Annotated in this window: 29 protein-coding genes (1 of these 29 running past the window's edge); 23 read left to right on the top strand and 6 right to left on the bottom strand. The window is 68.2% G+C overall.

The genetic code is table 11. The features are described 5' to 3' along the window. Window positions 1-2166: T9SS type A sorting domain-containing protein (locus WC326_00005; protein MFA7329431.1), on the top strand; the 2166-nt coding region annotated here is incomplete at its 5' end. 1 nt (window position 2167) lies between these two features. Here the strand turns inward: WC326_00005 and WC326_00010 are convergent. Further along, complete coding sequence (locus tag WC326_00010; GenBank protein MFA7329432.1) at window positions 2168-3361, bottom strand: site-specific integrase; 1194 nt, start codon at window positions 3359-3361, stop codon at window positions 2168-2170. A 706-nt stretch (window positions 3362-4067) separates the two neighbouring features. On the opposite strand from WC326_00010, the gene WC326_00015 reads away from it, so the two are divergent. From WC326_00015 to WC326_00025, 3 genes are all read left to right on the top strand, one after another. After that, window positions 4068-5267, top strand: a complete 1200-nt coding sequence (locus tag WC326_00015; protein MFA7329433.1) for an SUMF1/EgtB/PvdO family nonheme iron enzyme — start codon at window positions 4068-4070, stop codon at window positions 5265-5267. A gap of 457 nt (window positions 5268-5724) precedes the next feature. After that, on the top strand, window positions 5725-8043 hold the full coding sequence (locus WC326_00020; protein ID MFA7329434.1) for a glycosyltransferase: 2319 nt from the start codon (window positions 5725-5727) through the stop codon (window positions 8041-8043). Beyond that, complete coding sequence (locus WC326_00025) at window positions 8040-9707, top strand: methyltransferase (GenBank protein ID MFA7329435.1); 1668 nt, start codon at window positions 8040-8042, stop codon at window positions 9705-9707. The genes WC326_00020 and WC326_00025 overlap by 4 nt, the downstream gene beginning before the upstream one ends. Window positions 9708-9944: 237 nt before the next feature. On the opposite strand, the gene WC326_00030 is transcribed toward WC326_00025, so the two are convergent. Continuing rightward, window positions 9945-10952: an aldo/keto reductase gene (locus WC326_00030; protein ID MFA7329436.1), complete on the bottom strand. Its 1008-nt coding sequence runs from the start codon at window positions 10950-10952 to the stop codon at window positions 9945-9947. Between the two features lie 259 nt (window positions 10953-11211). On the opposite strand from WC326_00030, the gene WC326_00035 reads away from it, so the two are divergent. Further along, a complete protein-coding gene (locus WC326_00035; protein ID MFA7329437.1) occupies window positions 11212-12552 on the top strand; it encodes a FlgD immunoglobulin-like domain containing protein in 1341 nt (446 codons plus the stop codon). Window positions 12553-12711: 159 nt separating this feature from the next. Beyond that, window positions 12712-14853, top strand: a complete 2142-nt coding sequence (locus WC326_00040; protein MFA7329438.1) for a hypothetical protein — start codon at window positions 12712-12714, stop codon at window positions 14851-14853. A gap of 34 nt (window positions 14854-14887) precedes the next feature. On the opposite strand, the gene WC326_00045 is transcribed toward WC326_00040, so the two are convergent. After that, window positions 14888-15544 (bottom strand): DUF4395 domain-containing protein, encoded by a 657-nt coding sequence (locus WC326_00045; protein MFA7329439.1) that lies wholly within the window; start codon window positions 15542-15544, stop codon window positions 14888-14890. A 284-nt stretch (window positions 15545-15828) separates the two neighbouring features. Here WC326_00045 and WC326_00050 point away from each other — a divergent pair, with 284 nt between their 5' ends. After that, window positions 15829-21012 (top strand): right-handed parallel beta-helix repeat-containing protein, encoded by a 5184-nt coding sequence (locus WC326_00050; protein ID MFA7329440.1) that lies wholly within the window; start codon window positions 15829-15831, stop codon window positions 21010-21012. Between the two features lie 9 nt (window positions 21013-21021). Continuing rightward, the gene (locus WC326_00055) at window positions 21022-23643 is read left to right on the top strand and encodes an Ig-like domain-containing protein (GenBank protein MFA7329441.1); all 2622 of its coding nucleotides are present in this window, start codon (window positions 21022-21024) and stop codon (window positions 23641-23643) included. A gap of 209 nt (window positions 23644-23852) precedes the next feature. On the opposite strand, the gene WC326_00060 is transcribed toward WC326_00055, so the two are convergent. Then, complete coding sequence (locus WC326_00060) at window positions 23853-24410, bottom strand: TetR/AcrR family transcriptional regulator (GenBank protein ID MFA7329442.1); 558 nt, start codon at window positions 24408-24410, stop codon at window positions 23853-23855. A 359-nt stretch (window positions 24411-24769) separates the two neighbouring features. Here WC326_00060 and WC326_00065 point away from each other — a divergent pair, with 359 nt between their 5' ends. The 4 genes from WC326_00065 (at window position 24770) to WC326_00080 (ending at window position 30913) form a co-directional block, all read left to right on the top strand. Then, complete coding sequence (locus WC326_00065; GenBank protein MFA7329443.1) at window positions 24770-25870, top strand: NAD/NADP octopine/nopaline dehydrogenase family protein; 1101 nt, start codon at window positions 24770-24772, stop codon at window positions 25868-25870. Next, on the top strand, window positions 25867-27510 hold the full coding sequence (locus WC326_00070; protein MFA7329444.1) for a cobalamin B12-binding domain-containing protein: 1644 nt from the start codon (window positions 25867-25869) through the stop codon (window positions 27508-27510). The genes WC326_00065 and WC326_00070 overlap by 4 nt, the downstream gene beginning before the upstream one ends. Before the next feature lies 1 nt (window position 27511). Beyond that, window positions 27512-29044: an asparagine synthase-related protein gene (locus tag WC326_00075; protein MFA7329445.1), complete on the top strand. Its 1533-nt coding sequence runs from the start codon at window positions 27512-27514 to the stop codon at window positions 29042-29044. 324 nt (window positions 29045-29368) lie between these two features. Next, window positions 29369-30913: an ATP-binding protein gene (locus tag WC326_00080; protein MFA7329446.1), complete on the top strand. Its 1545-nt coding sequence runs from the start codon at window positions 29369-29371 to the stop codon at window positions 30911-30913. A 13-nt stretch (window positions 30914-30926) separates the two neighbouring features. Here the strand turns inward: WC326_00080 and WC326_00085 are convergent, their stop codons facing one another. Further along, a complete protein-coding gene (locus WC326_00085) occupies window positions 30927-32261 on the bottom strand; it encodes an MFS transporter (protein ID MFA7329447.1) in 1335 nt (444 codons plus the stop codon). Window positions 32262-32545: 284 nt separating this feature from the next. Between WC326_00085 and WC326_00090 the strand changes: the two genes are divergently transcribed. From WC326_00090 to WC326_00100, 3 genes are read left to right on the top strand one after another with little or no spacing between them, the layout of a single operon-like run. Further along, on the top strand, window positions 32546-33946 hold the full coding sequence (locus WC326_00090) for an alpha-L-fucosidase (GenBank protein ID MFA7329448.1): 1401 nt from the start codon (window positions 32546-32548) through the stop codon (window positions 33944-33946). 3 nt (window positions 33947-33949) lie between these two features. Next, entirely contained in the window at window positions 33950-36187 is a 2238-nt protein-coding gene (locus WC326_00095; GenBank protein ID MFA7329449.1) for a DUF4838 domain-containing protein, read from the top strand. A gap of 25 nt (window positions 36188-36212) precedes the next feature. Beyond that, a complete protein-coding gene (locus WC326_00100) occupies window positions 36213-38828 on the top strand; it encodes a glycoside hydrolase family 3 N-terminal domain-containing protein (GenBank protein MFA7329450.1) in 2616 nt (871 codons plus the stop codon). A gap of 70 nt (window positions 38829-38898) precedes the next feature. Here the strand turns inward: WC326_00100 and WC326_00105 are convergent, their stop codons facing one another. Further along, window positions 38899-41298 carry an Ig-like domain-containing protein gene (locus WC326_00105; protein ID MFA7329451.1) on the bottom strand — a complete coding sequence of 800 codons (2400 nt, stop codon included), beginning with the start codon at window positions 41296-41298 and terminating at the stop codon, window positions 38899-38901. A gap of 391 nt (window positions 41299-41689) precedes the next feature. Between WC326_00105 and WC326_00110 the strand changes: the two genes are divergently transcribed. The 8 genes from WC326_00110 to WC326_00145 form a co-directional block, all read left to right on the top strand. Beyond that, window positions 41690-43294: a FlgD immunoglobulin-like domain containing protein gene (locus tag WC326_00110; GenBank protein MFA7329452.1), complete on the top strand. Its 1605-nt coding sequence runs from the start codon at window positions 41690-41692 to the stop codon at window positions 43292-43294. 90 nt (window positions 43295-43384) lie between these two features. After that, entirely contained in the window at window positions 43385-44587 is a 1203-nt protein-coding gene (locus tag WC326_00115) for a glycosyl hydrolase family 17 (GenBank protein MFA7329453.1), read from the top strand. A 64-nt stretch (window positions 44588-44651) separates the two neighbouring features. Beyond that, window positions 44652-46064 carry a FlgD immunoglobulin-like domain containing protein gene (locus WC326_00120; protein MFA7329454.1) on the top strand — a complete coding sequence of 471 codons (1413 nt, stop codon included), beginning with the start codon at window positions 44652-44654 and terminating at the stop codon, window positions 46062-46064. A 96-nt stretch (window positions 46065-46160) separates the two neighbouring features. Next, the gene (locus WC326_00125; protein ID MFA7329455.1) at window positions 46161-49475 is read left to right on the top strand and encodes a hypothetical protein; all 3315 of its coding nucleotides are present in this window, start codon (window positions 46161-46163) and stop codon (window positions 49473-49475) included. 253 nt (window positions 49476-49728) lie between these two features. Beyond that, window positions 49729-51597: a hypothetical protein gene (locus WC326_00130; protein ID MFA7329456.1), complete on the top strand. Its 1869-nt coding sequence runs from the start codon at window positions 49729-49731 to the stop codon at window positions 51595-51597. Between the two features lie 120 nt (window positions 51598-51717). After that, a complete protein-coding gene (locus WC326_00135) occupies window positions 51718-53529 on the top strand; it encodes a T9SS type A sorting domain-containing protein (GenBank protein MFA7329457.1) in 1812 nt (603 codons plus the stop codon). After that, window positions 53511-55649 (top strand): glycoside hydrolase family 16 protein, encoded by a 2139-nt coding sequence (locus WC326_00140; protein ID MFA7329458.1) that lies wholly within the window; start codon window positions 53511-53513, stop codon window positions 55647-55649. The genes WC326_00135 and WC326_00140 overlap by 19 nt, the downstream gene beginning before the upstream one ends. A gap of 171 nt (window positions 55650-55820) precedes the next feature. Then, on the top strand, window positions 55821-57671 hold the 5' portion of the coding sequence (locus WC326_00145) for a hypothetical protein (GenBank protein ID MFA7329459.1). 51 nt of this gene lie beyond the right edge of the window; only the first 1851 of its 1902 coding nucleotides appear in the window; the start codon lies at window positions 55821-55823; the stop codon falls past the right edge of the window.

Below are 57671 nucleotides of genomic sequence, written 5' to 3' on the forward strand. Positions count from 1 at the left end.
TATGGCGGTGGTATGTACTCCACCGGTCCAGCCATTCTTGTGGTGCGTCACGTTACCTTTGAAGAGAACACCAATATCTACGGTGGGTCGGGCCTTATGGCTTTTGATATTCATGCTGTACACTTGGATCATATTCGTCTCCGAAACAACTCGGCTTCCTCAGGTAAGGTGATTGCGGCAGTGACGCAAAGTGTAGCCACGTTGCGCAATCTTCATGTTCGTGAGCCTCAATCAAGTCCAATTCTGACCTTGACGGCACGAGACACGACCATCGCAAGTGATATTGTGATCGAGAATCAGAATGTAGAGACCCGTATATCCATTGGCACCAATAACCCTTGGGGTATCGGCTATGTAAGGGTTCGTGATATCTACTTCCGCAACAATACATGGCGCACGAGCCCCATGTCGACCATTTCCAGTTCATCGTACCTGCATGCACGCAACATAGTGTGTACAGATAACCATCAATGGGGAACAGACTTCACTGACGATGATTATTCGAGAGGAGTGGAGTTAAGCGCCAGTAGTATTGCTGATGTTGATAGTTTGTTTTTTTTACGAAACAGGGCCACTGTTGCCCGGTGTGCGGGTGGTGGAGCAACAGCACCAAATTGTTTGGTTCAACATGTGACGGTGGAAGATTGCGCAATTGGTGATAGCAACTATGTCGGAGTACAAGTCTTCAACGATTACAATGCCCTTTTCTTGGTCACACCCGGAGAACTGCGCCACTCGACATTTCGCCGCAACCGTTTCACTTATGCACCGCACCCATCTGATCCCGATCCCTCCAGCACATTTCATCACGTATTGCTCCGGCAAAAGGTTGGGGAGGGGTCTCCCGGCAACGCGTTGGTGGACTGCGTGTTCGAAAACAACGAAGTCATTGACCTGCGGGACTACAGCACCATTACCCGCCCCATCGAGGGCGTGCAGGGTTGGGGCATCCAGGTGGATTCCTACAATCGTCGTAGCTACCAGATGCGAAATTGCATCTTTCGCAACAATCGGTATCGGAACCTGAACCCTGAGTATCCTTGGCGGGACAATAGCACGGATGAGTACTGGGTCGATACAAACATCGGCAGTTTCTTGTACTTCGATCTGGAACTCTATGACAGTTCCACATTTTCTATCCAAAACTGCCTGTTTGAAGGAAACGACGAGGGAGGGGTCGCTGTGGGTCACCACCCCGTTGACGGAGGTAGCGATAACTTCGTCGTCGAGAATACCGTGTTCCGCAATCTATCCCGCAGAGCCCTGTACTTCCGGGGCATTCGCAGTCGGATCACCAATTGCCTGTTTGACGGGATCCATTCGTACTTGCCCACATCAACCGAATCCGAGCAAGTGGCCTTTGCCGCGAATACCGGCGACACCACCTATGTTCGCAACAGCGTGTTCATGAACTGCAATCTGCCCGGCTTGGTGCTTCCTGGTGCCTCATGGTTCGATTGGGGAGAATACGGTGAGTCCGGGCGCATCGTGTTCGATGGCTGTCTGTTCTGGAACAACACCGTGGACCAGTTTGAAGCGGAACCATCGGGCTGGTACTTGTTGCCCGACGCGCCCATTGATCTGCTTCCCCTGCCTGGCGTGTACCGCCACAGTTTGCTTCCCGAACCCATGGCCCTGCAAAGCAATTGTCTGGTGGATGTGGATCCCCAGTTCGACTCACTGCTTGGCGCACCCTTCCTGTCGGCGGCATCGCCCTGCGTGGACGCGGGCAACCCCGGCCCCGAGTTCGAGGACCCGGAGGATCCGGCCGTGCCGGGCATGGCGCTCTTTCCCGCCCTGGGCACTCGGCGCAACGACATGGGCTTGTTCGGGGGGCCCTTGGCCGTCCAGACCGACACGGCGTGGGTGGCGCTCCCGGCCTGGACCGCGCAGGCCCGTCCCACAGGCTTCCATCTGGGTGCGCCCTGGCCCAACCCTTTCAATCCCGTGACACAGATTCCCCTCACCCTGGAACGTCCCTTTCCGGTTCGCATAAGCGTGCACAACCTGCTGGGTCAAGAGGTGGCTGTGCTGACGAATGGGATACTGCCCGCTGGCACCCATGTGTTGCCATTTCACGCCGGGCGATTGGCCAGTGGCATCTACGTCGTGCAGCTGGAGGCGGGTGGCAGGACCGAGAGCCGAACCATTACCCTGCTGCGCTGATTCAGGCCCGCGACTCAGCCCTCTTAGTCGATTCGGTTTCCACGCAGGCCAGAATAGCCGCGGTCGCCCGTTCCAGGCTCTCCCTTACCGGACCCGTAGCCAGGCGGGCATAGATCTCTGTCGTGGCTTTCGATTCATGCCCCAGGGTCTTTTGGATCACCTCCAGCGGTGTGCCTGTATCGATCTGGAAGGAGGCCAGGCTGCGGCGCAGGTCGTGCATGCGCAGGCTGGTGAGGCCAGCCCGGGCCAGGACGCGCCCCCAGCCAACGTTGGGGTTGCTCATGTGCCCGCTCTTGGGCGCCCGGGCCCCGGGTCGACCCGGGAACACGAAGGGCCCCGTCACAAACTGCTGACGCTCTTGCAGGAGCTCCAGCGCGCGGCGGGCCAGCACGACTGTCAGCTCGCGGCCGTTCTTGGATTCCGCCGCGGGCACGGTCCACAGGGCGCGGCTGAAGGAGATCTGTTCCCAGCGCAGTGTGAGCAGGTTCTGCTTGCGTGCTCCCGTCAGGAGGGCGAGCAGGATGAAGTCCCGCACATCGCGGTTGGGTTCTTCACGCAGGGCTTGGAAGAAGGCCGGCAGCTCCTCGGTGAAGAGCCGGCGCGTGCGGGCCTCCTCCCGGTAGAGCGTGATCCCCCGGGCCGGATTGGGCAGGTCCAGTTCATGCTCGCGAATGGCCCGGTTGATGGCCGCCCGCAGAAAGGCCAGGATGCGATTGGCCGACGGCCGGCCGTGACGCTGGCCCAGCAGTTTGTGCAGGGCCGTCACTTCCTTGCGCCGCACGCCGCTCAGGAGACGGGCCCCTGCCCAAGCCCCCAGGTGCATGGACACATGCCGCTCGTAGTCCGTGACGGTGCTGGGGGAGAGGTGGTCGCGGGCGTAGTCGAGATACTCGTGCAGGGCATCGCGCAGGAGCAGGGGCTTCTCGCGCACGGGTTCCGGCTCCTCGCCCAGGGTGAGGCGTGTGACAAATTCCGCGGCCAGGGCACGAGCCTTGGGAATGGACAGCTCGTGCAGGCTGCCCAGCCGCTGCACGACCTTGCCGCGGCCATGGCGCTTGACCACGTAGAAGGACTTGCCGCCCGAGGGCGTGACTTGCACGGCCAGGGCCGGCACCTGGTCGTCGTGGATGAACTCGCGGGTCTTGTGGGTGGTCAATTCTTCCAAGCCCTGGACCGTGAATCGAAAGCGTCGCACACCGCCTCCTGCTGGTTTTGGAGACCCGCGCTGGCCTACGGGCCGGCTGGATCTCGGTGCTGGGTGGGCCGGCGTTGACGCCCAAGTCCGTTGCACCGCCGTTGCACACTCTTTTGTGACACGGCGGGATCGGGCGAGACGAACGACCCGCTGAAGTGTGCGATGAAGGCCTTGAAAGTCAAAGGGATCGTGAGGGATTGTGATCCAAATCGATCACACAGGATGCGGGACTGCATGCTTCTCTTAATCAGTTGGTTCGGGGTTCAAGTCCCTGTTGGAGCATTTGAGTATCAAAGGGTTCCGCCACAAACGGGACCCTTTCTTTTTGACCGGTCCCACCCCAGTCCCACCCGCTTGATCCCACCGCTGCCGTCCCACCAATCGTGATGGTGGGACGAGTGGCCGAAGAGGGTGTGCGGCGTTCTGGCGAGTCTGGCCAGCGCGGTTGGCTGCAGAGAACTCGGCGGAGAGCCCCACGCTTGACTCTCAGAAGCTCTCCCCGTTGTGGTGACAATTGGTGAGTCAGACTCCAGTCGCAGCCAGCAACTGCATTCTCGCCCTGTCAGAGAATTGACTTGGGGATACAAGGCTGAGGCGCTACAATCCGGAAGTTCGTTGTCTCCAAGCCAGCACTCGTTTTCGTTCTGATGGATAGGTCCTTGTTGATCCATGGGAGGCTTTTCGGATTGGGACAACAGGAGACGCCATGAGTGCCATTGTCACCTTCCTTACTGGCTTGCTTGGCTCGCTTACGCTGGCCTTCGCTTTGGAAGCCCCAGTCGTGGGCATCTCCGCAATTGCCGGTCTCGACAGCGTGTACGTCAACCTCAACTGGAGTCCTGTTCCAGGGGCGACCAGTTACAGCGTGTACTATCAGCCGCGTTTGGCTGAACCAGCCACGCTCCTCGGGAAAACGCGGGCAGCATCTTTTTTAACCGCTGTCCCAAACGGATGGACGTGGTATCAACAACCTGATGTTCTGGGTTTCTACTCTGTTGCTTCTGACAGCGCCGCCATGATCCTGATTCCCGCCGGTCAGTTCATCATGGGCCAAGCTGGTGTGGCCATGCCAGAGCACTCAGTGACCCTGACGCACAGCTTCCTATTGGGGCGCACTGAAGTGACCAACGCACAGTTTTTGGAAGCCTTGAACTGGGCCTTGGCGCAAGGTCTAGTTTCTGTGGTGGGAGATTTTGTCCAGCAGTATGACGTGAACTTGCTGAGGATCAACGATCCCGGATACGACTATTGTGAGATACGCTACAACACTGACACGCAGCAATTCTATCTGCAGTCAGGGACATTCAATAGCGGAGACTGGGGTCCGGGGTTTGCCTTTCCCACAGGGTACGACCCGGCGAATCAACCGGTGATGTGGGTTTCCTGGTACGGCGCGGCCTGCTATTGCGATTGGCTGAGCCTGATGGCAGGGTTGCCCGCCTACTACAGCGGCTGGTGGACGAACACGAACAGCCCCTACACAGCCACGGGCTACCGTTTGCCCACCGAGGCGGAGTGGGAGTTCGCGGCACAGCACGATGACGAACGAACCTATCCCTGGGGTGCGTCCGCACCCACCTGCACGCTGGCGAACTACAACAACGACTCCTACTGCGTAGGCTGGACAGGCCCAGTAAGTACGCACCCGACCGGTGCATCCGGCCAAGGATTACAGGACATGGCAGGAAACTTGTGGGAGTGGTGCAATGACTGGGATGGGACATACAGTGGCAGCCCGCAGATTGACCCGGTGGTGCCCTACAACGGCCTCCCCTTTCGCGTCTTAAGGGGCGGCAGCTGGCGAGACGACGCGTGGGGACTTCAGTCAGCCGCGCACGGCACATGTAGCAGCCCATCGAACACAAGCCACATCATCGGTTTCCGTCTCTGCAGTACACTCCAATGACCCAATGGACTTAATCCTCCTACCCATTGAGTTAGCGGCTACGACTTCATCAAAATGAGGGCTCGAAAGAACCAAGACAACACCCTGCTGACTAAGACTTCCACTGTACCCACCGGGTGCACGCCTTGCTCCAGGCGACCTCTGCAATCTGCTGAGGGGATGGTGGTCCGAGTTAGCATCATCAAGGAGCAAACGAATGACTCTGCACCACGCCTCGCAGCCGGCACGAAGGGATCGCGCCGGCATCCTCAGACCAGCACTCCCGCTTGATCCCCGCTCATGTGTCACGTCGTCATCCGATGGAGCAGGTTCGAGTTCGCTTGTCTCGATGCAAGATCCTCAAGCCAGCTCAACACGGTTAAGCCAGCCTCGTCCTGGAGAAGTGGGCCAGTGGCAGCCCTCGCATGATGGCAGACAAGGTGGGCTGCGAGTTCTTCAGGTCATCCACGGCTACCCTATGAGGTACAACGCTGGATCTGAGGTCTACACACAAACCCTCTGTCATGGACTCGCCGATCGGCACGAGGTGCATGTTTTCACGCGCGAGGAGGATTCATTCGCGCCAGACTTCCGCCTGCGGCTCGAACATGATGCGGACGATCCAAGGATCACGCTCCACGTCATAAACAACGCCCGCAATAAGGACCGCTACCGAGAAGTGGGAATTGACCAGCGCTTCTCGGAAGTGCTTGATCGCGTCCAGCCCGATGTCGTGCACATCCAGCACTTGAATCACCTCTCGACATCACTACTAGTCGAGGCCGCCGCGCGGTCCATCCCCATGGTTTTCACGCTGCATGACTACTGGCTCTTGTGCCCGCGGGGACAGTTCATGCAGATGTTTCCGCAAGACCCGAATGTGCTTTGGGCTTCCTGCGAGGGACAGGAGGACCGCAAGTGCGCAGAGCGGTGCTACGCCCGCTACTTCAGCGGCGCTCCGGGGGAGCGAGATACTGACCTGGACCACTGGGCCGGCTGGGTCGGACGCCGGATGCGCCATGTGCGGGAGATGGTCGAGCTGGTAGACCTTTTCGTGGCGCCGACGCGCTATCTCTTCGATCGGCATCGCCAAGGACTGGACCTGCCCGAGAGCAAGCTGGTCTATCTTGACTATGGTTTCGATCTCCCGCGCTTTGGCGGTCGGATGCGTGATCCGGACGAGCCCTTCACATTCGGCTACATCGGCACGCACATCCCGGCGAAGGGTATCCAAGACCTCATTCGCGCATTTGGCAGGCTTGCTGGCGAACCACGCATGCGCATCTGGGGCCGACCGCGGGGGCAGGAGACAGAGTCACTCATGGCTCTTGTCCAACAGCTTCCTGATGGTGTGGCCGAGCGTGTGGAGTGGCACCCTGAGTATCGCAACCAGGACATTGTCCGCGATGTGCTCAATCGGGTGGACGCCATTGTCGTCCCTTCGGTGTGGCTCGAGAACTCACCGCTCGTCATCCACGAGGCTCAGCAGGCGCGGGTTCCAGTCATCACTGCCGACGTGGGAGGCATGGCGGAGCTTGTCGGCCACGAGGTCAACGGCCTGCAATTCGAGTATCGATCGCACAAGTCGCTTGCCAAGCAAATGCAACGACTCGTTGATGATCCCGCCTTGGCGACTCGTCTTGGGGCGCGTGGACACATGCTCAGCAAAAGTGGAGACGTGCCGGCAATCCAGGATCACGTCCGGGAGATGGAGAGCATCTATCAGCGCGTGCTCGAGAGACGGGACAGTGCCCGGGTGCAAGCCGACCAATGGCCATGGCGCGTGACCTTTGACACGAATCCCGACACCTGTAACCTGCACTGCGTAATGTGCGAAGAGCACTCTCTCCACAGCCCCCTCCAGAATGCTCGGAGGGCCGAAGGGAGGGCGCGGCGTCTGATGTCCTTCGATCTCATTCGCCGCGTCGTGGAGGAAGGGGCACACAGGGGACTTCGCGAGATCATCCCATCCACAATGGGTGAGCCCCTACTCTATGATCATTTCGAGGAGGTTCTCGCGCTGTGCGCGAAACACAAGATTCAGCTCAATCTCACGACCAATGGGAGCTTCCCTGGCTTGGGGGCCAAGGAGTGGGCCAAGCGCATCGTGCCGGTCACGTCAGATGTCAAGATCTCCTGGAATGGCGCCACGAAGATGACCCAGGAGGCGATCATGAGCGGCTCGAACTGGGAGAGGAATCTCGACAATGTCCGGACCTTTGTTGCTGTCCGAGATAGACACGCCGCTACGGGTGGTAATCGGTGTCGGGTGACCTTTCAACTCACCTTTCTGGAGACCAACATCGGCGAGCTGGCGGATATCATTCGCCTGGCCGGCGAACTGGGAGTGGATCGCGTCAAGGGACACCATGTGTGGACGCACTTCAACGAGATCAAAGAGCAGTCGCTGCGCCGCAATCCAGACTCGATGCGTCGCTGGAACCGTGCGGTCCTAGCGGCCCGGGAAGCTGCCGCCGAGTGCCTCCTGCCGAATGGCAGGCACATTCTTCTCGAGAACTTCCACCTGTTACAGGAAGGCGCGACCGGTGATGAAGTGCCAACGGGTCCTTGCGTGTTTCTTGGACGGGAGGCGTGGGTGAGCACAGAGGGACGATTTGATCCCTGCTGCGCGCCTGATGCTCAGAGGAGGACACTGGGCGAGTTTGGGAATCTCAACGAGGGGAGCCTGCAGCAAGTCTGGCAGGGTGAGTCCTACCAGCGACTTCTTGCCACTTATCGAAGCCGATCCCTCTGCCTGGGTTGCAACATGCGAAAGCCCGCGGAGGTGAAACCATGACTTGGAAAACCACCAGTCCGGCGCCAGACAACACACATCATGTCCGCGGAAGCAATCCGCTTTACGCCGAACGCTTCGATCAAGTGCTCGCCTTCCACGAGCCAGGACTGGCCCCCGTTCGACAGGGCAATGAGGCCTGGCACATCTGCCTCGACGGAAAGGCGGCCTACCAGCGGAGATTCCAGCGGACCTTCGGTTTCTACCAGGGGCTGGCGGCCGTGGAGTCCTCTGATGGGTGGCATCACATTCGTCCGGATGGTGCGAATGCCTATGTCTCGCGCTTTGATTGGTGCGGCAACTTTCAGTGTGGTCACTGCGCAGTCCGTGAACACTCGGGCCGTTACTTCCACGTCACACCCGAGGGGCAGCCTGCCTACCCGGCCCGCTGGCGCTACGCGGGTGACTACCGCGATGGTATCGCAGTCGTGCAAGCCGACGATGGGCGCTCCACCCACATCAACACGTTGGGAGTACTCGCCCACGGGGTCTGGTTTCTTGATCTCGACGTGTTCCACAAGGGCTATGCCCGGGCCCGCGATGAAGAAGGTTGGACCCACGTCGATGCGCGAGGCTGTCCTGGCTACGCCAGGCGCTTCGCTGCGGTGGAGCCCTTCTACAATGGACAGGCCCGCGTCGAGCGCTTCGACGGCGGACTCGAGGTGATCGATGAGGCGGGGCAAACCATAGTTGAGTTGCGGCCCCCACTGCTGAGCGCGTTTGCATCCGTGTCCCGCGATCTGGTGGGGTTCTGGCGCACACAGGCGATTTGCGCTGGCGTCGAGTTGGGTGTATTCGATGCATTGCCCCGCAGCGCCGAAGACCTTGCTTGTCTGCTTGGTCTCGATGCAGTCCGTGTTCGTCGATTGCTTCTTGCCTTCGCCGAGCTTCGTCTCACGATAAAAGTGGGTGAAGAATGGCGGACGACTGAGCGCGGTGAGTATCTAAGAGTCGCGCATCCCCTGACGCTTGCTGGTGCCGCTGTGGAGTATGGCCGCTACCTCTCACGGCTCTGGGAGTGGCTCCCGAGCGCCATGCGAGCAGATAGTGAGTGGCGGGCGCCCGACATCTTCTCGGATGTTGCCACCGATCCCCGACGTTCGACAATCCACCATCGGATGCTTGCCAGTTACGCGCTCCACGATTACGAAGCGGTCCCTGCCGCCCTGGGGCTGTGTGGGGACGAGCGGGTCATTGATGCAGGAGGCGGACTTGGGGTGTTGGCCTCGCTGCTTGTCAAGACACATCCATCGTTGCGGGTCACGGTTCTCGACCGGCCCGAAGTCATCGAGCAGGCAATGCGACAGGAGCGACAGCACCTGTTGGAGTTTCGGTCGGTCAACCTCTTCCAACCGTGGGACGCAGAAGGTGACGCTGTCGTGATGGCGCGTGTTCTACACGATTGGGATGATCCACAGGCCTTGCGGTTGCTCAGCCAAGCTCGCGGCGCTCTGTCGAGCGGTGGCAGGTTGTTCGTGGTTGAGATGCTCGTGCCAGAAGGCGGGGTGGCTGGCAGCCTGTGTGACCTGCACTTGCTCATGGCAACGGGAGGACGGGAGAGGACTGCCAAAGAGTACGAAGCCCTTCTGGAGGAGGCGGGTTTTTCCTTTGCGGGCATCCGGCGGATCGCCGCACTGCCGTCAATCATCATGGGGGTGGCGCGATGAGCACCATTGTTTGGCGCATTCCGCCATCCATGCAGCGCTGGCTTGAAGAAGCGCCGCCCAGCGCAGCGGTAGCCGTACTACTGCGCCACTCAGTTCGTGGTAATCTTCCACACGGCGACGCTGGGTGACCTGCCCCCGGTGTTTGTACCACTCGATGAGTTAGGCCACGGCCCCAATGGGCGGTAGCCGAATTGTCTCCGGCGCTGGTGGCCGGTAGCCCAGGGAGATGACCTGCCCCTAGCGGCCGGTCATCCGCTCCAAGGTCTCCGGGTAGCGTGCGCCCACAACGTCCAGGCGGGCCAGCGCCTCGTCGATGGCACCCAGCATCCCGGCATCCAGCTGCAGGTCCGCCGCGCCCAGGTTCTCGCGCAAGCGGGTTGGGTGGGTCGTGCCGGGAATGGGCACGATCCAGGGCTTGCGGGCCAGCAGCCAGGCCAGCGCCACCTGGCCCGGCGTCGCATTCACCTGCGTGCCGAGGCGGGTCAGCGTTTCAACCAGGGCCTGGTTGGCGGCCAGCGCCGCGGGCGCGAAGCGGGGCAGCCGGGCGCGGAAGTCCCCCGGGGCAAAGGTGGCGTCCGCGCCCAACGCACCGGTGAGAAAGCCCCGGCCCAGCGGGCTGTAGGGCACGAAACCGATCCCCAGCTCCTCCAGCAGCGGCAGGATCTCCACCTCGGGCGCGCGGTGCCAGAGCGAATACTCGCTCTGCAGGGCCGTCACCGGCTGCACGGCGTGGGCGCGGCGAATGGTCGCGGCGCCCGCCTCGGAGAGGCCGAAGTGGCGGACCTTGCCCTGCCGGATCAGCTCGCCCACGGCGCCGGCCACCTCCTCGATGGGGACGGCGGGATCGACGCGGTGATGGTAGAACAGGTCGAGGGTCTCCACGCGCAGGCGCCTGAGCGAGTCCTCCGCCACCTGGCGGATGCGCTCCGGGCGGCTGTCCAGGCCCGGCAGGCCGGTCACGCCGCGCGGGTCACGGCCGGGCGAGAGGTCGAAGCCGAACTTGGTGGCGATCACCACCCGGCCCCGGAAGGGCTCCAGGGCCTGGCCCAGCAGCTCTTCGTTGAGGAAGGGGCCGTAGACCTCGGCCGTGTCGAAGAAGCTGACCCCCCGCTCCACCGCTTGCCGGAGCAGGGCCGTCATCTCACCCGTGTCACGGGGCTGTCCGTACGAGTAGCTCATCCCCATGCAGCCCAGCCCCAGCGCGGAGACCTCCAGGCCGCTGGATCCCAAGTATCGTGCGTTCATCCGAGTCTCCTTGCTTCGGGTTGGATCGCCAGCTCCCGCCGGGCCGCCCCGGGCAATGGATGGACGGGCCGCCTTGCAGGAACTTCGATTTTTCGAGCCAGGAACTCAGCCCTCCGCCCGCTGGGAAGTGCAATCTTGCCGCCGAGTCCGGGTGCGGGGCCGCCCCCAGCTGCGGCGACCACAGAGAAACGAAGTCCGGCGCCGCGCCCATCCCCTTGCGGCGAGAGCGTTGTCAAGTGATCAGGATGTGAGCCGATCAATGCGTCTGCTACTCCTCATGCTGCTGCTCGGGGCCGCGCGCGCGGAGGCCTGCTCCTTCGTCGCCGTGCTGGGCCGGGAGGGGGCGCGGCTGGCCGAGCTGGACGCGGACGCCTCTCGCTTCTACGACTTTCTGCAGGAGCACGCCGCGCCGCCCAACGACGACGGCTACGGCCTGCTCTATTACAGCAAGCCGCTGGTGGACCCGGACCAACAATTCTACGCCACGGGCGCGCAGGTCTGGTACCGCCACAACGACGGGGGCGCCCTGGAGGCGGCCCTGGCGGCCGTCCGCGACCCCGCCAACGGGGCGCTCCTGGCATTGGGCCACGCCCGCAACGGCAGCGGCGGCGCGGGGAGCCACCCCTTCACCTTCGACTGGGGCGGCCGGACCTACGCCTTCATGCACAACGGGGATCTCAGCGACGGCTCGTCCGCCGGCCTGAAGGAGGCGCTGCTGCACGGCTTGATCCAGTCCGGCTGGTTCGTCGACCTGCCGCCCGCCCGCTGGAGCAATTGGCAGGGCGATCCGCAGGACGTGGACAGCTGGATCGACAGCGAGCTGCTGTTCCACTATCTCATGGCGGCCATCCGCGCGGCGGACGGCGACGTGCTGGCCGGGCTGCGCGAGGCCCTGAACAACGAGGACTACCACGGCTACAACGTCCGCGCAGACCTCGTCGCGGACGACCCCGGGGCCGGTCCGGGCAGCATCATCAATTTCGTGCTGACCGACGGCCGCTCGCTGTTCGCGTACAAGAACGCCCTGCCCAGCGACGAGCACCACGAGCTCGCCTACCGGCTCTTCGACAGCGGCCTGGCCGGCGTTCTCACGGACAACGAACCCGGCTCCCGGGCGCTGAACCCCTACGAACTGGTGACGATCCCCGTCGCTGGCGGTCCGGTCCGCCACGACGACCTGTCCGCCGAACCGGCACGCCGCGTGGACCCCGGTATCGCCCGCCAAACGCCCGACGATGGCTGGGGTTGGCCGCCTCGCAAGGGGGAGTCGGACGCGCCCTGGTCCGTGGCCCAATCGGCGGACGCCACACCGGCCCACCCGCCGGCCTTCGTTCTGCTCCCGGCGCGGCCGAACCCCTGCAATCCCAGCACGACGATCCGCCTGCGGCTCAGCGAGGCGGAGGATCTCCGCGTGGCCATCTTCGATCTGCGCGGGCGCCGGATCGCCACCCTCTTCGCTGGGACGTTGCCGGCCGGCGAACACGAATTGCCCTGGAACGGACGGTCGGACGCGGGCCGGCCTGCCGCCAGCGGCCTCTACACCTGTGTCGCCAGCAGCCGCCGGGCGGTCCACAGCGAGAAGCTCCTGCTGCTGCAGTAGCCTTGGCGCCCCTCGCGCCGGGGTGCGGCCATCGCCAGAGGGCCGCTGGGAGCCCCCGGGCCGACCTGGGTTCGTCGCCCTTCCTGCCTTGCCCGGGCCATCCGGCTACCCTAGTTTGGCCACCCAGTACCACAGCGTCAACACGAACGGAAACACCCCATGCTGTCTTCTCGCTTCCCTTGTCGGGTGAGGACGGGCCTCGCGTGCCTGCTCGCCCTCCTGTGGCTCGGCGGCCGCGCCGGCCTTGCCGCCTCCATCCAGTTGGCCGCCGCGGACCGGGAGCGGGTGACCAGCGGCATTCTGTTGGACCTGAGCCCGGACCTGGCCGGCGCCGCGCACTACGACGGGCGTCAGGAAATTCCGCCCGCCTCGTCCGCGCTGTTCCGGCAGCTCGTCTTCCAGCTCAACCGCGCCAGCGTGAACGGCGCGGAACGCATCCTGCCGGCCCGGCTGCGCGAAGTGGCCCAGGCGGCCAGGCAGCAGTCGCTCATCCCGCTGGCGCTGCTGGACATGGACGTCCAACGCGTGACGGCCGAGGCCGTGGAGCAGGGCCGGGCGCGGGTCGACGGGGGAGAGCTGCGGCTGCTGGATCCCGCCGCGCTGGAGAGCGGCCGGCTCTTCGCGGCCGCGGCGCTGGTGGATCACAGCGGCCAGGGCCATGCCGTCACCTTCCAACTGCCCGAGGGGGAGCGCTGGATCAGCAACCGGGCGGAAGCGCCGCTCCGACTGGAGTGGGATTTCGCGGACGGGTCCGGGTTTGTGTCACGGGAGCCGGGCGAGCGGGTGGTGGTGGCCTACGCCAGCACGGGCAGGAAAACCCTGCGCCTGCGGGCCACCTGGGCGGACGGGGACACGCGGGAGACCCGCCTGGCTTTCACGGTCAACCGGCTGCTCACGCCGGAACCCAGTGCGGTCTGGAGCTTGTCCTCGGCCTATCCCTACCAGGGTGCGGCGGCCAGCGGGACCGCCTACCTCTACTTGGCGCCGGGCCACACGGAGCTGACGCGCCCCGTGCTGCTCTGCGAGGGTTTCGACATGGACAACACCATGTTCTGGGAGGAACTCTACGAACTGGGCAACCAGCAGGGGCTGGTGGACAGCCTGCTCCAACAGGGCTTTGACCTGGTGGTGCTGAACTTCAGCGAATCCACCGACTACATCCAGCGCAACGGCCTGCTGCTGGCGACGCTGCTGGAGCAGATCAACAGCCTCCTGCCCGCGGGGGAGCGCTATCCGCTCATCGGCGCCAGCATGGGCGGGCTGGTCTCGCGCTACGCCCTGGCCTGGCTGGAGCAGCAGGGCGTCGATCCCCGGGTGCGGACCTTCCTCTCCTTCGACTCTCCGCAGGCGGGCGCCAACATCCCGCTCAGCCTCCAGCACTGGCTGGACTTCTTCGCGGAGGAGGCGGAGGAGGCCGCGCATTTCCGTTCCCGACTGCAGACGCCGGCGGCCCGCCAGATGCTGCTGGTGATGGCCCAGTCTCCGCCGAACCCCACCCCGGCGGCCGATCCCCTGCGCCAGGTGCTGCTGGACGAGCTGGCCGCGCTGGGCGACTACCCCGTCGGGCCGCGCCTGGTGGCGGTGGCCAACGGCAGCGGGACGGGCCTCCACCAGGGCTTTGCCGCCGGCCAGCAGATCATCCGCTACGAGTACCGCAGCTGGCTGGTGGACATCGACGGCAACTGCTGGTCCCTGGGCGACCACACGCCGCAGACGATTTTCCGCGGCGAGATCAATCAAATCTGGCCCTTCCCGGACCGCAGCCAGACCGTCTCCATCAGCGGCGCGCCACCCTGGGACAACGCCCCCGGCGGCTACCGCAACACCATGGTCCAGCTGGACCAGAGCGCCGTGCCCTACGGGGACATCCTCGCGCTGCACGCCAACCACTGTTTCATCCCCACCACCAGCGCGCTGGGGCTGGTGACGGACGCGCCCTTCCGGCAGATCGAAGGCGCGCCGGACCTCTATTCGTTGACGCCCTTCGACGCGCTCTACTATCCGCTGGGCGGGAACGAGGACCACGTCTCCATCAGTCCGGAGTCGCTCTGGTGGTTCCTGGGGGAGATCGTGCCGGAACTTCCCGCGCCGGAACTGTCGATCCAGCTCGGGGAGGAGGGCCTCCAGCTGAGCTGGACCGCGGTGCCCCTGGCCCGCAGCTACCGGCTCCAGCAGACGGCGGACCCGGCCCACTGGCCCGCGGAGTTCATCAGCACCGCGGGTCTGGGCTGGAGCGTGAGCGAGCTGGATCCGCGCATGTTCTACCGGGTGACGGCTTCCCTGGAGGTGGCCGGGCCGTAGGACAGGCCAGCCGTCTCAGGCATCGCGCGGACGGCTACTCCGCCGCGCGGGCCACTTCGCTCAGGCCGAAGAGATCGAAGGGCGGCTCGCGCAGCTGATCATGGAAGAGCCAGCCCACCGCCAGCAGCCAGCCGGCGAAGGCCAGCACCAGCGCCCAGTGGGCGCGTCCTGTGTGCTGCGCGGGGTGGCGTTCATGGGGCGTGCAGACTTCGCCCGGGCAATGCTGGGCGCGCTCCTTGAAGGCGAGGTTGTAGAACAGGCAACCCAGGCAGATGCCGAAGGCCGCCTCGAAGAACAGGAACACCAGGCAGACGAGGCAGATGATCCCCGTGATCGGGCTGAAGGAGTTGACGACCACCTGCAGCCCCAGCATCACGCTCGCCAGCCCTGCGCCGATCCACCAGGCGAACTGCTTCTGCCGCGCGCCCACCCACTCGGGCACCTGGTTGCGCACGATCCAGCGGCCGAGGATCAGCGTCGGCGCCCAGCGTGGCGAGACCAGCAGGCGCAGCAGGATGTCGCTGAGGAAGCCGATCACCGCGTACTTGAGCGGCGTGAACTGGTGGCCGAAGGCCGCCATCCCGATGGTCACGAACATGGTCAGAAAGAGCAGTCCGGCCGCGGCGCGGATCTCCCGCTCGTTGAGCACGTCGATCGCGTAGCCGTCCACCTGTTCGCCGAAGCGTGCCATGCCTTCTCCTTTTCAAGGTCCCGTTGTGTCGGCCCAACGTCGGGAAGCCCGGGAAGATTCTCCTGCGGCCCACCCCCCGCCCCGGCGCTCCGACTCGTCCTCCGGTCCGCGCCGGGCCCGCCCCAAAATCGCGATGCCGGAGCGAAGTAGACGCGGGGCTTGTCGGAACTAAAACCGGTTCAGGTGGCCGCGGGCACGTCGCTGAGGACCCCGCGAATGCCACACTTCTTTCCGTAACACACACGCCATCACACAAGCACAATTCGATAGAAGCGGGGGATCCGATGCACACACCGCGCAATTTTTGGCTGGCAGCCCTGGGCGCGCTGCTGGCGCAGGCCCTGACGGCGGGCGCCACGAACATCTCCGGCACCATCGCCGCCAACACCACCCTGGACCTGGCGGGCTCGCCCTGGCACGTCACGGCCGCCGTCACGGTCAATCCCGGCGTCACCCTCACCATCAACGCGGGGGTGAGCGTGATCTTCGACGGCAACTTTTCCATGGTCTTCAACGGCGCCCTGCAGTCGAACGGCACAGCCGGCTCGCGGGTGACCATCGCCGGGCCCGCCAGCACGCCCGGCCAGTGGCAGGCCCTGCGCTTCCTGGGGGCGACGCCCTCCACCCTGCAATACACGGACATCTCCGGGGGCGGCTCCTCGGCCTCCTACGGCGCCGTCCAGGCCAGCGGGTCCACCGTCAACCTGCAGCAGTGCACGATCCAGCAGAGCGCCACGGACGGCCTGCTGCTCGCCAGCGGCGCGGCGGTCAACGCCCAGAACCTGAGCGTGCTCTCCTGCAACCGGCCCGTGCACTTGTCCACGGGCGACGTCGCGCTGGATCTGACGGGCACGGTCAGCCTGGCCTCCAACACCCTGCCGCAGATCTACTGCTCCTTCAGCAGCCTGACGGCCAACCTGACCCTGGATGCGGCGGACGTGGCCTACCACTTTCCCAATTCGGTCACGGTGCCCGCCACGCGCAGCCTGGTGCTGAACCCGGGCGTGGCCCTCAAGCTGGGCGGCTCGCGCAGCATCGTCGTCGACGGCAGTTTCCAATCCAACGGCACGGCGCTGAATCCCAACCTGATCACCAGCATCACCGACGACAACCTCTTCGGCGATTCCAACGGCGACGGCTCCGCCACCAGCCCGGCGGCGGGCAACTGGGCGTCGATCCAGTTCAACGACGGCTCGCTGGACGCCTCCTGCGTCCTGGCGCACACGACGGTGCGCTTCGGCAACAGCGCGCTCTACCTGGTCAACGCGGGTCCGACCATCAGCTTCTGCACGCTGAGCAACTCGCACTACCCCGTCCACATGACGGGAACCTCGGCGCCCACCATCGCCAACTGCAGTTTCGCCGTGGCCACCAACACGCCCATCTACATGAGCCTCTCGGCCAACCCGGTGATGACGGCCAACGATTTCTCCACCTCCAACAACGGCTACGACGCCATCGGCATCATCGGTGAGACACTGGCCGCGGACGGCCACCTGCCGCAGCGCAGTTTCAGCAGCGTGCCCAACGTGACCTACTTGTGCTACGGCAACGTGACCGTGCCCGCGGGGCGCACCCTGACCATCGACGCGGGCGTCGTGGTGAAGTTCAACAGCTACTACAACGGCCTGACCGTCAACGGCACCCTGCTGGTCAACGGCAGCCCGGCCGAGCCGGTGACCATCACCTCCGCCAAGGACGACCTCTTCGGCAACCCGGCGGACACCAACAACGACGGCAGCATCACGGCGCCGGACGACGCGGACTGGCGCGGCGTCTTCATCCAGGACGGCACGGCCAACCTGAGCTGGACCAACCTGCGCTACGCGGGCGGTTCCTGGCACATCTACTACGACGGCTACTACCGCTCCGCCGCGCTGATGCTGCACAACTCCGCCGGCACGCTCAGCCACCTGGACTTCTACACCAACGGCGCCCACGGCCTGCTGGTGTCCGGCAATTCGGCGCCGGGCGTGGACGCCTGCTCCTTCGCCAACCACGACCGCACGCCCATCTGCATGTCCGTGGCCTCGAACCCGAGCTTCTCGAACATCGTCTTCGGCAACAACACCAACACGGCCCTGGGCCTGATGGGCGAAGGTCTGGGCACCAGCAGCACCGTCAGCCCGCGCGCCCTGGCCGGCTACGCCAACATCACCTATCTGCTGGAAGAGGATTTGACAGTGGAGTCCGGCACCCAGCTCAGTTTCGATCCCGGCGTGGTGTTGAAGTTCCTCTCGGCCAGCGTGGACATCCACGTGGCGGGCGGCCTGGACGCCGTCGGCACGCTGACGGAGCCCGTCGTCTTCACCTCGCTCAAGGACGACAACGCCGGTCAGCCGGGGGACACCAACAACAACGGCAACGGCGACAACCCGACGGCCGCGGACTGGGGCAGCCTGAACTTCCTGCCCAGCGCCGACGACGTGAACTGCCTGCTGGAGCGCTGCCAGATCCTCTACGGCGGCTCTTATGCCGACGGCGCCGTGCGCTGCGAGGCCAGCGGGCCTTCCATCCAGCACTGCCTGTTCTCGGCCTGCTACTACGGGGTCTCGGCGCGCGGCAACTCCACGCCCCTGGTGGACGACTGCACGATCCAGAACTGCACGTCCACGCCCATCTACATGAGCGTGACTTCCGACCCCGTCCTGGACTTCAACAACGTCTTCAGCAACAACGGCTACTTCGCCCTGGGCATCATCAGCGAGCCGCTCAGCCAGGTGGCCGTGCTGGAGCAGCGCGACGTGGCCGGCGTGGTGAACTTCACCTACCTCTTCCTCAACACCTTCACCATCGACGTGGGCGGCAGCCTGATCCTGGAGGAGGGCGTGACCGCCAAGTTCCTCACCTACGGCGGCATCGTCGTCCACGGCATCCTCAACTCCATCGGCAGCGCGGGCAATCCCGTCGTGCTGACCAGCGTGCGCGACGACGCCGTGGGCGGCGACACCAACGGCGACGGCTCGGCCACCAGCCCGGCCGTGGGCAACTGGGGCATCCTGCGCTACGACGAGGACAGCGACAGCGAGAACAGCCTGCTCGAGCACACGATCATCCGCTTCGGCTGCAACACCGGCTACTGGCGCGGCCAGATCACGCTGAACACGGCCAGCCCGGTCATCCGCAACTGCGAGATCACCAATGTCCACTGGGGCCTGGAGCTGCGCGGAGACTCCCGGCCGGAGTTCCACGACAACACCTTGGTCAACGTGACCCGCACGCCCGTCTATCTCTCGGTGCTGGCCAACCCCGTCTTCGCGGACAACCAGCTCTTCAACACGGGCGTCGCGGCCATCGAGCTGGTGCCCGAGACCATCAGCGTGGACAAGCAGATCCTGCCGCGGGACTTCGGCGGCTACACGAACATCAGCTATCACCTGGCCGGCAACCTCATCGTGAACACCACCACGCACCTCGACATCGCGCCCGGGGTGGTGCTGAAGTCGCTGGGCGGCACGCTCACGGTCAACGGTTCGCTGGGCATCGAGGGCGCGATCCTGACCAGTCTGCGCGACGACAGCGTGGGCAATCCGCTGGACACGGAGAACGACGGCAACGCCAGCACGCCGGCGGCGGGCAATTGGAGTGGAATCGATTTCCAGGACATCGCGGCGGACGGGGCCTGCCTGCTGGAGGACGTCGTCGTGAACTACGCCAGCGAGGCCGTCGAGTGCGTCAGCGCCGCCCCCACGCTGACGAACTGCGTCTTCGAGCACAACACCTACGGCCTCTTCCTCAACGGGAATTCGCCCGCCGTCCTGCACAACCTGCTCATCGACCACTCCACGACGGCGACGGTCAAGCAGTCGCTGGTGACGGACGCCGACTACCTAGACACGACCTTCGGGCCGGACAACCGCTACAACGGCGTCTACATCAAGGGCGAGACCCTGGCGCAGAACATCACCATGCGCCGCGAGAGCGCGGCCAACCTGGAGAACCTGGTCTACATCCTGGGCGAGAACCTGGCCGTGGGCTCCAGCTCGATCATGAGCATCGAGCCCGGCGTGGTGCTGAAGTCGATCTCCGGGCGCAGCATCATCGTCTACAAGGGCCTGCAGGCCGCGGGCGGAGCGGACCCCGACCAGCAGATCGTCTTCACCTACATCGAGGACGACTTCTACGGCGGCGACACCAACACGGACGGCAACGCCACGGCGCCCGTGACCGGCGAGTCGAGCTTCACCCTGTACTTCTACAACGAGAGCTGGGACGCGCTCTGCAGCCTGGAACACTGCGTCTTCGCCTGGGGCGGCAGCGGCAGCACGCGCGGCATGGTGGAGATCCAAACGGCCAGCCCGACCCTCAGCCACTGCGTGTTCCGCGACGGCAACACGGGCGTCTCGTGCACGGGCAGCTCGGCGCCCGTCTTCAGCGACTGCGACTTCTACCGCAACGCCCAGCGCGGCCTGGTCAACAGCAATCCGGCGCTCCCCATCAACGCCGAGGACTGCTGGTGGGGCGACGCGAGCGGCCCGCTGGACGCCAGCGACGACACGGGCTCCGGCGGCCTCTACAATCCCCTGGGCGCGGGCGACGCCGTCAGCAACTACGTCGACTACCAGCCCTGGGCGGGCTCCCTGCTGCACCCCGTGCTGGGCGACGTGAGCCTGAACGGCGAGGTGCAGGCCTTCGACGCCTCGCTGATCCTGGCCTGGCTGGCGGATCCCGTGGCCAATCCGCTGGACGCCGCTCAATTGGCTCTGGCGGACGTGACCGCCGCGGGCGGCGTGAACGCCGTGGACGCCCACTACATCCTGCAGTGGGTGGTGGGCGCGGAGACCACCTTCCCCGGCGAGTTGAACGACTATCCGGGCGAGCCCTTCGATCCGGCGAGCGAACTCAGCGCCTCCGTCGCCGCCGGCGGCGCGGGCGAATGGTGGGTGAGCTTCCGGCTTGAGGGCGAGAACCAGCTGCGCGGGTTCCAGCTGGAGGCGGCCTTCCCGCCGAACTCGCTGGAGGTGCTGGACGTGCAAACTGACGGCGCCACGCCCTTCGCCACCACTTGGCGCGTCACGGACGGTCTGCTGCGAGTGGCGCTGGCCGCGCAGACCGCGCCGCTCCCGGGCGGTCTGGAGCTGCGCGTGCGGGTGGGTGGAGTCGATCCGCCGGCCCTGGTCGCGCGCCGCTTCGTGGTCAACGACCAGCCCTTCGAGCTGGAGTCGACGGCGCTGGTCGCGACCCTGCCCGCGCAGTTCCGGCTGCATCCCGCGGCGCCCAATCCCTTCAATCCAACCACGCACCTGCGGCTGGACCTGCCCCAGGCCGAGCGCGTCCGCGTGCGGGTCCATAACATCGCCGGACAGCTGGTGCGGGAGATCTACCAGGGCGTGTTGCCGGCCGGCAGCCATGCGCTGCGCTGGGACGGCGACACGGCCGCCGGCACGGGCGCGGCCAGTGGCGTGTATCTGCTGACGGTGGACGGCGCGCGCCATCGGGCCGTGCAACGCATCACCCTGCTGAAGTAAGGAGCGACGATGAAGCCCATCCTCCTCCTCACTCTGCTTCCCGTGCTGCTGGGCCTGGTCCCGGCCGCGCGGGGAGCCAGCCTGGGCACCGTGTCCCAAACCGTGACGGCGCCCAATGGAACCGTGCTGGAGATTCCCCTTGAGGCCTCGTTCGGCGCGCCGGAGCAGATCCACGCGCTGACGGTGGAGCTGGACTTCCCCACCAACTGGCTGGTGACGGGTCTGAACACCGCCGGCACCCTGCTGGCGGACTGGGGCGCCGAACTGGCCTGGGAGGCGGAGGGCGACGGCATCCAGCTGGCCGCCGCCAGCGCGTCGCCCATGACAGGCACAGGCACGCTGGCCTTGATCCAGGTGCAGATCCAGGGTTCGGGCACGCTGGCGATTCCCTTCGCGCGGCTGAATGAGGGGGATCCCGTTCCCGTGCTCAGCCAGGGCACCTTCACGCACATCGTGCCGCAAGTCATCCCCGTCTCGCCGGCGACGGCGGCCAGCCTGCTGCCGGGCGAGACCGTCCAGTACACGGCCGGTGGCGCGCCCACGCCACCCTTGACCTGGAGCGTGGCGGATCCGCTCTCCGGCCAGGTGAGCGCGGGCGGCCTCTTCACCGCCTTGTCCCAGGGCGCCAACCGCGTCCAGGTGGCGGATGGCGGCGGGCGCGTCGGCACGGGTCCGGAGATCCTGATCCACACCTTCCACCTGCAGGCGCAGGCACTGAGCGGGCAGGCGGGGCAGACCCGCCCCCTGGTCCTGGTGTTGCAGAACCCCACCGGGGCGGCCTTTTCCAGCGCGGAGTTCTCGCTGAACCTGGGCAGCGCGCGCTTGACGGCCGTGACGCTGGAGCTGACGGAGGGCCTGCTCGCGGACTGGGACGTCCAGTTCACCCAGACGGGGAATCTGGTCCAGTTCGCGGCCGCGGCTCCGGGCGGCGCCGCGGTCACCGGCGCGGGCCAGCTGCTGGTTCTGCAGGTCGCCAGCAGCGTGGGCGCAGCCTTCAACAGCACGCTGACGCTGAGCGACATCCACCTGGACGAGGACTGGCTGACCCGCACGTCCACCGTGCAGGCCCAGTTCAGCGCCACTTCGAGTTTCACCCTGAGCCCGGCGACGGCCAGCATCCTGCGCGGCCAGACCCAGCAGGTGACGATCCAGGGCACGCCCAACGGCAGCGTCGAGTGGACCAGCACGGACCCGGCCGTGGCCAGCGTGAGCGCGACGGGACAGGTCACGGCGCTCTCCGGCGGTGACACGCGCATCATCGCGCTGGATCCGCTGGGCGTCGGCGACACCACCGGCGTCTACCACGTCCACGATCTGAGCGTGGCGCCGGCCAGCCAAGGAGCGCCGGCGGGGAGCACGCTCCTGGTGCCCTTGAACACGGGAGCGCTCGGCGAGTTCGCCGTGACGGCCTGGCAGTTCCGCCTCAGCTATCCCACCACCTGGCTGCAGTTCGACGGCCTGGAGACGGCGGGCTCGCTCAGCGCGGCCTGGACGGAGGTGAGCTGGGACGAGACCAGTGGCGTGGTGCAGGCCGCGGCCGCGGGCCCGGCGCTGGCCGGCGCAGGCAGCCAGCTGGTCTTCCTGCGCTTCCTGGTGGACGCCGCCGCGCCCAACGGGCAGACGGCCCAGCTGCAGCTGCCGGCCTTCACCTACAACGAGGGCCTGCCCAGCGTGCAGCGCGGCAGCGGCACGCTCACCTTCGGGGCGCTGCCGCCCACCTGCCAGCTGGATGTCGCCGCCCTCGACTTCGGGGCTGTCCTGCCCGGCACGATTGTGACACGCAGTTTCAGCATCACCAACGTGGGCGGCGGCACGCTCAGCGGCACCGTCAGCGCGGGCTGTCCCCCGTTCACGATCACAGCCGGCGCGACCTACAGCCTGACGCCCGGGCAGTCCCAGCAGGTGGAGCTGCAGTTCCAGAGCCCGGCGGCCGGCACCTTCGGCTGTCTGCTCGACACGGGCGGCTCCTGCGCGGACCTGCCGCTGAGCGCGGCGGCGGTGGGTGTCACGCCCCTGACCGGCCCGGAGTCGGCCTGCGGACTCGTGGAGGTCCTGGGGCATCTGCCGGGATCGAACACGGGCTTCGTGCCGGACTGGGAGGCCGGCGCCGTCGGCCTGCAGCTTGAGCATCTGGGCGCCGGCACGCTGAGCGCCTCGATCTGGATCGGTGACGAGCTGGAATGGAGCGGTCAGATCCAGGGCCCCAGCTGGTCCGCCGCCAGCGCCCCCGGCTTCAGCTTGAGCGACTGGACCACGCAGGATCTCCAGCTCCATCTGGAGGTGAGCGACGGCAGCAGCACGTGGAACGCCGCCGGCGCGGACTGCATCTGGGAACTGGGTTTCCTGGCCGTGGAACCGCTGCGCCCCGGCGTGTTCCGCCTCTACGACGCCGTGCCCAATCCCTTCAATCCCTCCACGACCCTGAGTTGGGAGCTGCCCGCGGCCGCGGAGGCGCGGCTGGAGTTGTTCGATCTGCAGGGCCGCCTGGTGCGAGTCCTGGCGGCCGGCCCGCAGGCGGCGGGCCCTCATTCGCTGCGCCTGAACGCCGACGAATTGGCCAGCGGCGTCTATCTGCTGCGGCTGAGCGGGCCGGACCTACTGGAGACCAAGCGGCTTCTGCTCTTGAAGTAGTCGCCATCCCGATCTCTGGAACGCCGGCGCCTGGATATATCCACCACACGAACGGCCTGTCATTCGGCAGCGCGGATTGGCCATGTCACAACCACCGGGGCGGGTCAATCCAGCGGAGCACCGATGGACACGCGCTTCGTGGATGCGGCCCGGCGAAACGTGTCGCCTAACACGGCCAGGACTCACCCTCTGGTCCGTGACCGGCCCGGTCAGTCCCGCGTGGCCAGACCGCAGAGCCGCATGGTTCGCGCCCTCAGTGATTGCGAGGGAATCTCCAGGATGCGCTCGAAGGAGAGCGTACCCGCGATGAAGCCCCCCAGGCCCACCGCGTCCTCGTGGGCCGACTCCCCGCCCAAGTGCGCCGCCAGGCCATCGATGTAGCGGGCGAACTCCGCCTGGATGGCGCTCCGCCGCTCCGGCAGTTTCAGCCAACCGCGCGCCTGGTGGAGCAGGAGGAGGACCTCCGGACGTTCGTTGAAAAAGGCCTGGTGCTCGTCCAGCAGAAGTCCAGGAGCGGTCCCACCCCCTACTGGAGGTGGGCCGAGTCGCGCCAGCAGGGCGTCGATCCCCGCGCCGACCAGAGCGGCGATCAAGGCCTCCCGGGATGGGAAGTACTGGTAGAATGTCCCCTTGCCCAGATCCGCCCGTGCGGTGATTTCCTCCAACGAGGGCTGGTAGATCCCGCGATTCGCGAAGAGGGTCAAGGCGCTCTCCAGCAGGGCCTGTCGTGTCTGCTCGCGCTTGCGCGCCCGTCGGTCCACTGTCATCGTCGCCTCAAAATGACTGAATCGTCAAACTTGACTGAAACCCCAAATTCCAATACACTCCCGTCACCATCAAGCACAGGCTTCAGGTGGACGGACCTACGCGTTCGATCATCTGCGACTCGCAGAATCCAAGAGGCAGGGGTAGTCCCATCAGGGCCGCAGGACTCTCGGAGCACGCCCAGGCCGCTGATCGCACGATCGCAAACCCTTGGCGTGGCTCCCCTTTCCCCACCTGCGGGTCGTATGCCGGTCCCGGCGCCGCACCATGTACCGGTCGCTGTGGACGCAGCCGCATCCGACAACCCACGCGAGTCGGTCCGCTGGTCCGCCGGGCGCCCGTGAAAACCAGGAGAGCCGCCATGTCCCATCCACGCCCTGTCTTCTGTGTCATGGGAGCTGGCCACGGCGGACTGGCCATGGCCGGCCATCTGGGCCTGATGGGTTTCGACGTCCGTCTCTTCAACCGCACGCTGGCCAGGCTGGAGGCCGTCCAGGTTCGGGGCGGCGTTGAACTGGGCGGCGATGAGTTGAGTGGCTTCGGTCCGGTCACTGCGGTGTCGGACCAGGTGGGAGACTTGCTCGAGGACGTCGACGTGATCATGGTCGTCGTGCCGGCCAACGCCCACGAGTTCATCGCCAGGCAGTGCGCTCCCCATTTGCGGGACGGCCAGACTATCGTGATCAACCCTGGCCGAACCTTCGGCGCGCTGGCATTCGGGCAGGAACTGCGCTCGCAGGGTTGCACAGCGGATGTCACCCTCGCCGAGACGCAGACGTTCCTCTATGCCAGCCGCGTCATTGGCCCGGGGCAGGCGCGGATCTTCCGCATCAAGAACTCCATTCCGCTGGCCACCGTGCGTGCGCACCGCATTCCTCGCTGTCTGGACCTGGTGCGCCGGGCCTTTCCCCAGTTCGTTCCCGGTGACAATATCTTCAAAACGAGCTTCAACAACATCGGTTCGGTCTTCCATCCGGCCCTGATGCTGCTGAACGCGGGCTGGGTCGAAGACCCGGCGGACTTCGAGTTCTATTACCAGGGCACCACGCCCTCCGTCGCCACCGTGCTGGAGGAACTGGATGCGGAGCGAGTCGCCGTCGCCGCCGCGCTGGGCATCCAGGCCTTCAGCGCGCGCGAGTGGCTGTACCTGGCCTACGACGCCGTTGGGCGGAATCTCCACCAGGCCATCCACGCCAACCTCGGCTACCACGGGATCCTGGCTCCCCATCGGATGGAAATGCGCTATCTGACGGAGGATGTCCCGTTCAGCCTGGTTCCCATGAGTTCGATCGGACGCCAGTTCGGCGTGTCCACCCCGATCATGGACGCCTTCATCACCCTGGCCTCCAGCATGCACGGGCGAGATTACCGCGCCGAAGGCCGGACGGTGGAATCACTGGGCATCGCCGGGCTCAGCCTGAAACAGCTGCGCCTGCTGGGAATCGGGCAGGACAAGCCATGAGCAGCGACAACCTGGTGATCGGGGCCGCTCTCGGCCAATGTGTCCATCTGGCGGGGTTGGACCACTTTCTCCGACTCTGCGAGGAGCACGGCTGGCGCTCCGAACTGCTGGGGGCGGCGGTTCCTGTCGAGACCTTGCTGCGCCGGGTCCAGGAACTGAGGCCCGCGCTGGTGGCCGTTTCCTATCGCCTCACCGACCAGGATATCGTGCCACTGCTGCGCGCCCTCGAGGAAGGGGCGGCGCGGCTGAAGGGCGGCGAGCGGCGCTGGGTGTTGGGTGGCACGCCGCCGGTGGCGGCCATGGCGCGGCGCTTCCAACTCTTCGAGCGCTGTTTCGACGGCAGCGAACCGCTGGAGGAACTGATCGCCTTCATCGGCGGCGAGACCACCGCCACAGCGGCCGAGAGATGGCCCGACACGCTGCTGGAGCGGGTGGCGGCCTGCGCGCCACGGCCGCTGCTGCGTCATCATTATGGCGAGCCCGCACTGGAGGCCACCATCGTCGGCGCGGGACGGATCGCTGAGGCCCGCGCCCTGGACGTCCTCTCGCTGGGGCCGGACCAGAATGCCCAGGAGCACTTCTTCCGCCCCACTGAAATGGATCCCCATCAGGACGGGGCGGGCGGCGTTCCGGTGCGCCGTCCGGAGGACCTCCGCCGCATCCACGAGGCGACGCGTGTCGGCAATCGCCCCCTGCTGCGCTGCTATAGCGGGACGCGGGATCTGCAGCGCTGGGCGGAGATGAGCCTGGAGACGATCCACAATGCATGGGGGGCCATTCCCCTCTGCTGGTACAGCGTGATGGACGGCCGGAGCACGGTCCCCTTCCCCGAGGCGATTCTGGAGAAGCAGTCCACCATGCGCTTCTACGCGGAGCGCGGGGTGCCGGTGGAGGTGAACGAGTCCCACCAGTGGAGCCTGCGCGACGCCCACGACGCGCTGGCGGTGGCGATGGCCTTCCTGGCCGCCTACAATGCTCAGCGGCAGGGCGTGAGACACTACGTCGCCCAGCTGATGCACAACACTCCACCCTCCACCAGCCCGCTGATGGATTTGGCGAAGATGCTGGCGAAGCTCGACCTGATCGGCGAGCTGGAGGGCCCCGCCTTCCAGGTCCTGCGGGAGGTCCGCGCGGGCATCACCAGCCTGCCGGCGGATTTCAACCGCGCCAAGGGGCATCTCGCCGCCTCCACGACGCTGGCCATGGCGCTGAAGCCGCAGATCCTCCACGTGGTGGGATTCACCGAGGCCCGGCGCGTCGTCGACGCCGAGGCGGTGATCGAGAGCTGCTCCATCGCCCGGGGCAGTGTCGATCTCTGCCTCAAGGGGCTGCCCGATCCCGCGCGGGATCCGCGGGTCCGCGCCCGCCGTCGCCATCTGGTCGCGGAGGCGCGCCTCATCCTGGAGGCCATCACGCGGCTGGGTTCCGACCGCGCCGACCCGTGGGCCGATGCGGAGGTGCTGACGCGGGCGATCCGCTGCGGGCTGCTGGATGCTCCCCACTTCCGCGGCAATCCGCACCTGAAGGGGACGATCGTGACGGCCTGCGTGAAGGGTGGCTGGGAAGCGGTCAATCCCGTCACCCGGCGCCCACTTGGGGAGCGGCGCCGGATCGCCGCCCTGGCTGCGGGCGGGCAGTAGGATGTGCGGCATCGCGGTTGTCTGGGGAAGACCCGACCTGACCCTCGCGGAAGTCCTGCTGGATCGGCTCCGTCACCGTGGTCCGGACGAGGCGGGCCGGGTGGTGATCGGCCCCGGCGTGCTGGCCCAGGCACGGCTGGCGATCGTCGACCTGGCCACCGGCCGTCAACCCATTCTCAATGAGCGGGGCGACCTGGCGGTCGTCTTCAACGGTGAGATCTACAACCATTTGGAGTTGAGGCGGGAGCTGGCCGGCCGCCACGAGTTTCGCACCTGTTCCGACACGGAGGTGCTGCTCCATCTCTACGAGGAGGTGGGCGAAGACTTGCTTGGCCGGCTGGATGGGATGTTCGCCCTCGCGCTGGCGGGGCCGGCCGGCCTGCTGCTGGCCCGCGATCCGCTGGGGATCAAGCCGCTCTACTATGGCCGAGCCGGCGATCTGGTGTTGGCCGCCAGCGAACTCAAGGCCTTTCCGCCCATGGATGAGCTGCGAGCCCTCCCGGCGGGGCATTTCCTCTTTCTGCCCGCGAATTCGGCGCCGGGCCGGCTTCCCCTGCCGAAGCCCCGGGCCTTCGCCTGCGCCGCGCAGGTGGTCCCCTGGCTGGCGCCGCCGCCCCTGCCGGAGATCGAATCCGGGATCCGCCACCGCCTGGAGCGGGCCGTCGTCAAGCGCCTGATGAGCGACGTGCCCGTCGGCGTCTTTCTCTCAGGCGGGCTGGACAGCAGTCTGGTCGCCGCGCTGATGCGCCCGCACGTGCCCCGGCTGCTCTCCTTCACGGCGGGCATGCGCGGCGCCCCCGACCTGTCGGCGGCACGAGCTGTGGCGCACCTGCTGGGCACGGAGCACCATGAACTCATCTACGACGCCGCCGAGGTCGAAGCAGCGCTGCCGGCGGTCATCCGGGCCCTGGAGTCCTTCGACGCCCCGCTGGTGCGCTCGGCGGTTCCCAACTATTTCCTCGCGCGTCTGGCCGCACGGCATGTCAAGGTCGTCCTGACCGGCGAGGGCGCCGATGAACTCTTCGCCGGCTATTCCTATCTCCGTCCCATCGCTTCGGGCGGCGGACTGCGCGAGGAACTCGAGCGGATCACCCGGGACCTGCAGCACACCAACCTGCAACGCTGCGACCGGCTCTCCATGGCCTGGGGCCTCGAGGCGCGTGTCCCTTTCCTGGACCTGGATCTGCTGCGCTACGTGGGCCGGTTGCCCGCCGGATTGCTGGCACCTGAACCCGGCGGCCGCGAGAAAGGCCTGCTGCGGCGCGCCTGCGCCGACCTTCTGCCGGAGGCGATCCTGCAGCGGGCGAAGCTCAAGTTTGCGGAAGGGGCCGGGTCGTCCGAGCTGGTCGCCACGCGGCTGGCGTTGGTCGATCCGGCGGTCGCCGATGAGCTGGACGAGCCGTTCGTCCAGAACCTGCACTCGGCGGAGGAGCGCGTGTATCACCGGATCTGGCGGTCCCAGTTTGGTGACCAGATTCCTCTCGAGTTGGTGGGGAGGACCCGGGATCCCCGGGCTGCGCTTCCGGCGGTCTGAGCCTCGCTTCGGTGGCCCACTTCGGGAAAGTGGCCGCTGGAGCGCCCCTGATTCGTGCCTTGCGGCGAGCATGTGGTCCTGCCACAGACGGCCTTGCCAAGCGAGGCCCTGGCCCAGGTCCAGGGGTGGGTCTTCAACCGCAGGACCGGGTTTGCCCGAGGCGTTCCTCACCCGAATTGCCATTGATTTGCGACGGTAACAATATTAGGTTGCACTAAGAAAACAGGGATTTCTGTTCGCTCCGAGGAATCGCTCGTCGCACAGCTCACCCTATCGCCCCCCCCCACCTGCGGTTGCTTGGATTCAATTCCAGATTGGATCCAGATGGACGTTTTTCTGCCCTCCTCCTTCTACAAGGAAGTCCTGGAGCACATGCTCGAAGGATGTCAGATCATCGGCCACGATTGGCGCTACATCTTCATCAACAAGACGGCGGAGCGCCACAACCGCCGCTCCGCCCAGGAGATGATCGGCCAGCTCTACGCCGAGGTCTGGCCCGGCGTCGAAACGACGCCCGTCTACCAGATCATCCGCTATTGCCTGGAACAGCGCATCCAGCAGAACATGGAGAACGAGTTCGCCTTCCCGGACGGCGGCAAGGGCTGGTTCGAGTTGCGCATCTATCCCGTGCCGGAGGGCGTGTTCATCATGTCCATCGACATCACGGAACGCCGGCACAACGAGGAGATCCTCAGGGCCACGGAAGCGCAGCTGCGCCAATCCCAGAAGCTGGAGGCCGTGGGGCAGCTGGCCGGCGGCGTGGCCCACGATTTCAACAACATCCTCACGGTGATCCTGGGTTATGGCTACGCCCTGCAGGAAGAGCTGGCGGAGAACGACCTCCTGCGGGAGGATGTCCTGCAGATCGTCGCGGCCGGCGAACGGGCCGCGGTGCTGACGCGCCAGCTGCTGGCCTTCAGCCGCAAGCAGGTGCTGCAACCCGAGATCGTCGACCTGAACGAGGTCATCCGCAACATCAGCAAGCTGCTGGGCCGCCTGCTGGGCGAGCCGGTGGAACTGAGCCTGGCCTTGGCGGATGAAGTCGTGCGCATCAAGGTCGACCCCAACCAGCTGGAACAGGTCATCGTCAACCTCTGCGTCAATGCCCGGGACGCCATGCCGGAGGGCGGCCTGCTGACTCTGGAGACCGCCCGGATCGAGCTGGATGCGGGTTACACGGACACGCACGTGGGCGTCAGCCCCGGCAAGTACATCATGCTGGCGGTGAGCGACACGGGCTGCGGGATGGACGAGGCCACGGTCCAGCGCATCTTCGAACCCTTCTTCACGACCAAGGAGGTGGGTCGCGGGACGGGGCTGGGCCTGGCCATGGTCTATGGCATCGTGAACCAGTCCGGCGGTTCCATCTATGTCTACAGCGAAGTGAACCGCGGCACCACCTTCAAGCTCTACTTCCCACTGGTCCACGGACATGTGGCCGCCCGCCGCAAGGCCGCGACCCGGGCCCCGCTGGGCAAGGGCGAGTTGGTGCTCCTGGTGGAGGACGACGCCACGCTGCGGCAGCTCTGCCAGCGCCTGCTCCAGGACCTCTCCTATCGGGTCGTGAGCGCCGACGGGCCGATGCGGGCCTATGAGCTGGTGGAGAGCGAGCGGCTGCGCCCTGACGTGCTGTTGACGGACGTCATCATGCCCTTCATGAGCGGGCCCTATCTGGCGCGCCGGCTGCAGGCGGTCCATCGGCCCCTGCAGGTCGTCTACATGTCGGGCTACACGGACGAATCCATCCTGCAGCACGGCGTGCTGGATCCCAGCGTGCCCTTTCTGGAGAAGCCCTTCACGCTGATCAACCTGGCCAGCAAATTGCGGGAGGTGCTGGACGGGGCGCAGCGGACCGGCGGGGCCGCGTGACACACGCGCCGGATCAATCCACTCCACCTCTGGCGGCCAGATCCGCGGACTTCATGCCGTCCAGGGGGATGATGAGGATGGTCAGCAGCGCGGGAATGCTGCAGAGGCAGACGGCGACGAAGAAGCCGACGTAGCCCAGCGTGCTCTGCAGGTAGCCCGAGAGCATGCCGGCCAGCATGATGGTCAGCGCGCCCAGGCCGGTGGCGATGGCGTAGTGGCTGGTGCGGAAGTTGCCGCGCTGGGCCACGTGCATCAGGTAGACGCTGTAGCCGGCGAAGCCGAAGCCGTAGCCGAACTGGTCCACGAAGGCCACGACGTACATCCACCAGGTCGCCGGGTGCGCGGCGGCCACCCAGACGTAGAGCAGGTTGGGCGCGTTCATGCTGATCAGCATCAGGACAAAGGCCCGCCGCAGACCGTAGCGGCCCACCACGCCGCCGCCGGCGATGCCGCCCAGGATGATGCCGATGATGCCGGCCACGCCGTTGATGACGCCCACCTCCGCCACCGACAGGCCCAGCCCGCCCGCCGCCACGGCGTCCCGCAGGAAGAGCGGCGTGATCATCGAGACCATCGCCTCGCCGAAGCGGTAGAAGAGGATAAAGGCCAGCACGGCGAGGATGCCCTGCTGCCGGATGAAGGTGGTGAAGGCCACCAGCAGCGGCACCGACTCCGGCGCGCAACGCACGGGCAGGTCGTCCGCCGGGCGCGGCAGGAAGACGCGCGCGTAGACGGCTCCCGCGCCGTAGAACACGGCGATGGCGGCGAAGACCGCCGTCCAGCTGGCGATGATGCTCTGCCCGCCCTTCTGCAGCATGCCGGCCAGGAAGACCAGCCCGCCCGTGCAGAGCAGGCGCCCGGCGCGGAAACTGGCCGACTGGACGCCGACGAAGTAGGCCTGCTGTTTCTGAGAAAGCGACAGCAGGTAGAGGCCGTCCAGCGCGATGTCGTGGGTGGCGGAGGCCAGCCCCAGCACGAAGAACAGGGCGATGCTGATGGGGAAGTAGAGCGGCAGGCCCCAGGCCACGGCCAACGCCACCAGGCTGGCTCCGATCAGCGCCTGGGCCGCCAGCACCCAGCGCCGCCGGGTGAAGTTGAAGTCCACCGCCGGCGCCCAGAAGAGTTTCAGCATCCAGGGCAGCCCGAGCAGACTGACCCAGAAGGCGATGGTGGCGTTGGGGAGACCGAAGTCCTTGAAGACGAGGGTCGAGACTTCGCGCACCAGCGTGGACGGGATGGCTTGCATGATGTAGAGAACGGGCACGAAGAGCCAGGGACTCAAGGCGGACGATTTCAGGCTCGCGCCCGGGTCACCCCGGACCTCGGCGGCTGGCGGCAGATGTGACAAAGCCCCTCCCTGTGCTACAAGACCACGCGCGGTTGGCGCTTGGCGGATCCGGGCGAGCGGAACCCACCGTCCACGCCCACCGCTCCCGCGAAGCACGGGCAAGGTACCAAGGGATTCCCGCCCCGCGCCCTTCCGCTCCCGCGCGCTCGTTTCGATTTCCCCCGCCCGCGTGCCACCTTGCCCGCATCCGGCGCCGCTGGGACCGCCAAGGCCTGCCGGGGCGCCCGGAACGGAGGATTCCCATGACCCCCACTCGCTCTCGACGCGCCCGGAGGCTGCTCAGCATGTGTGCCCTTGCGCTCGCCGGCCTGGCCCCGACGGGGTCGGCGCTGGCCGTCCGACCCCATCCGGATCCCCTCGTGCAGCAAAAACTGGAGTGGTTCCAGGACCAGAAACTCGGCCTGCTCATGCACTGGGGCACCTACAGCCAGTGGGGCGTGGTGGAGAGCTGGAGCATCTGCCCGGAGGACGAGGACTGGACCAAGCGGCGCGGGCCCCACGCCGGTAGCTACAGCGAGTACCGGCAGGCCTACGAGGACCTGAAGTCCACGTTCAATCCCGTCCAGTTCGATCCGGCGGCCTGGGCGGCGGCGGCGCGGGGCGCGGGCATGCGCTACGTGGTCTTCACCACCAAGCACCACGACGGCTTCTGCCTCTTCGACACCCAGCTGACGGACTACAAGGTGACCGACCCGGGCTGCCCCTTCAGCCGGGATCCGCGGGCCAACGTGGCCCGGGAGGTCTTCGCCGCCTTCCGCCGCGAGGGCCTGGGCACGGGCGCCTACTTCTCCAAGGCCGACTGGCACTGCCCGGACTACTGGTGGCCCTACTTCCCGCCCTTCGACCGCAACGTGAACTACGACATCAAGCGCTACCCGGAGAAGTGGGAGGCCTTCAAGAGCTTCACGCGCGGCCAGATCGAAGAGCTGATGCGCGACTACGGCCCGATGGACATCCTCTGGCTGGACGGCGGCTGGGTGCAGCCCATGACCGCCACGTCCCCGCGCTGGGGCAAGGCGCCCTGCGACCAGGACATCGACATGCCCGGGATCGCGGCCATGGCCCGCGCGCTGCAACCGGGCCTGATCATCGTGGACCGCGCCGTGGAGGGCGACTACCAGGATTACCACACCCCCGAGCAGGAGGTGCCGGCGGCGCCGCTGGAGACGGTCTGGGAGAGTTGCATCACGCTGGGCACTTCCTGGAGCTTCGTCCCGAACGACGAACACAAGTCCGCCGAACGGGTGATCCAGCTGCTGGTGGACATCGTGGCCAAGGGCGGGAACCTGCTGCTCAACGTGGGACCCAGTCCGCAGGGCGAGTGGCCGGCGGAGGCCCTGGCCCGGCTGGCCGAGCTGGGGGACTGGCTGGACGTGAACGGCGCGGCCATCTACGGCACGCGCGCCGTAGCGCCCTACAAGGAAGGCCGGCTGTGTTACACGCGCTCGGCCCCGGGCACGCTCAACGCCATCCTGCTGGCCTCGGCGGAGGAGCCCGGGCTGCCGGCCAGCCTGCTCATCCCCTCCTTCGCGCCCCGGCCCGGGCAGAGCGTGCGGCTGCTGGGCGTGGCCGAGCCCCTGCGCTGGGAGCCGGCAGGTGCGGGTTGCCGGGTCTTCGTGCCGGAGTCCGTCCGGGCCACGCCGCCCTGCCGGCACGCCTGGGCTTTTCAGCTGGGCGTCGAGTAGCGGATGAAACCCACTCGCCCGTTCTGGCTGGGCCTGGGGTTGGGCTTGGGTCTGACAGCCGCGCCCGCTCCGGCCCTGGAGCTGGTTCGCGACGGCCAGGCCCTGTGCGTGATCCACTTGCCGCAGGTGGAGACCCCCGCGGCCCGGGCGGCGGCCGACACGCTGGCCATCTACCTGGAGCGGATCAGCGGCGCCCGGCTGCCCGTGGTCGCCCACGACGCCCCGCCGGCGGGCGGCATCGTGCTGGCCGTGGGCGGGCCGGAGGCCATTGGCTCGCAGGGAGAGGAGCTGGGGGAGGAGGGCTTCCGCCTCCGCACGGCCGGCGACCGGCTGATCCTGGCCGCCGGCAGCGAACGCGGCCTGAGTCACGCCGTCTACACGCTGCTCGAATCCCAGCTGGGCTGCCGCATGTACAGCCCGGAGGTCCAGGTCATCCCGCGCCGGGCCACGCTGGTCCTGCCGGAGCTGGACGACACCCAGCTGCCGCGCTTCCACTTCCGGCTGCAGGATTTCCAGGAGCCGGCCTACGCGGCCTGGCACAAACTCAGCTCCCGGGAGGAGTGGGGCCTGTTCGTCCACACCTTTCACGAGCTGATCCCGCCGGAGCGCCACTTCGCCGCGCATCCCGAGTACTTCTCGGAGAACCGCGGCGTGCGCGTGGCCGATGGACAGCTCTGCCTGAGCCAGCCCGCCGTGCTGGAGCTCGTGGTGGCCGAGCTGACGCGGCGCATGCGCGAGCAGCCCGCCGCGCGCTACTGGTCCGTCTCCCAGAACGACACCTACCTGCCCTGCACGTGCGCGGCCTGCCGGGCCGTGGACGAGGCGGAGGGCTCCCCCGCGGGCAGCCTGCTGCGCTTCGTCAACCAGGTGGCGGCGCGCTTCCCTGAAAAAGTGATCTCCACGCTGGCCTACCAGTACTCGCGCCCGGCGCCCCGTGTCACACGGCCGCTGCCCAACGTGAACATCATGCTCTGCAGCATCGAGTCCAACCGCAGCCGGCCCATCGCGGCGGATCCGCGCGACACGACCTTCGTGCGCGACCTGCGGGACTGGAGCCGGCTCACATCCAACATCCTGCTGTGGGACTACGTGATCCAGTTCCGTAACCTCGTCAGCCCCTTTCCCAACCTGCGCGTGCTGCAGCCCAACCTGCGTTTCTTCGCCGATCAGGGAGTCACAGCGGTCTTCGAGCAGGGACTGCCCGTCTTCAAGGGCGAATTCGCCGAACTGCGCGCCTACCTGCTGGCCAAGTGGCTCTGGAACCCCGACCTGGAGCCGGACGCCCTGCTGGACGACTTCCTGGCCGGCTACTATGGCGTCGCCGCGCCCTTCATCCGCGCCTACATCGACCGCCTGCACGACGCGCTGGCGGCCTCGGGCGAGGATCTCTCCTGCTTCGGCCACCCGCTGCCCAGCGCGGCGGGCCACCTGTCCGGGCCGCGGCTCGACGAGTACGCGCGCCTCTTCGATCAGGCGGAGGCCGCGGTGGCGGGGAGTTCCGAACTGGCGATCCGGGTGCGCACGGCGCGCCTGCCGCTGCTCTACGCGCAGTTGGAGCAGGGCCTGATCCTGGCCGACGCCCCGCGCGGCTGTTTCGGGCGGGACCCGGATGGAAGGCGGGTGGTCCAGCCGGGCTTCGTCGAGCGGGTGGAGAGCTTCCACGCCGGTTGCAGCCAGGCGGAGATCCCGCGCTTGTGGGAGCACGGCCTGCCGCCGGACGAGTACCGGGAGCGTGCCACTCGCTTTCTGGCGGAGGGCCTCCGGCCCCACCTGGCCCTGGGCCGCCCGGTGATGCTGGCGCGCCCGGCCAGTCCTGCCTACCACCAGGGCGAGGCCGCGGCCTTGACCGACGGCCTGAGCGGCTGGAACGACTATCGCATGCACTGGCTGGGCTTCGAGGGCGAGGATCTGGAGGCCGTGGTGGACCTGGGCCGGGTGCTGGATGTCACACGGCTGGAGACGGCCTGCCTGCAGGACATCGCCTCGTGGGTCTTCCTGCCGCGCCAGGTGGAGTTCCTGCTCTCCCTGGACGGCGTGGACTTCCAGCCGGTGGCGCGCCTGACCCCGAGTCTGGCCCCCACCCACGCGGGCGCCGCCCGGGAGAGCTTCCAGGCGAGCTTCGACCCCCGGCCGGCGCGCTACGTCAAGTTGAAGGCCGAGAACTGGAAGATCTGCCCGCCCTGGCACAAGGGCGCGGGCGGCAAGGCATGGGTGTTCTGTGATGAACTGCGCGTGTTCTAAGTCCGCCCGACGCCGGGCGGCGTGCGTGGCGGGCTGGCTGGCGGGCGCTTGGCTTCTGCTGTCGCCCCAGTCGGCGGCGGGCGGGTCGACTCCGGCGTACCAAAACGCGGGCCTGCCCGCGGAGACCCGGGTCCAGGACCTGCTGGCGCGGATGACGCCCCGGGAGAAATTCTGGCAGCTCTTCATGCTGGCCGGGGAGGACGGCGGTGATCCGGCCCGCTTCCGCGACGGCGTGTTCGGCCTGCAGCTCGCGGAGCAGGAGCCCGCCGAGGCCCGGCGGCGCGGCGACGCCCTGCAGCGGCACCTGCGCGAGCACACGCGGCTGGGCATCCCGGCCATCCTGTTCGCCGAGGGCCTGCACGGGCTGGTGCAGCGCGAGGCCACGGTCTTTCCCCAGGCCATCGGGCTGGCCGCCAGTTTCGACAGCGCGCTCGTGCGCCAGGTGGCGGAGGTGATCGCCGGCGAGAGTCGCGCCGTGGGCGTGCGCCAGCTGCTCTCCCCGGTGGTGAACCTCGCCACGGACGGCCGCTGGGGCCGCACGGAGGAGAGCTACGGCGAGGATCCCGTCCTAAGCTCGGCCATGGGGGCGGTCTTCGTGCGGGCCTGCGAGGAGCGGGGCGTGATCGCCACGCCCAAGCACTTCGTGGCCAACGTGGGCGAGGGCGGCCGCGACAGCTACCCCGTCGAGGAGAGCGAACGGCGCCTGCGCGAGACGCACTTCCCGCCCTTCCAGGCCTGCCTGCAAGCGGGCGGGGCCCGCTCGCTGATGACCTCCTACAATTCGCTGGACGGCTCGCCCTGCTCGGCCCAGGACTGGCTGCAGAACGACGTGCTCAAAGCGGAGTGGGGATTCAGGGGCTTCGTGATCTCCGACGCCGGCGCCGTGGGCGGCGCCAACGTCCTGCACTTCACCGCCGCCGACTACGGCGAGGCCGCGGCCCGGGCTCTGAACTCCGGGCTGGACGTGATCTTCCAGACCTCCATCGAGCACGAGGCCCTCTTCCTGCCGCCCTTCCTGGACGGCCGGATTCCCTCCGCCGTGATCGACTCCGCCGTGGCCCGCGTGCTGCGCGCCAAGTTCCAGTTGGGATTGTTCGACGAGCCGCTGCCAGCGGCAGAGACTGGACTTCCGCTGGGCGCCGAGTCGAGCCGCCGCTTGGCCCGCCGCGCGGCGGAGGAGTCCCTGGTCCTCCTGCAGAACGAGCGCGGCACGCTGCCGCTGCCCGCCGGCCTGCGCCGGCTGGCCGTGCTGGGCCCCGACGCGGACGCCGCGCGGCTGGGCGGCTACAGCGCCACGTCCAACCGGGCCGTCTCCATCCTGGCCGGGCTGCGCGAGCGCGCCGGGAACGACGTGGAGGTCCGGCACGCGCCCGGCTGCGCGCGCCTGTCCCCGCCGCTGCCCACCGTGCCCGCCGCAGCGTTGAGCAGCGGCGCCGGGCCTGGTGAGACGCCGGGCCTTAAGGGCGAGTACTTCACCGGCCTGGAGCCGGCGGGCACGCCGGCCTTCACGCGCCAGGACGCGGTCGTGGATGCCCAGTGGACGCTGTTCTCCCCCGACCCCGCGCGGCTGGGCGACGGGTTCTACTCCGTGCGCTGGACGGGCTGGCTGACCCCGCCGGCCGGTGGCCGCGTGGAACTGGGCGTGGAGGGCAACGACGGCTGGCGCCTCTTCCTGGACGATTCCCTGCTGCTGGACAGCGGAGCGCCGCTCTCCCACCGCACGCGGCTGGCCGCCGTGGAGCTAAGGGCGGGACAGGCGCGGCGCCTCCGGCTGGAGTGCCGGGTTCCGGCGGGGCCGGCGCGGCTGCGCCTGGTCTGGAGCCTGGGCGCGGCGCCGGACGAGGAGCCCGGCCTGCGCGCGGCCGAGGAACTGGCCCGCAGCTGCGACGCCGCCGTGGTGGTGGTGGGCCTGGAGGAGGGGGAATTCCGCGACCGCGCCTCGCTGGCCCTGCCCGGCCGCCAGGCGGAGCTGATCCGCCGCGTGGCCGACACGGGCACGCCCGTCACGGTGGTGCTGGTGGGCGGCGCTCCCGTCGTCATGGAGGACTGGCTGGAGGCGGCGGGGGCCGTGCTCTGCGCCTGGTACCCGGGGGAGGAGGGCGGCCACGCCGTGGCCCGCGCGCTGTTCGGCGACCTGAGCCCGGCCGGGCGCCTGCCCCTCAGCTTTCCCGTGGCTGAGGGCCAGGTGCCGCTGGGCTATCGCCACAAACCCACCGGCCGGGGCGACGACTACGCGGACCTGACGGGCCAGCCGCGCTTTCCTTTCGGCCACGGCCTGAGCTACACGGGGTTCCGCTACAGCGACTTGCGGCTGCCGGCGAGCGTGCGGCTGGGCGAGCCCGTCCCCGTGCGCTGCACGCTGACCAACACGGGCCGCCGGGCGGGGGACGAGGTGGTCCAGCTCTACCTGCGCGACGAACTGGCCAGCGTGGCCCGCCCGGTCCTGGAGCTGGCGGCCTTCCGCCGTGTCCACCTGGAGCCGGGCGAATCCCGTGAAGTGGAGTTCCAGCTGCCCGCCGCGGCGCTGAGCCTGCTGGACGCGCAGCTGCGCCCCGTCCAGGAGCCCGGCCGGACCCGCGTCTACCTGGGCGCCTCCTCCCAGGATCTGCGCCTGCGCGGCGTGGTGACGGTCCAGCCTTGAGGCCATGAAAAATCCCCCGCCGGCGGTGGCCAGCGGGGGATCGGATGGAACGGAGTGACCCGCCGGATCGCTAGTTGGCCACGGCCACCAGGCGGTAGAGCTTCGTGGGCAGACCATCGATGCAGCCCAGGGCGTGGAAGGGGTTCCCCGTGGTGGTCTCCAAGATCCAGGGCTGGCCCAGTCCGGTGCTGGACCACAGCTGGTAGGCCGTCGCGCCGGGCACGGGGTCCCAGGTGAGCAGCAGGTTGCAGGCACTGGGATTCTCGATCACCAGCAGCGGGCTCCCGATGCTGCAGTCCAGCCACTCCCGCTCGGCCTCGTTGGTTTGCCGTTCTTCATCGAACTCGTCCAGGAAGAGGCCGCGCAGCTTGTCGTTGCCCACTTGGCTGCTGGTGTAGGTCAGGAAGAACTGGCCGTTCTCATCGGTGGTGCCGTTGGCGGCGACGCCCGTGTTCGGACCCTCGAAGACCTCCAGGAGCACGGGTTCGTTGACGATGGGGAAGCCGTTGCCGCCCCGCAGGGTCACCGTCGCCGTGAATTCGTCCCCCAGACAGCCGCTGGAGAAGACGGGCGTCACCTCGCCCCAGCCGCCCGTGTTGCAGCCCTGCCACGTGTTCACCGCGCTGTTGGAATTATCCAGGGTGCCGCTGCTGTTGATGAAGGAACCGAGCACCGTGTCGACGCCCGGCACACTGCTGGTGAAGGTCAGGGGGAACTCGCCGTTGGCGTCCGTGTTGCCGCTGGCCGTCAGGCCGGCGTGCGGGCCGCTGACCACCTCCAGCGTCACCGCGTAGTTGGGCAGCAGGTTGCCGTTGTCGTCTTCCATGGTCAGGGTCACCGTGTAGGGATCGCCCAGGCAGGTGGTGGCCGTGGCGGGGCTCAAGGTCGCGATCTCGGTCACCGTGCACTGCTGCCACTCCACCTGGGCCAAGTTCGTGTACTCCAGCAGGCCGCTGCTGTTGGTGAAGGAGCCGCGCAGCTGGTCCACGCCCGTCAGCGTGCTGGTGTAGGTCAGAGAGAACTGACCGGCGGCATTGCTGAAGCCGCTGGCCGTCTGGCCGACGTTGGGCCCGCTGAGGATGAGGATGCCGGCCGGATAGTTGACCAGCGGGTTGCCGCCAGCGTCCTGCAGCGTCAGCGTCACCGTGTGGGGCAGACCCTGGCAGAGGGTCGCCGTGGCGGGGCTGAGCACGCCGCTCTCCGCCGCCTGGCAATCCTGCCAGACCTGGGTCGCGAGGTTCGAGACCTGCAGGACGCCGCTGTTGTTGAGGAAGGAGCCGCGGATCACGTCGCTGCCGGCCGTCAGACTGGTCCAGCTGGCGCTGAACTGGCCCAGGGCGTTGCTCAGGCCGCTGGCCGTGGTGCCCGCGTTGGGCCCGCTCAGGACCTCGATGCTGGTCGAGTAGTTGGCCAGCGGATTGCCATTGCTGTCCTGCAGGGTGAGGGTCACGCTGTGCGGGTCGCCCACGCAGCCGGCGGAGGTGGAGGGCGTCAGCACGGCGCCCTCGCCCACCACGGCGGCGAAGTCCAGCAGCAGGTGCGCGGCGAACAGGTTGTCGTCGGCGGAGGGGTTGTAGGTGTGCACGCTCATGCTGGTGTTGCCGGCGCCGATGAAGCCCGCGATGTCGTAGAGCTCGTCGTCGTAGTTCGTGTAGTCGGTGTAGGAGCAGGGGTCGTTGAACAGGGGGAGCGCGGGATTCGTCCGGCTGTCGCCCACGCCGCCCACGCTGATCAGGGCGCCGTTCTGATTCTCGCCCTCGTCGTTGCCGCCGGCGCTGGAGGTCAGGCGCACGCCGTTGACGTCCACGTAGCTGGTCTGGCAGGTTCCGCGCGCGTAGCCGTAGCTGATGGCCAGGCCGAATTCCACCGCCGTGTTGGCGTCGGGGAAGACCGGCTGGCCGAAGCCGATGGAGAAGTTGTCCCCGGTGGTGGCCTGCGCGCCGAAGGCCAGCACGGCCGTGTGGGTCGAGGTGGTGGCCGGATCGTCGAAGATCACGTAGAGCGCCGTGCCGTCCACGCTGGCGCTGTGCAGCTCCGTGACCGGCACGTCGGTGATGCCCGGGCCGGCGGCGCCCAGCAGCGGCGCGACGATGGCGGTCACGTTGGCCAGGTGGTTGTAGGACGCGATGCCATTGGGAGCCGAGGACGTCCAGGTGACCGGCGTGCCGGCCAGCAGGATGTCGCCGTTGGGGATGACGTAACCCGTGAAGCCCGTGCTGGCCGCCGCCAGATAGGCCACGCGCACCGTGGCGCCGGCGCTGGGCTTCTCCACCTGGAGCAGGCCGCTGCTGCCCATCATGCCCAGGCCGTCGGCCGAGAGCGTGATCAGGCCCACCTCCGTGGTGACGAATTGGTTGAGGTCGCGGTTGGCCGGCACGGGCTCACCGGAACTTACGCCGGGCACGTCGGCGGCGAACGCCGCGCTCAGGGCCAGGCTCAGGCTGGCCAGTCGGACTCCGAAGCAGTTCATGGGGACTCTCCTGTTTGCATGGCGCGCGCACGACCCGGCGGTGGTGAGACCGGGAGCGGGCGGCCATGGTGCTGTGCTGGTTGTGGCTGGCTGATGTCTGTGTCGCGATCCCCCTCAGGAGGCAGGAATCATGCCACTTGACGTGCGCTACGGGGATGATAGGAAGTGGTTAACAGGTAGCCAGATCGAGAGTTATACGCCCCTAAGTTCTCTACCTGTTAATCTGATAACTGAACAGAGTGTGCAAAAATGGGCGCCTGCGCGGCGTGGTGACCGTCCGACCCTGAGGGTGCGGGACGGGTGGCGTCGCCGCGGAGTGCGTACTTCCCGCTCCAACGCTCGGCCGATGGCCGGCAGGGCGCGCGGTGTCCGCCGAAACGGGGAGGCTGGAATGAACATGCGACTCCTGCTGCTCTTGGCCCTGGGCCTCGGGAGCGGATGGCCCGGCCGGGCCCTGGGCGGGTGTCAGTTGGCCAATCCCAGTTTCGAGATTTTCAGCGCGGCGGGTCAGCCCTTCGGCGGGTGGACGGCCTTCGGCCCGGTGGACTCCAGCGCCCGGGCCGTGCACGGCCAGCTGGCGGCGCGGATCCGCGGGGCGGGCGGCGGGAGCCTGGCGGGACTGTGGCAGGACCTGGACGCCGCCCCGGGACAGCGCTGGGACGTGACGGGTCACGTGGCCCACTCCGCCACGGAGCGGCTGACGGGCGCCTGCCTCGCCCGGGTCAGCGTGGAGTGGCGCGGGGCGAATGGCGGGCTGCTCGACAGCGCGTCCGTCGCCGTCGCCGACAGCGCGTCTGCCCTGGACGTGGACCTGGGTTTCCACCTGCTAAGCCCGCCGGCCCCGGCGGGCACCACGACGGCGCGCCTGGTGCTGGGCCTGTGGCAGGACCCGGCGGAGCCGGCGCCTGCGGTCCGTTTCGACCAGCTCACCTTCCGGGACGCGAGACTGCCCGGGCTGGACGAACTGCAGTGGGCGGACTTCCCCGGTGGGCGGCGCGTGGAGTTCGCGGGCCGCAGTTGGCGCGTCAAGGGTCCGGGCTGGTACGGCCCCGGCCCGAATCATTTCAGCGACAGTCCGGAGTGCGTCCGCGTGGACGACCAGGGCCGGCTCCACCTGGGCATCCGCCTGCTGGACGCGGCCTGGCGCAGCAGCGAGGTGGCCCTGGAGGACAGCCTGGGCTACGGCGACTACGTCTTCACCACCGTGGGGGCGCTGGATCAGCTGGACCTGCGCGCCGTGTTCGGGCTCTTCCTCTGGGAGTACGGGCCGTGTACCGACGGCGCCAGCCTGTGGTGGAATCCCTACAACGAGTTCGACATCGAGTTCAGCCGCTGGGGCAACCCGGCCAACGGAATCGGGCAGTTCGTGGCCCAGCCCTGGGACTGGGCGGGCAACCTCGATCGTTTCGACGCGGCCTTCGGCGCGGAGGAGAGCGCCAGCCACGCCTTCCGCTGGCTGCCCGACCGGGTGGAGTGCCGCAGCTGGCGCGGCGGACCGGGCGCCGAGGCGCCGGAGACCCTGCTGCACCAGTGGACCTACACGGGTCCGCACATCCCGCGCCCGGAGCAGCCCCGCGTGCACCTCAACCTCTGGCAGGCCGGCGGACTGCCCGCCACGGAGCAGGAGGTTATCCTCGCCGCCTTCACCTTCACGCCCGCCGAGGGCTCCACGGACCTGCCCGCACCCCAGGCGCCGCCCGCGTCTCAGCACCGTGCCGCGCCCATCCGCCTCCATCCGCCGGTGCCCAATCCCGGCAATCCCGCGGCCGCCCTGCGCTTCTCGCTGGACCTGGCGGGGGAGGTGGAACTGGCCATCTTCGATCTGCGCGGCGCCCGGGTGCGGACCCTGGTCCGCGGCGCGCGTCCGGCGGGCGAGCACGTGGCCCGCTGGGACGGACGGAACGAGGCCGGCGTCGTGGTGGCCGGGGGCCTCTACTTCTGCCGGCTCAGCCAGGGGCCGTGGCTGGAGGTCCAGCGCCTGCTGCTGCTGCCCTGAACCGGCAGGTCCCCACCATTTTCCTTGACATGTCCCCCCTCAAACGGCTACTTAGTTCGAGCCACGAACAAAGTCCCGAGGGAGGCCCCCGTGTCCGGATCCCCGCTCCAGCCTTGCCGGCCGACCGCATTCCAGCGGCGCCCTGCGCGCCTCGCGCGGCTGCTGGCGCAGGTCCTGGCGCTGGTCCTGATGGGCGGGCTGACCGTCGCGAGCGGACCCCGCGCCGCGCAGGCCGCGCCCGCCCCCGGCGCCCCGCTGCCGGCCATCGCCGCTTGGCTGGAGAGCGGAACGGACGGCCCGCGGGAAGAACCCTTCGTCATCCGCCCCTTCGAGCCGGTGCTGGAGGGTCGCTGGATCGGGCACGCCGTGGCCTACGGCTGGTACCGGCGCGGCCAGGCCCCGGGCGGCCCCAGTCCCCGTGAGGCCGAGCTGCTGGAGGATCTGCGGATCCTGGCCGGGCACTGGAACCTGCTGCGGGTCTACAATGCGGACGACGACACCCGGCGCGTGCTCGAGCTGATCCGCGCGCACGGGCTGCCGCTGCGCGTCCTGCTGGGCGTCTGGCTGGAGGGCGAGGACGGCCGGCCGGCCAGCGCCCGGGCCAACCGCGCCAACCTCCTGCGCGGCATCGAGCTGACCCGCGCCTTTCCCGAACTGGTGCTGGCGGTCAGCGTGGGCAACGAGACCCAGGTGGACTGGTCGGCGCACCGGCTGCCGCCGGAGCTGCTGATCCGCTACCTCCGCGTGCTGCGGGCCCAGGTGGCGGTGCCGGTGACCACGGCGGACGACTACAACTTCTGGAACAAGCCCGCCAGCCAGGTCGTGGCCGGGGAGCTGGACTTCCTGACCACCCACGCCCATCCGCTCTGGAACGGCCAGACCCCGGCGGGCAGCCTGGAGTGGCTGGACCGGACCCTGGCGACCGTGCGCGCGCTCCATCCCGGCCGGCCGCTGGTGCTGGGCGAGACGGGCTGGGCCACGGAGCACAACCCGGAGCGCCTGGGGCCCGGCGAGCAGGGCACGCTGATGCGCGGCGGGGCCAGCCTGGCCGCGCAGGGCGAATTCCTGCGCGGGCTTCACGACTGGGTCGAACGCACCCGCGTGCCCACGTTCTGGTTCGAGGCCTTCGACGAGCCCTGGAAGGGCGGCGGCGAACAGGCGGACCCCCGCGACGTGGAGAAGCACTGGGGCGTCTTCCACGAGGACCGCACGCCCAAACCCTCCTTCCGCGCCTACCTGCAGGCGGAGGCGGGGAGCGGGGCCGGGCCGGGCGCGGAAGCGCAGACAGACTGATCCGTCCTGCCGGCCCGCGGCGGCGCGGGGGCAGGCCACACGAACGAGAGAGGGAGGAAGGACGATGAAGAGGATGTTCCAACTGCTGGTCTGCGCCGCTCTGCTGGCGCTGCCCGCCCTGACCCTGGCGCAGAACGCGCCCGTCACCTTCGAGCCGGGGGGCGTCGGCGCCACCTGGACCTGGACGGTGTTCGAAAACGCCACCAACCCGCCGGTCCAGCTGGTCGCCAACCCGGCCGTGGGCGGCCTCAACCCGTCGGCCACCGTGGCCCGCTTCACGGCTCTCCAGGCCGGCCAGCCCTGGGCCGGCTGCGAGAGCCTGCACGGCTCCGACATCGGCACCTTCAGCCTCAGCGAGTCCAACTGCACGGTGCGGATTCTCGTCTACAAATCCGTCATCAGCAACGTGGGCATCAAGTTCGCCACGGCCTCGGGTGCGGCCGAAGTCGAGCTGCTGCAGGCCAACACCCTGATCAACCAGTGGGAGGAGCTGACCTTCGACTTCTCGCCGCGCATCGGCAATCCCCCCTCCACCAACATCGACCAGATCATCATTTTCCCCGACTACGACATGGGCGGCCGCGACGCGGACCGCGTGGTGTACTTCGACAACATCACCTTCTCGGAGCGCCTGATCCCGGCCGGCCCGGAGCAGCCCGCGCCCACGCCCCTCCACGCCGCCAGCGGCGTCATCTCGCTGTTCAGCAACGCCTACAGCAATGTCACCGTGAACACCTGGTCGGCGGCCTGGGACCAGGCGGAAGTCTCCAATGTCCAGATCCAGGGCAACGACGCGAAGCTCTACACCAACCTGACCTACGCCGGCATCGAGTTCACCGCGCCGACCATCGACGCCACGGAGATGACCCACTTCCACATGGACATCTGGACCCATGATCCCACCGCGGCCCCGGCGGAGTTCTCCATCAAGCTGGTGGACTTCGGCGCCAACGGCGTCTGGAACGGCGGCGGGGACGACGTGGAGCACGAACTGACCTTCACGGCCGCCAGCACGCCGGCGCTGGTAAGCGACGCCTGGGTGAGTTTCGACCTGCCGCTGGCGGACTTCACCGGCCTGGTGACCACCGGCCACCTGGCCCAGCTGGTGCTCACCAGCGACCCCAACAGCGTGTACGTGGACAACGTCTATTTCCACAATAACGACGTGGCCGTGGACGGTCCGGCCGTGCGGCCCGCCGCCCACGTGCTGCAGCCCAACGTGCCCAATCCCTTCAACCCCTCCTCCTCCCTGCGCTTCACGCTGGCCGCGGCCGGCCACGTCAACCTGGACGTGTACGATCTGCAGGGCCGGCGGATCCGCAGCCTGCTGGACGCCCCGCGTCCGGCCGGCGCGCAGCAGCTGGAGTGGGACGGCCGGGACGGGCGCGGCATGGCCGTGGCCTCCGGCGTCTACCTGAGCCGGTTGACGGTGGACGGAGTCCCCGTGGACAGCCGGCGCCTGCTCCTGATCAAGTAAGTCAGCCCCCCCCGGAACAGTCGGCAGCCGGCGGCCACGCGTCGCCGGCTGCCGTCCTTCGGACAGGACGGCAACCGCGAAGGGAAGGACGACGCCGTGGCCCCGGACCCCTCCACACCGTACGAGCTGAGCGCCTCCGGCACCGCCATCATCCACGGGTACAACGCCCGGAAGCCCTTCTCGAGCTTCTTCCCCGGCGTCGCGGGGGAGGACGGCATCCCGCTCTGGCTGTTCTACGTGAACCGCGGCCAGTGCGTCTGCAGCATGGGCGTCCAGGACAAGCAGCACCCGATCCTCGAGTACCTGCCGGCCACCTGGGCCTACCAGCTGGTCTCCACCCAGGGCTTCCGAACCTTTGTCCGCCTGCCGGAGGGGTTCCACGAACCCTTCCAACCACCAGCGGCCGGGACGGAGGCGGGCTGCCGCCAGCGCCTGCTCATCGAGCCCGGCGGGCTGAGCCTGGAGGAGGAGAATCCGGCGCTGGGCCTGGACTTCACGGTGGAGTACTTCCAGCTCCCCGGCGAGAGCTACGCCGGACTGGTGCGCGTGCTGCGCGTGCGCAACCGGCGCCCGGAGCCGGTGACGCTGGAGCTCCTCGACGGCTTGCCGCTGATCATTCCCTACGGCGTGGACAACGACAGCCTGAAGCACATGCGCCGGACCATCGAGGCCTTCGTGGTGGTGGACAACCTGGAGCGGGACGCGCCTTTCTTCCGGGCCAGCGTCGAACCGGCGGACCGCCCCGACGCCCGGCCCATCGAGCGCGGCAACTTCTATCTGGGCTTCGCGGACGGTCCGGACGGCCCGCGCCTGGTGCCGCCCGTGGTGGACCCGCGGCGGGTCTTCGGCACCCGCACGGACTACCTGGTGCCGGAGGGCTTCCTGGCCCGGGCCGGGCAGGAGCTGACCCGCGACCAGGTGACGGGCAACCGGCTGCCCTGCGCCATGGGCCACCTGCGGCCGACCCTGGCCGCCGGCGCGGACTGGAGCTACATCTCGCTCATCGGGCACAGCGCGTCCGTGGCGGCCCTGAACGCCCTGCTGCCGCGCGTCACGGCGCGCGGCTACGTGGAGCAGAAGGCCCGGGAGAACCTCGCCCTCATCGCCGGGCTGACCCGGCCCAGCTTCCTGTGCAGCCGCGAGCCCGCGCTGGACCACTACGCGCGCCAGAACTTCCTGGACAACACGCTGCGCGGCGGCTTTCCGCGGACCCTGACCGGGACGCGCTCTTCCACCACCCTGCACCTCTTTTCGCGCAAGCACGGCGACCTGGAGCGCGACTACAACGACTTCCAGCTGGCGCCGACGCGCTACGCCCAGGGCAACGGCAACTACCGCGACGTCAACCAGAACCGGCGCTGCGAGCTGTTCTTCAACCCCGCGCTGGGCGACGGCAACCTGCGGCAGTTCTATGACCTGATCCAGCTGGACGGCTACAATCCGCTGATCGTCAAGGGCCTGCGTTACGAGGTGACCGACGGCGCGGGCCTGGCGGAGGTGTTGGCCGCGCACCTGGGGCCGGAGCACGTGGAGCGCGCGCGCGCCTGCCTGGCGGGGCCCTTCAGCCCCGGCGAGCTCTTGGAGCGCCTGGACGGCCTGGGCTGCGCCCCGCGCGGCCGCAGCGACGCCTTCCTGGGCGACCTGCTGGGCCTCTGCGAGTCCCGCCCGGAGGCCGAACACGGCGAGGGCTTCTGGACCGACCACTGGACCTACGCGCTGGATCTGCTGGAGAACTTCCTGGCCGTCTTCCCGGAGCGGCGCCGGGCCATCCTGTTCGAGAGCCCGACCTTCAGTTGGTTCGACAACCCGCACCACGTCCTGCCGCGGGACGAGCGCTACGTGCTGCGGGACGGCCTGCCCCGCCAGCTGGACGCCGTGGCCCTGGACGAGGAGCACGCTGAGCGCATCCGGCGGCGCGGCCCCGCGCCGCAGCTCGCGCGCACGGCGCACGGCGCGGGGGCGATCTACCGCAGCACGCTGGCGGCCAAGCTGCTCTGCCTGCTGCTCAACCGGCTGGCCAGCCTGGACCCGGCGGGCGTGGGCGTCGAGCTGGAGGCCGGCAAGCCCGACTGGTACGACGCGCTCAACGGCCTGCCCGGCCTGCTGGGCTCCAGCCTCAACGAGACCCTGGAGCTCAAGCGCCACGCCCAGTTCCTGCTGGACGCCCTGGACGGGGAGCCGGCGGAGGGCGGGCTGCGGCTCTTCGACGAGTTGGCGGAGTTCCTGGCGGAGCTGGAGGGCCTGCTGGCCCGGCCGCTGCCGCCCTTCGAATTCTGGGACCGGGCCTCGGCGGCCAAGGAGCGCTACCGCGGGCGGACCCGGCACGGGGTGGCCGGGGGCGAGACGGCGCTGGGCCTCCCGCGCCTGCGGGCCTTTCTGCGCGCCGCCCTGGCCAAGCTGGACGCAGGCATCGCCCAGGCCTGGAGCGCGCAGGGGATCCCGCTCAGCTACTTCACCCACGAAGTCCTCGAACACGTTCCCGTGCCCGTGGACCCGGGCGCGGCGCCGGCCCGCAGCCCGCGCGGCCTGCCCACCTTCCGGGCGCTGGCTTTTCGCCAGCACGCCCTGCCGCTCTTCCTGGAGGGGCCGGTGCACTACCTGCGCTGCCGACCCGGCCGGGAGGCGGCCCAGGAACTGGCGACCCGCATCGAGGCCAGCGGCCTCTACGACCGCGCGCTGGGCATGTTCAAGGTCAACGAGTCCCTGGCCGGCCAACCCCTGGAGATCGGGCGGGCCCGCGTGTTCCAGCCGGGCTGGTTCGAGAACGAGTCGATCTGGCTGCACATGGAATACAAGTACCTGCTGGAGCTGCTGCGCAACGGGCTGTTCGCGGATTTCCAGCGCCACTTCCGCCGGGTGGCCGTGCCCTTCCTGGATCCGGCGACCTACGGCCGCAGCATCCTGGAGAACTCCTCCTTCCTGGTCAGCAGCGCGAACCCCGATCCCGGCCTGCACGGGACCGGCTTCGTCGCGCGCCTGAGCGGGGCCACGGCGGAGTTCATCCACATCCTGCTGCTGCTGACGGTGGGGCCGGCGCCCTTCCGCGTGGGCCCGGACGGCGAACTGGAGCTGTGGCTGGAGCCCGCGCTGGACGCCGATCTCTTCACCCTGGCCCCCTGCCGCTACGAGGGCGGGCTGGCGGAGGACGGAACGGATTGGGAGCTGCCCGCCCACAGCTTCAGCTTCCACTTCCTGGGCGAGATCCTGGTCACCTACCTCAACCCCGCCCTGGCCTCCACCTGGGGCGAAGGCGCGGTGGGGCCGGTGGCCTTCGAACTGCTGGACCGCGCGGGAATCGTCCAGCGCATCCCGGGCGGCGTGCTGCGCGGGGAGGTGGTCCGGCGGATCCGGGCGCGGGAGATCCGCCGCATCACGGTGCAACTGGGTCCGGCCGCTCCGGCAGGGGCCTGAGCGTCTCGTCGGACCCGGCGCGGCCCGCCTGCGCGGACCCGGCGCCCGGCCACTCGTTCTCCGGACAGCCATTTCGGGCTTGACTCTCGGGCGTGGCTACGCTATCTATCCGGCGCTACTTTGTTCGAGCCTCGAACAAAGTCGGCAAACGGGCCGCTTCAGACGGAACGGCCTCCCCCCGGGGACGGGGAATCAACGGCACTCAGGAATGGACAGACAGTCGGATCGGCTGAAAAAGGGGAAGGACGGACCCATGAATCGGAGCTTGCTCGCAATTGCCCTCGCGCTGGGCGCGCACACGGCGCTGGCCGTGAACGCCCCCGTGGCCCACCTGGAATGGACCGGCAGCGGCCTCACGCTGTCCTGGTCCGCCGTGCCGGGTACCGAGACCTACGCCATCTACTCCATGACCGTGCCCTACGGGAGCGGCGCCCTGCTGGAGCGGGTGCCCGCCGACCAGCTGGAGTACTTCCAAGTCGTGGGCGGCACGGGCTTCTACTACGTGGTCGCCGAGGACACCGTGCCCGATCCGGCCCCGCACCCGACGGCGCCGGCGGACTCGGTCATCTCGCTGTTCAGCAACGCCTACACCAACGTACCCGTGGACACCTGGTCCACCGGCTGGGACTCGGCCGACCTGCAGGACCTGCAGCTGGCCGGCAACGACACCAAGCTCTACACGAACCTGGTGTTCGCCGGCATCGAGTTCACCTCCCAGACCATCGACGCCACGGAGATGACCCGCTTCCACCTGGACATCTTCACGCCCGACGCCAGCGCGGCGCCGGCCTTCTTCCGCGTGAAGCTGGTGGACTTCGGCGCCAACGGCGTCTGGGGCGGCGGCGACGACGTGGAGCACGAACTGCTCTTCGACGACGCCTCCAACCCGCCCCTGCAGTCCAACACCTGGGTGAGTCTGGACCTGCCCCTGAGCAGCTTCGTCGGCTTGTCCAGCCGGGCCCACCTGGCCCAGCTGATCCTCAGCAGCAGCACCAGCCCGGCCGTCTCCACGGTCTACCTGGACAACGTCTACTTCTACGACGACGGTACGGTGGAGCCCACCGAGCCCGTGCCCACGGTGGCCGCCCCCACTCCCACGGTCCCGGCGGAGGACGTCATCTCCCTGTTCAGCGACGCCTACACCAACCACCCGGTGGGCAGCTGGTCCATGTTCTGGGACGTGGCCGACGTGACGGACACGCTCATCGCCGGCAACGCCACCAAGCACTACACGAACATGGTCTACGCCGGCATCGAGTTCGCCAGCCCAACGGTGGACGCCACGGACATGACGCGCTTCCACCTGGACCTCTGGGTGCCCGGCCCCACGGCCCCGCCCGCCCAGTTCGGCATCAAGCTGGTGGACTGGGGCGCCAACGGCGTCTGGGGCGGCGGCGACGACGTGGAGCACGAGGTGTGGATCAACAGCAGCTCCACGCCCCCGCTGCAGAGCGAATCCTGGCTGTCCTGCGACCTCGCGCTGAGCAGTTTCGGCGGACTTCTCACCCGCGGCCACCTGGCCCAGCTGATCATCGAGGGCCTGCCCGCCGTGTACGTGGACAACGTCTACTTCTGGGATGACGGCTCGGTCATCGAGCCCCCGGCGGAGCCCACGGAACCGGCGCCCACCCCCACCTACGAAGCCGCCAACGTCATCTCGCTCTTCAGCAACGCCTACATCAACGTGGCGGTGGACACCTGGTCCGCGGTCTGGGACGTCGCCAACGTGGCGGACCTGCAGATCCTCGGCAACGACACCAAGCTCTACTCGGGTCTGGTCTACGCGGGCATCGAGTTCACCAGCCAGACCATCGACGCCACGGGCATGACGCACTTCCGCCTGGACTACTGGACGCCGGATCCCACGGCGGCCCCGGCGGTCTTCCGCATCAAGCTGGTGGACTTCGGCGCCGACGGGTCGTACGCCGGCGGGGACGACGTGGAGCACGAACTGAGCTTCACCGCCACCAGCACGCCGGCCCTGCAGACGGCCAGCTGGGTGAGCTTCGACATTCCGCTCAGCGAGTTCACCAACCTGGTCACCCAGGGGCACGTGGCGCAGCTGATCATCTCCGGCAGCACGCCCACGGCCTACATCGACAACGTGTTGTTCCACCAGTAAGCCGCTGCTGGTGGGCCAGGCCACGACTGTGGCGCAGCAAACGGTTCAGCGGGGAACGGTCTCCGCTGGACCGTTTTGCTGCCGGCCCCCGGCGCGAACGCCGCAAGGAAAGGACGAGCTGTGAACCAGCCAAGGGTGATGCCTGGAGTCGGGCGGCTGCTGATCGCGGCGGCGGCCTGGCTTCTCTCCACGGGGACCTGTTCCGCGCAGCTGGGCGAGCTGCTCTGGGAAGACCAGTTCGACAGCCTGGACAATTGGATGACGGTCACGGGCAACGGCGCCTGGGGCTGGGGCAACGGCGAGCTGCAATTCTATCGCGGCGAGAACGTCCAGCTCGTGGAGCTGCCCGGCGAGCCGGGGAATCACGCCCTGCGCATCACGGCGCGGGCGGAGTCCGGCCCGGGCATCGTGGACCAGTGGGGCAACCCGCTGGCCTACACCTCGGGCAAGCTGACCACCGAGGCGCGCGTGGCGGTCCAGTACGGCATGATCGAGGCCCGCGTGCGCGTGCCCGACCTGGATCTGGGCGGCTGGCCCGCGCTCTGGCTGCTGGGCACGGCGAACTACGCCTGGCCGCGCTGCGGCGAGCTGGACCTGATGGAAATGGGCCACCGCCAGGCCTTCCGCGACCTGCACGACACCCACAACGGCGGCGACGGGTCCAACACGGCCGGCGTGAACGAGGCGGTGGCCGCCAATGCCCTGTTCTACTCGGAGGCGGCGGTCACCCCCGAGAATCCCTCCGGGGCCGCCAGCCTGGCCTGGGACCCGCAGGACGAGTTCTGCCGGCCCTACTACAACCTGCAGAACCCCTTGAGCGGGCGCTTCCTGGTCTACCGCCTCTACTGGGACGAGGCGAGTCTGCGCTACACGGTCATCGACGACGGCGTCGAGCGCGACCTCTTCGAAACCCCCTTCGCCATCGACGAGGAGTCGGATGAGCTGCGCGCCCCCTTCAACCTGATCGTCAACCTGGCCATCGGCGGTGCCCTGACCGACGCCTACCAACTGGGCAATCCGGGCGGCGGCCTGCCCGCGTCGCTGCCCCTGCCGGCCGAGTTGTTCGTGGACTACGTCCGGGTGTACCAGTGGAACGGACAGGGCGAGGTGCGGCTGGGTCCGCCCGCGGCCCAGGGCGGAACCTTCGGCGTCTACACCGACACCACGCCCACCGACGGCCACCTGGTGGTGGGGGAGACGGCCGAGATCTACGTCTGGGAGTCCACCCTGACCGAGGGCAGCCTCGAACCCTACGAGGGGGAGAACGGCCTGTCGTGGACCACGGCCGGCCTGGGCTGGTTCGGCGCGGGGATCATGGCCATCCAGCCGCTCAACCTGTTCGCCTTCGGCGACGGCGCGCTCTGCTTCCGGATCCGGATCCCGGCCCATGTCACTTTCAAGATCGGGATCATCGACTCCTGGGGGAACCAGTCCTACGTGGAGTTCCCCGCCCAGCAGACGCGCCACGGGCTGGTCCGTGACGGCCAGTGGGGCCAGGCCTGCATCCCGGTGGACCTGCTGCGCGGCGAGTTCATCGACCTGCGCCTGTTGAGCTACGCCTTCGTGATCCTGGAGGAGCAGGGCACGGCCTGCGAGTTCGCCCTGGACGACATCGTCTGGACGGGCGGCGAGACCAGCCTGGTGGACGAGCCGGAGAGCGGCGCGGCCCCGGGCCTTTACCTGCGGGGCAACCAGCCCAACCCCTTCAATCCGCGCACCACCATCCGCTACGAGTTGCCGCGGGCGGCCCGTGTCCAGCTCGAGATCTTCAGCCTGGACGGCGGTTGGGTGACCACTCTCGTGCAGGCGGAGCAGGGCCCGGGCAGCCACGCGGTGGACTGGCAGCCCGCGGGCCTCGCCTCGGGCGTCTATCTCTACCGGCTGCAAGTGGACGGCACAGCGGAGGTGGGAAAGTGCGTGCTGCTCAAGTGATCCGCCTGGGCCTGCTGGCCCAGGGACTGTTGGCGCTGGCCGGCCCCGCCCGGGGGCTGGTGGCGCCGCTGGCCCGGCTCGAGGCCGGCGCGGGCGGACAGGTGGTGCTCGACTGGTCGCCCGTGCCCGGGGCCGACCACTACCTGATCCACTCTCGCAGCGCGCCCGCCGGCCCGGCGCAATTGCTGGCCTCCGTCACGGCCGGTCCCTATCTGCACGCGGCGGGCGCCGGCCGGCTCTTCTTCACCGTGACCGCCGCGGGCGGCATCCCGGCCTGGCCCCTGGGACCCGCGCCCGTGTCGGCCCACCCGGCGGCGGACGTGATCAGCTTGTTCAGCGACGCCTACCCCGACGTGCCGGTGGACAGCTGGTCCGCCCCCTGGGACCAGGCGGACGTGCAGGAGGTGCAGCTCGCCGGGGACGCGACCCTGCTCTTCACCAACCTGACCTTCTCCGGCAGCGAGTTTGTCACCCACGCCATCGACGCCACGGGCCTGACGCATTTCCACTTCGACCTGTGGACGCCCGACCCCACCGCGCCGCCGGCGGCCTTCCGGGTCAAGCTGGTGGACTTCGGTGCCAACGGGCTCTACGGCGGTGGCGACGACTCCGAGTCCGAGCTGGCCCTGGACGCCGGCTCGAGCCCGCCGCTGGCCTCGGGCTGCTGGCTGGGCTACAGCCTGCCCCTGGCGCAGTTCGGCGGGCTGGCCTCCCGGGCCCACCTGGCCCAGCTGCTGTTCTCGGGGGATCCCGACTCGGTCTTCGTGGACAACCTCTACTTCCTGCGGGACGCCGGCTGGTCACCGCCCACGGAGCCGGAGGGCCCGGCCCCCCTGCCCACGCGGGACGCCAGCCGGGTGCTGTCGCTGTTCAGCGACGCCTACGCCGACCTGCAGGTGGACAGTTGGTCGGCGGCCTGGGATCAGGCCGAGGTGGAAGAGCGGCAGCTGGCCGGCGAGCCGGTCAAGCGCTACTCGGGGCTGGGCTATGCAGGCATCGAGTTCGTCAGCCAGCCCGTGGACGCGGGCTCCATGACCCACCTGCACCTGGACCTCTGGACGGCGGAGCCCACCGCGCCGCCCGCCGAGCTGCGGATCAAGCTGGTGGACTTCGGCGCCAACGGCGTCTGGGACGGCGGCGGCGACGACCGCGAGCACGAGCTGGCCTTCCACAGCCAGTCCACCCCGCCGCTGCAGCGCGGGAGCTGGTCGGGTCTGGACATTCCGCTGGCGGCCTTCACGGGCTTGACCACCCGCCGGCATCTGGCCCAGCTCATCCTCTCGGGCAGCCTGGACACCCTCTGGCTGGACAACCCCTACTTCTTCAACCACTGCGACCCCTGGACGCCGCCCGCCGCCGCGGCCAGCGCGTCCCTCTGCGCGGCCTCCGAGAGCCGGGAGCTGGAACTGGTCTGGCAGGACGAGTTCAACGGCCCGGCCGGCCAGCCGCCCGATCCCGCCAAGTGGGACTACGACGTCGGCACCGGCTGGGGCAACGCCCAGCTGGAGTACGACACGAACCGCCCCGCCAACGCGGCGCTGGACGGCGCCGGCTGTCTGAACCTGGTCGCCCGGCGCGAGGACTACCAAGGCAGCGCCTACACTTCGGCGCGCCTGGTGACCCGCGGCCGCTTCGAGCCCACCTGGGGCCGGGTGGAGGCGCGCCTGCGGCTGCCGGTGGGGCAGGGGATCTGGCCCGCCTTCTGGCTGCTGGGGGCGGACATCGGCCAGGTGTCCTGGCCCCAGTGCGGCGAGATCGACATCATGGAGTACCGCGGCCAGCAGCCGGACCTGAACCACGGCAGCGTCCACGGACCGGGCTACTCGGGGGGCGGCTGCTTCACCAACTCCTTCCAGCTGCCGGGCGCGGGCTTCCACCAGGACTTCCACGTCTTCCGCGTGGACTGGAGCGCCGAGTCCATCGAGTGGTTCGTGGACGACCAGTCCTACGGGATCGTCCGGCCGGCGGACCTGGCCGGACCCTGGGTGTTCGACCACCCCTTCTACCTGATCCTCAATCTGGCGGTGGGGGGCTCCTTCGTCGGCGCCCCCGACGAGTGCACGATCTTTCCCCAGACCCTGAGCGTGGACTGGGTGCGGGTCTCCCAGGAGCTTCGCTGAGCGCCCGCCGGCGCATGACGGCCGGAACCTGTCGCGCGGCCCGGTTTGCCTTGATTTGTTTGAGATGAAACGGCACTTTGTTCGTGGCACGAACAAAGTGTCCGCCCGCGAGCCGCGTCCCGGCCGGCGGTCCCCGCGGCTTCCCTTTCTTGCCCAAACAGGAGCATCATCATGCGGAATCAACCTGAGCGGAACCTGTCCCTGCTGGCGGCCCTGCTGCTGGTGCTGCTGTCGGGCACCAGCTGCGAGCGGGACAGCGACGACCCGGCCCCCCAGCCCTCCGACTCGGAGGTCTTCCTGGACGGCTTCGGTCCCGACGTCACCTTCTACGCCTTCGCCGACTCCAAGCTGGACGCGCTGGGCATCGAGTACAGCGACACCTACCAGGGCAGCCAGGCCCTCAGGGTCAGCGTGCCCGCCGAGGGCGACCCCAGCGGCTGGTTCGCCGGCGGGACCCTGGTGACCCAGACCGCCGGCCGCGACCTGAGCGCCTACAACGCCCTGACCCTCTGGGTCAAGTCCAGCCTGCCCGCCACGCTGGGCGTGCTGGGGCTGGGCAACGACAACACCGGCACCTCGCGCTTCACGACGGAGTGGGCGCAGGTCTCCGTGGGCACCGCCTGGCAGAAGCTGGTGATTCCCATTCCCCTGGCGGAGCGGCTCACCGACGAGAAGGGGCTGTTCCACTTCGCCGCCGGCCACATGGACGGCGCGGGCTACACCCTCTGGTTCGACGAGGTGCAGTTCGAGGACCTCGACACCATCACCGATCCGCGCCCGACGATCCCCACCCTGACGCTCCAGGCCGAGGCCGGCTCCTCCGTGGAGCTGCCCGGCGGCAGCGTCACCTTCGCCGTGGACGGCGTGGACCAGCTGCTGAGCTGCCTGCCCGGCTACTTCACCTTCAGCTCCTCCGATGAAGCCGTGGCCACGGTGGGCACGGACGGCAGCCTGCAGGTCGTAGGGGCCGGCACGGCCAGCATCACGGCCACGCTGGGCAGCGTGGCGGCGACGGGCGTCATCACCCTGCAGAGCTTCGCCGGCCCCGCCGACCCGGCCACTCCGCCCACCCTGCCCGGTGCCGAAGTGCTCAGCCTGTTCAGCAACGTCTACACGAACCACACCGTGGACAGCTGGTCGGCGGACTGGGACATGGCCGACCTGGCGGACGTGCAGATCGACGGCGACGACGTGAAGCTCTACACCAACGTGTCCTACGCGGGGATCGAGTTCGCCAGCGCGCCCGTGGACGCCTCCGCCTACACGCACCTGCACCTGGACGTCTATTCGCTGGAGCCCTCGCTGTTCAAGGTCAAGCTGGTGGACTTCGGCGCGGACGGCGCCTACGGGGGCGGCGACGACAGCGAGGCCGAGATCAGCCTGACCACCACCACAAATCCCGCCATGCAGGTGGGCGCCTGGAGTTCGCTGGACCTGCCCCTCGCCTATTTCTCCGGCCTGGACGGCACCAGCCACCTGACCCAGCTGATCCTCTCCGGCGCCAGCTCCACGCTCTACGTGGACAACCTCTACTTCTTCACGGGCGAGGCGCCCGGCGGCCCGCCCGTGCCTGCGCCCGCGCCGCTCCCGGCCGCAGCCGACGTGGTCGCCCTGTTCAGCGACGCCTACGACACGGTGCCCGTGGGCACCTGGTCCGCCGACTGGGACCTGGCGGACGTGATGGACGTAGAGGTGCAGGGCGACGCCGTCAAGCGCTACTCCAACCTGGTCTACGCTGGGATCGAGTTCACCGGACCCACCGTCGACGCCACGACGCTGACCCACTTCCACATGGACATCTGGACGCCCGACCCCACCAGCCTGCCGGCCACCTTCAAGATCAAGCTGGTGGACTTCGGCGCGGACGGGGCCTACCAGGGCGGCGACGACGTGGAGCACGAGCTGACCTTCGACGCCGCCAGCACCCCGGCGCTGGTGACCGGGAACTGGATCCGCTTCGACCTCCCGCTGGCCGACTTCACGGGCCTGACCAGCCGCGGACACCTGGCGCAACTGATTCTC

It is taken from the genome of Candidatus Delongbacteria bacterium, assembly GCA_041675285.1.
Lineage (GTDB): Bacteria > CAIWAD01 > CAIWAD01 > CAIWAD01 > CAIWAD01 > CAIWAD01.

What these genes read in the sequence shown, in the direction of transcription:
- WC326_00120 (MFA7329454.1), top strand. Translation starts at nt 44,652, where the DNA reads ATGAAGAGGATGTTCCAACTGCTGGTCTGCGCCGCTCTGCTGGCGCTG.
- WC326_00065 (MFA7329443.1), top strand. Translation starts at nt 24,770, where the DNA reads ATGTCCCATCCACGCCCTGTCTTCTGTGTCATGGGAGCTGGCCACGGC.
- WC326_00110 (MFA7329452.1), top strand. Translation starts at nt 41,690, where the DNA reads ATGAACATGCGACTCCTGCTGCTCTTGGCCCTGGGCCTCGGGAGCGGA.
- WC326_00045 (MFA7329439.1), bottom strand. Translation starts at nt 15,544, where the DNA reads ATGGCACGCTTCGGCGAACAGGTGGACGGCTACGCGATCGACGTGCTC.
- WC326_00105 (MFA7329451.1), bottom strand. Translation starts at nt 41,298, where the DNA reads ATGAACTGCTTCGGAGTCCGACTGGCCAGCCTGAGCCTGGCCCTGAGC.
- WC326_00030 (MFA7329436.1), bottom strand. Translation starts at nt 10,952, where the DNA reads ATGAACGCACGATACTTGGGATCCAGCGGCCTGGAGGTCTCCGCGCTG.
- WC326_00090 (MFA7329448.1), top strand. Translation starts at nt 32,546, where the DNA reads ATGTGTGCCCTTGCGCTCGCCGGCCTGGCCCCGACGGGGTCGGCGCTG.
- WC326_00060 (MFA7329442.1), bottom strand. Translation starts at nt 24,410, where the DNA reads ATGACAGTGGACCGACGGGCGCGCAAGCGCGAGCAGACACGACAGGCC.
- WC326_00130 (MFA7329456.1), top strand. Translation starts at nt 49,729, where the DNA reads ATGAATCGGAGCTTGCTCGCAATTGCCCTCGCGCTGGGCGCGCACACG.
- WC326_00075 (MFA7329445.1), top strand. Translation starts at nt 27,512, where the DNA reads ATGTGCGGCATCGCGGTTGTCTGGGGAAGACCCGACCTGACCCTCGCG.
- WC326_00025 (MFA7329435.1), top strand. Translation starts at nt 8,040, where the DNA reads ATGACTTGGAAAACCACCAGTCCGGCGCCAGACAACACACATCATGTC.
- WC326_00055 (MFA7329441.1), top strand. Translation starts at nt 21,022, where the DNA reads ATGAAGCCCATCCTCCTCCTCACTCTGCTTCCCGTGCTGCTGGGCCTG.
- WC326_00040 (MFA7329438.1), top strand. Translation starts at nt 12,712, where the DNA reads ATGCTGTCTTCTCGCTTCCCTTGTCGGGTGAGGACGGGCCTCGCGTGC.
- WC326_00080 (MFA7329446.1), top strand. Translation starts at nt 29,369, where the DNA reads ATGGACGTTTTTCTGCCCTCCTCCTTCTACAAGGAAGTCCTGGAGCAC.
- WC326_00050 (MFA7329440.1), top strand. Translation starts at nt 15,829, where the DNA reads ATGCACACACCGCGCAATTTTTGGCTGGCAGCCCTGGGCGCGCTGCTG.
- WC326_00035 (MFA7329437.1), top strand. Translation starts at nt 11,212, where the DNA reads ATGCGTCTGCTACTCCTCATGCTGCTGCTCGGGGCCGCGCGCGCGGAG.
- WC326_00095 (MFA7329449.1), top strand. Translation starts at nt 33,950, where the DNA reads ATGAAACCCACTCGCCCGTTCTGGCTGGGCCTGGGGTTGGGCTTGGGT.
- WC326_00015 (MFA7329433.1), top strand. Translation starts at nt 4,068, where the DNA reads ATGAGTGCCATTGTCACCTTCCTTACTGGCTTGCTTGGCTCGCTTACG.
- WC326_00020 (MFA7329434.1), top strand. Translation starts at nt 5,725, where the DNA reads ATGAGGTACAACGCTGGATCTGAGGTCTACACACAAACCCTCTGTCAT.
- WC326_00070 (MFA7329444.1), top strand. Translation starts at nt 25,867, where the DNA reads ATGAGCAGCGACAACCTGGTGATCGGGGCCGCTCTCGGCCAATGTGTC.